Origin of the sequence: Burkholderia sp. AU30198, from assembly GCF_020419825.1 — a bacterium.
GTDB lineage: Bacteria > Pseudomonadota > Gammaproteobacteria > Burkholderiales > Burkholderiaceae > Burkholderia.
Genome location: NZ_JAIZSA010000015.1, coordinates 57356 through 112504, shown reverse-complemented (window position 1 = coordinate 112504; position 55149 = coordinate 57356). Strand labels below are relative to the sequence as shown.

Here is a 55149-nt window from a genome sequence, read left to right as displayed (position 1 = left end):
CGCTCGGCGTGAAGTACCTCGCCTATGTGAATCCCGCTCACGAATTCATGGCGTCGGTCGGCCTGAAAACCCAGATCGGCGGCACCGGCGCGAAATCGATCGCGAATCCGTACTCGACCTTCACGCCGGCCGTCTATGTCGGCAAGGGCTTCGGCGATCTGCCCGCGTCGCTCGGCTACCTGCGCCCGCTCGCGCTCACGGCCGAGCTCGGGCCGAACCTGACCACCGCGTCGTCCGACCAGGGGCCGAATTCGCTCGGCTGGGGCGTGACGCTGCAATACAGCATCCCGTACCTGCAGCAGCAGGTGAAGAATCTCGGCCTGCCGCAACCGCTCAGCAACATGATCTTCGTCGTCGAGGCACCGATGAGCACCTGTACCGCGGGCGCGTGTTCGGGGCAGACGACGGGGACGCTCAACCCGGGTGTCCTGTGGCTCAATCGCTATGGGCAATTCGGTGTCGAAGCGCAGATTCCGGTCAACCGGGCGAGCGGCCATCATGTCGGCGTGCTCTTCGATGCGCATCTGTATTTCGACGACCTGTTCCCCGGCTCGCTCGGCAAGCCGCTTTTCTGATCGACGGAGAAACCACATGAACCGCTTGACCACGATGCGTGTGGCTGCTGCCGCGCTGATGCTCGCCGGCGCGCAGTTCGCGCATGCCCATGCCTTTCCGACGCATCAGGCGCCGTCCGCGGGCGAGACGGTGACCGCGTCGCCGCCACGCGTCGCGATCGATTTCGACGACGGGCTCGAACCCGCGTTCAGCTCGATCGCCGTCACCGATGCGCAGGGCCACGCCGTCACGAGCGGTAAAGCCGAAGTCGACGCGTCGAACCGCAAGCACATGTCCGTCGCGCTGAACCCGCTGACGCCGGGCATCTACACGGTGGCATGGGTGGCCGTCGCGCTCGACGGCCACCGCACGCAGGGGCACTACGCGTTCACGGTGAAGTGACGGCAGGCGTGCTCGTCGACGCGCAGAGCGCGCTGGTGGCCGGGCGAGACCTCCTGTTTGCCGTCGCGACCGGCGCGTTCGCCGTCGTGCTCGTCACGGGGTTCTACAACGTGCGGCGGGATACGGCGCTCACCGGCGCGCGGCCGCTCGGGCTGGTGTAGGGCCGCGTCCTCGCGGCCCAACTCGCGTGCGTCGCGTGCGCGCCGCTGCCCGGCGGCTGGAACCGGATGGTCGCGCTGCCTGCGCTGCGCCTGCGCGCCGAACAGCACGATCCCGGCTATCCCGCCGCGCAGCGGCACTTCGACGCAGTGCTCTGAGCCGAGGCCGCTGTCATGCGCGCGGCGCTCGGACTCGCCGCGGTGCTCGGCCAAACAGCGCCGACCGCCGGCGCGCCTTGAGGCAGCATCCACGGCCGCAAACATCGAGGGCCTCGCACCGGGGCCTGCTTCACCCTGATGTCACATCGCGGTCGCCCAGGTTCGTGCCGACCGTCGCGTCGCGATTGTGCGTGGCCACTTATAATGAGAACGATTTTCATTTTTCTTCCGTAGCGTTCTCCCCGCCATGCGCCTCTCGAATCTGACCCAACACACGCCGGCCCTGGTCGACCATGTCGACGACGCGCGGCCCGACGACCCCATCGCCCAGCGCCTGCGCGATCTCGGCTTCGTGCGCGGCGAGCCGGTACGCGTCGTGGCGCGCGGGCCGTGGGGCGCCGATCCGCTGCTGATCCAGGTCGGCTCGACCCGCTTCGCGCTGCGCCGCGCCGAAGCGGAACGTGTCAGCGTGAGCGTGCAGGAGGGCGGCCAGTCATGAGCGCCACGGCATTGCGTATTGCGCTGGTCGGCAACCCCAATTGCGGCAAGACCGCGCTGTTCAACCAGTTGACCGGCGGCCGGCAGAAGGTCGCGAACTATGCCGGCGTCACCGTCGAGCGCAAGATGGGACGTTTTGTTGCGCCGTCGGGCCGGCAGATCCAGGTGCTCGACCTGCCCGGCGCGTACAGCTTCGATTCGACGAGCCCCGACGAGCGCATCACGCGCGACGTGCTGCTCGGCCGTCACCCGGGCGAAGCGCCGCCCGACCTCGTGGTGTGCGTGGCGGATGCGACCAACCTGCGCCTGCACCTGCGCTTCGTGCTCGAAGTGCAGCGCCTCGGCCGGCCGGTCGTGCTGGCGCTGAACATGATGGACGCGGCCGAACGCCGCGGCATCCGGATCGACGTCGACCTGCTGGCGCGCGAGCTGGGCGTGCAGATCGTGCAGACGGTGGCCGTGCGGCGCGGCGGCGCGAGCCGGCTCGTCGACGTGCTCGACCGCGCCGTCGCGAACCCGCCCGCGGCACCGGCCGGCCAGCCGGCCGCGACCGGCACGGCCGATCCCGACGCGATCCACACGCGCGTGCGCGCGCTGCTCGCGGCCGCCGTCGTGATGCCGCGCGCCACCGACGTACGCGACGATCGAATCGACCGCTGGGCGCTGCATCCGGTGCTCGGGCTCGTGATTCTCGCGGCCGTGATGTTCCTGGTGTTCCAGGCCGTGTATTCGATCGGCAAGCCGATGACCGACGCGATCGGCGACGGCTTCGGGTGGCTCGGCACGCTGGCCGGCGCACACCTGCCGGACGGGCCGCTGCGCGGCCTCGTCACCGACGGGCTGATCGGCGGGCTCGGCACCGTGCTCGGCTTCCTGCCGGAAATCCTGGTGTTGTTCCTGTTCATCCTGGTGCTGGAGGAGTCGGGCTACCTGCCGCGTGCCGCGTTCCTGCTCGACCGGATGATGGTGTCGGTCGGGCTCACCGGCCGCTCGTTCATTCCGCTGCTGTCGAGCTTCGCTTGCGCGATTCCCGGCGTGCTCGGCACCCGCAGCATTACCGACCCGCGCGACCGGCTGGCGACCATCCTGGTCGCGCCGCTGATGACGTGTTCGGCGCGCCTGCCGGTGTACGCGCTGCTGATCGGCGCATTCATCCCGTCGCAGCGCGTGCTGGGCGTCTTCAACCTGCAGGGCGTCGTGCTGTTCGTGCTGTACGCGGCGGGCATCGGCGGCGCGATGCTGGTGGGCTGGATCATGAAGAAGGTGCGCGGCCCGCAGGGCGAGCACGCGCTGCTGATGGAGCTGCCGTCGTATCGCCTGCCGCGCGTGCGCGACGTGGCGATCGGCCTGTGGGAGCGCGGCTCGATCTTCATGAAGCGGCTGACCGGCGTGATTCTCGCGCTGACCGTGCTGATGTGGTTCATCTCGACGTTCCCGTCGCCGCCGGCCGGCGCGGTCGGCCCCGCAATCGACTACTCGTTCGCCGGCTACCTGGGGCGTGGCCTGCAGTACGTGTTCGCGCCGCTCGGCTTCAACTGGCAGATCAGCCTGTCGCTGATCCCCGCGTTCGCCGCGCGCGAAACCGCCGTCGCGGCGCTCGCGACGGTCTACGCGGTGAGCGGTGGCGACGCCGACATCGCGAGCGTCGGCCACGCACTTGCCGCCAACTTCTCGGTCGCCAGCGCGTTGTCGCTGCTGGCGTGGTTCGCGTTCGCGCCGCAATGCATGTCGACGCTGGCGGTGATCCGTCGCGAGACGGGCTCCTGGCGCAACGTCGCGATCTCGTTCAGCTACATGTTCGTGATGGCGTATGCCGCGTCGTTCGCCACCTACCAGATCGCGCGGGCGCTGACATGAGCGCGGCCCTTGCCTGGCAATACGCGGCGATCGCGGTGCTGGTCGCCGCCAGCGTGCTCTTCATGTTCCGCAAGCTCGCGCCGAAACTCGCGGCGCGCGGCCAGCGCGCCGCCGCACTCGCGTTGTCGCGGCCGGGCCGGCCGCGCGCGCTGCGCTGGCTCGGCGCGCGCCTGATGCCGGGCACCGCCGCGGGCGGCGGCTGCAGCGACGGCTGCAGCACCTGTGGCGCCTGCGACACTGGCGGCGCGCCCGCGCCGTTGGACGAACAGCCGCTCAGGTTCCATTCGCGCGCCGGAGACTGAAGGGCGCGGCGAGGGTCGCGATATCGCGACCGGACAATGGCCCGGCCATCGCATGCGCGGCCGGGTTCCGGCGGGGTCGGCCGTCGCGACAGGCGTGCAGCGCGCTGGCCGCGCGGCGTCTCCCTACCATTTGAAAGTGCGCCACCGGTACGTATCGTCGAGCGACTCGATGACGAGCCGCTCGACCGGCACCGGCTTCACCGATCCGCACCACTCGAGCGGGTCCGCACCCTGCCGCATACCCTCCGTGACGAGTGCGTCGCGCGCCGCGTCATCGACACGCGCGCGCTGCCAGAGCGTCTGGTCGTGAAGCAGCTTCGTCGCATCGATCCCGAAGCGCACCAACCCGCCGCCGGCCTGGCGCGTCTGCCACATCGTCAGTGTCACGCGATCGCCGGTCACGGGATCGATCGCCCGCCTGTTGGCCATCTTCTCCCAGTGGGGATTGCGCGAGAACCAGGCGACGGGTTTCGCTTCAGGCGCCATGTCGAGCGCGTTCGGCATGATGACTTCGCTCATGACGATCGACTCGAAGTGCAGCATGACCGTGTAGTGCCACGCCATCGTAGCCATCCGGCATTCTCCTTTTTCGAATGAACGTGTCCGCCGCGCGATCCGGCCCGGCCCGCCCGCGTCGTCCGCCGTGGCGGATCGGCGGCGCGGGCGCGGACTGCATCGCGTCGCGTCAGAACCGGTAGTTCGCCACCACTTCGAGCCGCCGGTCGTTGCCGAGCAGGTACTGCGTCTCGTTGTAGTACGCGGACTGCACGAAGCGCCGGTTGAACACGTTGTAGGCGCGCGCGGTGATCGTCGTGTCCTTGCGCGGCTTCCACGCGAGGCCGAGGTCGACGGTGGTGTACGACGGCATCACGAGCTGGTTCGCGGTGTCGGCGAAGCGCTTGCCGACGTACTTGACGCCCGCGATGCCCGTCCAGTCCGGCGCGAAGCGCCAGCTCACCCACAGGTTCGCGAGCCGCTGCGGCACCGATATCGGCACGTTGCCCGCGCGCGAGACCGTCGTGCCGCCGGACGTCTGCTGGAAGTCGTCGTATTTCGCGCGCAGGATCGACACGTTCGCGTCGACGCGCCAGTCCTTCGCGATTTCCGCGCCGACCGTCGCCTCGAGCCCGCGCGACGACTGCTGGCCGACCTGGATCGACTGGTTCGGGTTCAGCGGGTCGGCCGTCAGGAGATTGCTCTTGACGATCCGGTACGCGGCCAGTGCCCATTCCGCCTTGCCGCCGAGGAACGACTGCTTCACGCCGATCTCGATCTGCCGGCCGGTCGCGAGCGTGAAGTTCGCCTTCGACGCATTCAGCGACAGCAGCGAGCTGATCGGATCGGCCGCGACCGAATACTGGCCGTACACGGCGAGGCCGGGCTGCACGTCGTACACGGTGCCGATGCGCCAGCCCGTGTTCGCGAAGACTTTCGTGAACGCGCCGCCGTTCACGAGATCGTCGCGGTTCACGCTCGCGTGGTCGTAGCGCAGCCCGCCGATCACCGACCAGCGCGGCGTGAGCTCCAGCCGGTTCTCGGCGAACAGCGCGTACTGGTTCGCCTGGCTGCGGTACTTCGGAAAGGTGCCGGCCGTGTTGATGAAGCTGCCCGGATCGAAGTTGAACGGATCGACCGTCGACGTGCCCGAATACGGCGAGTTGTTGTCGTGCTGGAACGTCGTGTGATTGAACTCGAAGCCCGCCGAGAACGTGTTGCGCATCCCGAGCAGCGCGGTGGTCACGGTGGCCGCCGTCACGTTGCCGTACTGCTCCTGGTCGTGGAAGATCTCCGTGAAGCTGCTGCGCCGCACTTGCGCGGTCGACGGCAGGTACGTGTAGTACTCGGCATCCTTCCAGTGACGGTTGCTCTTCATCCGGTACAGCGTGCTCGTCACGTTCAGGCTGTCGCTCGGCTGCCAGTTCGCCGATACCGTCGCCCAGCTGTCGCGGAACGCGATGTCGCTGTCGCCGACGTTGTAGTTCTTCTTGTCGAGCGCGCGATCGCGCGCACCGTTGACGAGCGGCACGCCGAAATACTGCATCGGATGCTGAAAGCCCTGCGCATACGACGCCGTCACGTACAGGTCGGATGTCACGTCATAGCGCAGCGCGCCGGAGATCGACAGGTTGCGCGAATTGCCGCGGTCGACCCAGTTCGACGAGCGGTTGCCGCTGATGTCGAAGCGGTACGACAGCTTGTCGTTGATCGCGCCGCCGCTGCCGAACGCGGCCCGCGCCGTGCCCTCGGTGCCGCCGCCCACCTGCAGCTCGTTCTGGATCGCGCCGCGCGTCGGCTTCTTCGGCACGATGTTGACGACCCCGCCGATCGCGCCTTCGCCGTAGATCACCGAAGCCGGGCCGCGCAGCACGTCGATGTGGTCGACCGACCACGTGTCGAACGGAAAGGTGATGCCGATCGCGCCGTACGGGCGCACGCCGTCATAGAGCTGCGTGACCGACGACGCGCCGACGAAGCCGCGCGCGCCGAGCTCCGAGCCGCCGTTGCCGGGATGCGGTGAGGCGCTGATGCCGGTGGCGCGGCTCACCGCGTCGACGATCGAACTGTCGCCGCGCGTGTCGAGCGTCTTGCGGTCGATCTGCTCGACGCTCGCGGGTGTTTCGAGCGATGTCAGGCCGAGTCGGCTGCCCGTATCGAGCGGCTGCGTGAGCGGCGTCGCCTTCTGCGCATTGACGCGAATCGGTGCAAGCGTGGTGCCGGTTTGTTTGGCGTCGCTTTCCTGGGCTTGCCCGGCCGGCGCGAAGGCCGCGAGAAACGCGGCGGGCAGCATCAATCTGAACTTCATGTTTCGTTATCCTTCGAATCGGTGGAATCGCTTCGCGATCACGCTGCCGCGCGTGCCGCACGGCCGAACAGCAGACGGTCGAGCAGCCAGACCGCGACGATCGTCGCGCCCATCAGCGGGAAGACGACGCCGAGCAGCACGAGCCCCGCGATCCAGCCGCGCATCGGCGGCCTGCCGCGCTCGCGCGACGGCGCACCGAGCTTGGCCGCCGGGCGGCGCTTCCACCACATCACGGTGCCCGTGACGGCCATCGCGGCGAGCCCGAGCGACAGCACCGCGCAGACGATCTGGTTCGCGAGCCCGAAGTAGCGGCCCATGTGCAGCGACGTGCCATACGACACGGCGCGCGAAACCGCGCCATAGTCGTCATAGCGGATGTCCTTCAGCACGGCCCCGCTGTACTGGTCGATGTAGATCGTCCGCTCGGCCTTCGGGTCGTCCGGGAAGTACGACGCGGTGAATACGCCGTCCGCGCCGGACGGCAGCGCGAGCGTGTAGCCGCTCGTCACGCCGAGGCCCGCGACGATCGCGATCGCGCGGGCCAGCGGCAGCGGTGCCGGCGTCGGTGCCGACGGCGAATGCGGGACGGGCACGTTGCCGACCGCCCACGGCGTTTGCGGCAACGGCAGGTCGTCCATCACCATCCCGGGCATCGACTCGCCGGATTCGTGATGATGGCCGGACGGCGCAGCGGCCTCGGCAGGCGCGGGCGCCGCGGCAGCACCCGGGCGCGTCGAGCGCACCGACCCGCCGCCCCATGCGCCTTCCGGCGCGCCGAGGTTCACGGTCGCGGCCAGCGCCTTGAAGTTCTTGCCCCACGAGCCCGACCACGGCAGCCCCGTCAGGATGAACGCCACCGTGCCCGCCGCGAGCCAGATGCCGGCTGTCGCGTGGAGGTTTTTCCACAGCGGCCGGCCGCGCAGCGACAGGTCGGGGCGCAGTGCCTGCCCGACGCGCGCAGCGCCTCGCGGCCACCACAGCGCGATGCCGGTGCCGATCATCACGAAGGTCCAGCACGCGGCGAGCTCCATCAGCAGTTCACCCGTCTTGCCGAGCAGCAGCTTGCGGTGCAGCATCCGGTCGATCTGCATGAAGCGGTTCTCGACGCTCAGCGTGCCGAGCACGCTGCCGTCGTACGGGTTCACGTACACGCTCTCGCGGCTGCCGTCGCGCAGCCGGAACACGTATTCGGCGCTGCGGTCCGGCGCGGTCGAGACCTGGACGGAAACCGGCGTCGCGCCGGCCGGCATCGCGGTGCGCGCGTTCGCGAGCAGCGCGTCGGGATCGAGCCGCGGCGTGGCACGCGGCTCGACGACGAGCCGGTGCGGATACAGCAGCGGCTCGATCTGCGGCTGGAAGCAATAGAGCGTTCCGGTGATCGCGAGGACCACCAGGAACGGCATCACGAACAGGCCGGCATAGAAGTGCCAGCGCCAGAGCGTGCGGTAACCGGCGTGGGCGGATTGGGCGGGCGAGATCGCCCGCTCGACGGTGGTCGACATGGTGTCAGCTCCTCGTGTTCGTTGAGCGGCCACGCCGGCGCGGGCCGGCGGACGTCAACGTGCGTCGCGCCCGCCTGCGCGCATCGGCGGAACGGGCGGCGCAACGCCATGCGCGGAAGGGGCGCATGACGGCGTCGCCCGCGCGATGCGGGCATGCGGGTGAACGCTTGAATCAGGTCGTACGAGACGAATGGCGTGCAGGCCCATGCACATCGACGTGCACGAGCCGCTGGACGGAACCGTCAGCAGAACAGAGGAGGCGCGCGGGAAGGTGGGCGATCGTCGAAGATCGATCGCACGAAGGGAATGCTGTCGAAGTGAATCCGGAAGCGCCGCGGCGCGGCGGCGGGAAACAGCAACACCAGCAGCACGAACGACGCGAGCGCCGTGAACAGCGCGGCACCGAATGCACACAGGCTGTCGCCGTTTCCGGAGGACGCCGTGTTGTCGGCATGCGCGTCATGCTTGAGCGCATCGGCGAGCGCCAGCGCGTCGTTGGCCGGTGTGATCGGCGCGCCGGCATCGAAATGGGCAGCCAGCGCGGCCACGTTGACGATCAGCGGGCCGCGGCCCGAACACAGCACCACCGAGCCCGCATCCGGACCATCCGGATCGAGCATCACGGCACCCGACATCAGCGCGCGGGACAGCAGCGTCACGAGGAGGAACCCCCACAGAAGCTGTCGCGCGACACCGTGCCGGAGCAGGAAGCGGCGAAGTGCATTCATGGCGCGCGATTGTACCTCCGTTTGCGGGGAGGGGGCGGCCGTCACGCTGATGCGCGGCATCGGCCCGGCGTGCCGCCGGCAGCGGATCGGGCGTGTCCGCGGCGGCTAGTCGGAGCCGCACGCGCCGCTGCCGGGCGGCGCGTTCGCCGGGCCATACGACCAGCTGCCGTCCGCGCGGGCGGTCAGCACGTTGCCCGAGCGCCGGTCGTAGAGATGCCACTGTTCGTCCGCCGGGTCGTCGCCGTAGGGCCAGGTCGTCAGCTTGCCGCCGAGGTCGAAGTCGAACGCCCATGAACCCGGCTGGGCGCGCGGTGCGACCGATTGCAGGATCTGCCCGTCGAGACGTTGCGCGGCGGCCGCGATGTCGCCCGATCGGGATTCGCTGTGCGCGAGCTCGTGACCGTCGAGCGAGATCGACCAATGGCAGTAACAGATCCACAGATGCCCGTTGCCGGTGATCGTCACGTGCCGCGACGCGAGCCGGTCGCGCGCCGCCGCCGACAAGCCGCGCGCGCCGGCGAGCGGCTCCCTGACATGCAGCGCGGGTTGCCCGAATTCGAATGTGAGAAAGCTGCCCTGGCCTTTCGTCACGGACCAGGCCGGGGTTTCGCAGATGGCCGGCCAGATCCGGTCGAAGTCGAGCGCGTTCACGGCGTGCGTTTCACATCGGCGAAACCGGCGTCGGCGTCGTCCGCGCTGGCGTCATCGTCGGCCAGCAGATCGGAGAGGTCGGCCGGCGACAAGCGCCGCATCGTGCGCTCGACGTCGTGATCGTAGCGGCGATCGTTCGGGTCGAGATGCTTCTGCGCACGGCGCCCGTAGCGCTTCACGAACACGCCGAGTGCGCCGGCCAGCCGGGATTTCCGGTTCCTGATGCTCATGCGGCGAGATTATCGGGCATGCGCACGAATCGGGCATGGCTGCCGTGGCCGCGCTTGCCGCGTGCGCCAGCCGCTGCGTGGTACCGGCTCAGGCCGGATACGCATCGTCGACTTTCAGGTTCGCGAGCCGGAACAGCGTGCGCAGCGTCTGCGGATGAATGTCGCGGTGCGCGGCGAGCGACGTCAGCATGAAGTCGAGCACCTTCGCGTAGCGGAGCAGCACGAGGCAGCGCGCGAGATCGGGCGTGCGGCCGCGCATGTCCTCGGCGAGGTGGACCATTTCGGTGGACAGCGAGCGCGCCATCTCGAGTTCCATCTGCTGTTTTTCGGTCCAGTCGGGCAACGGCTGTTCGAGCAGTTTCGCGAGAAAGAGCTGGAACGACGTGTCGGACGAATTGGGCAGCGCATCCATGAAGGGCCTCGTTGCTTGCGCGGATCGATCGGGCGTATCCGGTGGATGTGCCCGAGGGTGTATTCGTGTCCGCGCGGTGAACGGCGCGGCTGTCCCCCGAACGGAACGCAGGTTCCGTACCAGCGCCGCGAAACGATGGTCGAGCATGGTTGAGCGGCGCTGCGGCGCAGGGCGCCGAGTCCCGCCGGTACTGGATGGCGGAGGGGCGCGAGGCGGCCATCGAGATGCGCGGCGCGATGCCGGTCGGGTGCGACGGGCGGTGCGGCGGGGCGAAATGCTTCACGGATGTAACGTAACGGCGGGTTAAATTGCGCGGTGTGTTCCTCGTCGGATTGACGAAACGGCGCGGCCGGTGCGTGCCGCCTGCGCCTGCCAAGCGTTCGGCCGGCCGCACGCGGCGGGACGGGACGGCCGCGACGGTCGGCGAAAACCGCTGGCGAATGTGACGAGTGTTTCAAAACCGAGACGGATTCGCCAGCGGCGATCCGGTGGCGCGACCGTCCGCCCAACTGGCCCAGCGAATTGCCGGCCAATTGTCCATGGGCAGACGGCGCGCGTTTGCCAACAATCTCCTGATCATCCCTGCGAGGTTCGACATGAGCGTCCACGCCTTCTTCTCGGCCAACCTGCTGCTGGCCTACACCGCCTATTTCATCGGTACGGCCAGCCCCGGGCCGAGCAATCTCGCGATCATGTCGGTTGCCGCGAACCAGGGGCGCAAGGCCGCGCTCGCGTTCGCGCTCGGCGTCATTTCAGGGTCGATGTTCTGGGCGACGGTGGCGGCGCTCGGCGTGTCGGCCGCGCTGCTGGCGTGGTCGAAGCTGCTGGTCGCGATCAAGCTGTTCGGCGGGTTGTACCTGCTGTGGCTCGCGTTCAAGTCGGGGCGCACTGCGTTGTCGGGCAAGGCGGCGGCGTCGCTGAACGCAGCGGGCGAGCAGCGGCTGTCGCGCTTCTATGTACGCGGCGCGATGCTGCACCTGACCAATCCGAAAGCGATCCTCGTGTGGGTGTCGATTGTCGCGCTGTCGTCGAACGGCGCGGGTGCGTCGCACGGCGCGGTCGTGCCGGGCTGCCTCGTGATCGGGTGCCTGGTGTTCGGCGGCTATGCGCTCGTGTTCTCGATGGACGGCGCGCGCCGGCTGTACGTGCGCGGCCGGCGCGCGATGGAAGCGTGCCTCGCCGTCGTGTTCGGTGTGGCGGGGATCAGGCTGCTGGTGTCGAACGTCTGAGGCGGCACGCCCGCGTGTCTAGCGGGCGACGCGCCGGGTGGCCCGCCTGCTCCGCGGGGCGCGTGAACAGCGACACGATCGTCTGCCGGAGCCAGCGGTGCGCGGGGTGGCTGTCCCAGCGCTGATGCCAGATCACGCAGTAAGGCCGCGCGGACATGCGCACCGGCGGTTGCCGCGACACCAGTTCCTTTTCATGGATCGACAGATCGAGCAGTGTGGTCGGCAGCACGCCGATGAAGTCCGATTCCCTGATGATCGCCAGCGCGGGCGAGTACGCATTCAGCGTGAGGACGAGATTGCGCTGCAGGCCGTGCGCGGCGAGCAGGCTGTCGTACACCGGCACCCGCATGCCGGAAAACCCGACGTCGAGATGCCGCGCCGCGAGGAAGCGCTTCAGCGTGAGCGGCCCCTTCGCGAGCGGATGATCCTTGCGCATCAGGCAGCTCCAGTGGATCGGCCACATCTCGTGCGTGCGCACGCCGCTGCTCGGGCTCGAGTCTTTCAGATAAAGCACCGGAATCAGCGTTCTACACCTTGCCATTTCTTGCAATCGTCAGGCCAATAGGCTGTAGAATCGGCCGGCCCAGTATGTCAAATCAATGACGATACGTGGGCAAAAATAATAAAGGGGCGGAACATGAGTGCGCAGGATATTGTGAGGGCAATTCGTGGCGGCTTGATCCAGAATGAGAGGCTGGTCAAGCTCGATACGCCGCTCGGCCCGGACGTACTGTTACCGCAACGGGTTGCGGGATGGTCACGCATTGGCCGACATTTTGAGTTCACGCTCGATGTCCAGTCGACCAACAGCGATATCAAGCTAGAACAGTTGATTGGTCAGCCTGTCACCCTCTGGCTCCATCAGACCAATCAATCCTATCTCCCCTGCCACGGTTATGTTTATTCGGTCAGGCGGTTAGGCTCGGAAGGCGGGTTGACCAGTTACCAGATTCGTTTTGCATCGTGGATGTATTTCCTCAAATTTCGCCGCGACCAGCGCATCTGGCAGGATAAAACGATCGATCAAATCCTGACCGACGTTTTCAATGCGCATTCCCGAGCGAAAGGACAGTTCAATTTCGCAATTTCGAAGCCCCTCGAACCACGTTCGTACTGCACGCAATATGAAGACGACTGGACCTTTGTTCACCGGTTGATGGAAGCGGAGGGCCTGTTCGGTATCTGGAAACAAGCCGCGGACGGCAAGTCACACACACTGACGATCACCGACCACTTGGACACGTGTGAACCGCTGGCGCCGCAAACGGTATCGTTCTCACGCGACGGTTTGAACAGCGAGATTGACGCGCTGCTGCATTGGTCGGGCACGCGAAGTTTGCATAGCGCCGTGCTGGCGACCCGGACGTTCGATTATAAGAGTCCATCATCACTCGCCAATCCGAAAGGCACCCACGTGCCCACACTGTCGCACGAGTTGCCGGAGGAGCTGGAAGTCTACGAATACACCGGCCCCTATACGTATCTGAAGGACGATCGCGGTGAGCACCTGACTAAAATCCGCATGGAGGAATGGGAGTCACGCGCAGAACGGTTTTATGGCACAGGCGGCTTGCGTGGAGTCGATGCCGGACGATGGTTCGAGCTAACCGGACACCCGGAGCATGATCAGGATTCCACATCTCGACGCGAGTTCGTGGTTCTGGAGGCCAACTGGCTGATTGAAAATAATCTTCCGGGGTCCAGCCATCATGCGAACTTGCCCGGTAGCCTCCAAGGCAAGATTGCAGACGCAACGCAGGCGGCTAGTGTCACTCATCCGGACGGCTCCACGGGTTTTTACTTCGTCGAGATCGAAACGCAACGCAAGTCCTTGCCCTTCCGCAGTCCGTTCGAACATCGCAAGCCTGTCATGCAGATGCAGACGGCAACTGTCGTCGGGCCGCAAGGTCAGGAAATCCATACCGACGAGTTTGGTCGCGTAAAGGTCCAGTTTCATTGGGATCGGATCGGCGAGCGCGATGAGCGCAGTTCGTGCTGGGTGCGTGTCGCGCAGCCGTGGGCAAGCGGCGGCTTCGGGGGCATCCAGCTCCCCAGAATCGGCGACGAAGCGGTCGTGTCGTTCCTTGATGGTGATCCGGATAGACCGATCATCACGGCCCGCGTCGGAAACGGCGCAAATCGGCCGCAGTGGAACTTGCCCGACCAGCACCCGCTATCGGGATTCGTCAGTAAAGAAATCGGCGGTGTGCAAAACAATGTCTGGCTGAAAGACGACACTCAGGGGCAGGTGCAAACGCAAATACGCAGCGACCACCTTGAGTCGGGCTTCCACGCAGGTTATATCACGCGCGTGAGTGAACCGGCCGGTCGCGGCGAGAAGCGCGGCGAAGGGGTCGAGCTTCGCACTGACGGCAATGCGGCCGTGCGCGGTGCACGCGGGCTGCTCCTGACGACCCATCCCCGGCCCGGGGCGAGCGGCGATGCATTCAGCGTCGATGAAGTCAATCTTCAGTTGGCAAATGCCCAGGACACCGCAACGAGCCTCGCGCAGTCCGCACAATCGGCGGGCGCGCAGGACGGCGAGCAAAAATCCATCGCCGGAGCGCTGAAGGCGCAGGCGAAAGGCATCCAGGGTGGTGGTTCATTGAAGCAGTTCGAGCAACCGCACTTGGTGCTCGCAAGTCCTGCCGGTGTCGCTACCAGCACACCGGAACTGATTCACGTCAGCAGCGGCAAGAGTACGTCCGTTACCGCCGGCGCGCATGTGTCGGTCAGTACGGGTGGTGGTTTCTTCGCAAGTGCGCGCCGCGCGTTGCGCCTGTTTGTCGCCGAAGCAGGCATGCGACTCGTTGCAGCCGCAGGCGACATCGACGTGAAGGCCCTGAAGGACAGTATCAATCTGTTGGCGAAACTGAACGTGACGGTAACAGCGAACAAAATCACCATCAGCGCTCAGCAGGAAGTCGAGATCAACGGTGGTGGCAGCTATACCCGCTGGACAGCAGGACAGATCAAGAGCGGCACGTCGGGCGGCTTCGAGGTGCACTCGGCGACCCGCACGCTCACGGGACCGGATAGTGTTAGTACGCCGAATATTCCGGCGCTACCACCAGAAAAGGAGCAACTACACTTCGCGTTGGGGGCGTTGCCCGGTGAGGCACATCAATACGTGAGCGAGCCGTACGATCTATACAAGGGTGGAGCAAAAATCGGACAAGGGGTGACGGATGAGTTCGGACGAGTCGTCGTGAAAGACCATGAGCCCGGTACGCCGGCCTATCAGGTCAAACTCGCCAACGGCGGACAGTTTGACCTAAAGGTCAAGGACTCGCTCCAGGGTGATCCTGACCATACGGACCAGCGAACCAATCGAGGCGAACGGCTAGACGGCTAACCGCATCCTTCCTGACTCACTGACAAAGAGGACCTGAACGTGGCCGACAGTACCCTGAAAACCCAAAATCCGGCAGCTGTTGCGATTGATGAGCAGTTACGCACTGCAAAGTCATCGGCACAATGGTTGCTGGAAACGCGCAAGGACGTTGCGCCCATCACCTTTGAAAACCACCTCGATTTCCTGATCTGTGGCGAAGAAGGGTTCGCGAACATCGCGAACGACCTGAAGCTTGCCAAGGGTTCAGTCAATCTCTGCTGTTGGGGCTTCGACCCGGGCATGGAGCTGATCCGCGACAAAGATGCACCGGAATGGCCACGCGGGCATCAGACATATGGCGAACTGCTTGAGGAAGTCGCAAACAAGGGCGTAACGGTTCGCTTGATGGTCTGGTACGACGAAACCGGTTCGGCAAAGCAGAACAATGTCCCAGGCTATTCCGACACCGGACATAACCCGATTACTCATTTTCCCGCGTTTCTCGTTGGCACATCCAATTCCCCCTACGACAGCAAAAAACGCCAGCAATACTGCATCGATTGGTGGAAAAGACACCATCCCAAGGGAAATTGCAGCGGAACGAACAAGAACCTGCTGGTCACTTTCCGTTCGGTCGATTCGGCGGACGCAGCGCACGCGTTGTCCGATGAAGAATTTAAACCGCAAGACGGGAAATTGCCGACCAAAGAACGTCCTTTGATGGTGGACTACCCGACCCATCATCAAAAGCCGATTGTGATCGACTACGACTACAACAACGGCTACAAGGCGGTTGGCTATGTGATGGGTCTGAACTCCGTGACCGACTACTGGGATACAACGACGCACGCTATCGATGATTCCGTGCGAGAACTACTGACGAAGAAAACATTGGGAGCAGAGCAGGCTCATGAGGAGGCGACGCTGGAGCAGCCGCCTACAAAGGGTTATAAACATGTCCGCCCCTATCAGGACTATGCGTGCCGCCTGTTCGGCCCTGCCTTAAAGCGGGTGTATGACAACTTTGCGCGAGATTGGAATCACTACGCCCCTGCTACGCACCGGATGCCGGAGCATGCGGAGATACCGAGCAATATTCAGAAAGCACCTTACAATCCAAATCACGCTGTCCAGATTGTGCGTACACATCCCAGGGACAAGGATAAAACGATCAAGGAACTCTATATCCATGCAAGTTCCTGGGCGCGCAACTACATCTACATGGAGAATCAATATTTCTTCTATCCAACCTTTGCCCAGAAATTAAAAGAGGCGCGGCAGGGCCACTGGAAGGCTTGGGCAGAAAAGTCCGGAAGACCAAGTAGCGAGATGGGAATCCTCTACATGTTCATCGTCATTCCGCATCCCGAGGATGACGGAATGATTCCCCGCACCTATGACATGCTGACCGAGTTTGGCGCAAGCGATCCGACCGAGAACAACCCGGCCATGTCTAATCAGGGGGCTTACGACAAGGAAAATCATCGAGCTCAAGACTATCCGGACGCGAAGCTGTTTTCGTATACACGTGAAACAGGAGTGGGTCCGGTCATTTCGCAGGTCAAGGTTCTCGATCACCCAAGTGTGCAGGAACTGGCATCCACCTATGGAATCAAGGTCAGTGTTGCTCGACTACGTGCCAGCGGACCGATCCCCGGTCACGATATGGCCTACCGTGAAATCTACATTCACTCGAAGCTGATGATCATCGATGACGTATTCATTACGGTCGGAAGCGCAAACATGAACCAGCGCAGCATGACGGCGGACAGCGAGATCAACATCGGTGCGACTGGATTGGACTACGCCGCCCCACTGCGGGAAAGAATATTCAAGCTCCACTCGGGCGGTGATATCCCGGGTAGTGGAGACTTCAAAGAAATTCCTAATGTCTTTGAGGATTGGAACAGACGGATGGCAAAAAATCGTAGTACCTGGAAGGGTGGGAAAATGGCGCTCAAGGGTTTCCTGCTTCCATTTGAAGATCACCGCGCTACAGGCACGATGCACGCCCAAGTGACCGTTCCGTCAACGTCAGACGCTTCAGCCATCGCCTGAGATGAATCGATTCGACACGAAATTTCTGCGCGTCTTTCTGCGACTCCTGTTCGCCAGTCTCTGTGTGCTGGCAACAGATTCGCACGGTAACCCCCTTACAGCCCTGACTAGCAAGCTGAGCGCATCCATGTCCGACCTGCCACGTTACGAAAAACTGCCGTTGTTCAGCCCACATCGCAAAACCTTCACCTGTGTGTATCAGGCACAACACGTACCGCCCGTTGATCCACAAGCTGAGTTGTGGTTCCAACAAGCGCTGGCACTCGATGATCCCAACATCGACTATGACAAGCGCGATTACGCGAAGATTTACCAGCTCTACACACAAGCCGCCGAACGCAATCACTGGAAGGCCATGCTTAATATCGCCTCGCTGATATTGAGCGATCGTCGAGGCGTACCAACCCATGATCCTGAGATCGCGATTCGCTGGGTGGAAAAGGCAATGAAACTGGACGTGCCTGACGCCTACGACATGATGGGAATCTACCATCAGAATGGACTGATCAAAGGTGGCGACGCCACCAGTGCTTACACCTTCTTTCAGCGCGCCGCCGATATGGGTAGCCCATCTGCGCAAACATTCATCGGAACAAAGACGGATGCTGCATATGACGATCCAGGCGGTGAATTCTGGGGAAATCTGCCTATTGCAACGCAAATGCTTGAATGCGCCTTCGCACAGGGATATGGAGACGCGGCAGACGAGTTGGGTCACGTCTACGCAAGAGACAATACCCCTGAAGGTAAGTCGCGTGCCCTAAAAATTTTGCATGAGGGTGTAAAACTCGGAAGTGCAAAATGCGCGCATAGTCTGGCACCAGAGTTTCGGGGCTTAGACCTCGCTGATGGAACTAATTTGGTCGGTCATATCGACAAGGCGCGTGCTGAACGTTACAGCAAGCTTGGAGATGCGCTGGAGTTCTATCAGGGTCGCCTGAAGTTGCCTAATCTCGACAAGGTACTTCCGTTGCCACCCGCAGCGTTGCCGAAGTGGGATGGTAGCGTACAGACGTTGATCAATGGCGCAAAGGCCGTGACGCCGTCCCCCAAACCGCAAAAGACCACTGCGCTGCAAGGCCGCGAATTCATTCCGCGTGGATATGCAGTGGCCACACGAGAGCAAAGCACGATGGTGGCCGCGGGCAACAATCCCGTGCCGCGCGAAGGCTACTGGCTCGCGCTGTATGGTCCCCCAGCTACCCCCAAGTCCGACCTGCTCCCCGCCCGTCGGAATACGCCGGAGCGCTATCGGGCGGGTGAGCGCTTCGAGGCATCGTCATTCGAGTGGCTGGCCGCCGAGCAGGTGCAGTGGCATTACCTTGGCGAGGCCTATGCCCTTCCACCACAGCAACACGATTTCCTGACGCACATGGTCGAAGCCGGTTTGTTGCGTGAAGTCCCCGAACCCGCGTCGCCAGTCAGGTGTAACGGCCAACAACGTTGCCCCCAAACAGGGATATGGGAAAGTCGGGTCGCAGCTGATCACCCGATGGAGACGCTGTACAACCGCTGGGACCAGCAGGCTTTCGTCGAAAAAGGGCAAGCATTTCCGCAACCCGGAGACCGTTTTATTGATGTAGCCGCGAGAGACATGCAGTGGACTTATCTAGGCAGTCCGAATGCGGAAACCGGTATGCCTGGCATCTATACGATTGGTATGTAAGCGCACGGGGCCGGCACGCTGCCACACGCGAGAGAGAAAAGCACATGGTTCGTCAGGTAATTGTGGTGGGTGATACGCTCGCGCCGCATGGCGGTACGGTTACGGCAGGTTCGAATGCCGATGTGGTTGACGGCAAGGCAATCGCCCGCAAAGGCGATACGGTCGAATGCCATCAGCACGGAATGCAGACGATCGCTGAAGGCGATGCGAACGGCATGGTCAGTGGTGCTCCGGTTGCGTTGCACGGGCACCATGCAACATGCGGTTGCACACTGGTCAGTCGCTCAACCACTGTGTCGTGGTCCTAAGCATAAGCAGGATCGCTGACACCTGGAAGACTCCGACAGAAGGAGGGTGTACCAGCATGGGTGAATACGGATTCGACATTGCATTTTCCGGTTATCACGGACTGGGTGGTCAGCCTCCGCGCTGAAAAGGCATCGTTCCTGGCCTCTTACTGAGAATCAGCACTGGACACATCAGGGGCAGGGATAGGGATCACGTAGGCAAGGTCATAGCCAAGGCTTGGTATCCGGTTCGCCCCAAATTGGTCGAATGGCTCACTGCGCCCGAAGCGCCGGTGGGTATGCATGGTCCATGCGCAGACGCCAGGCGAGCGCGTGTGCATCGACATCATCGACGATGTCCGGATGATCAAGTCAGACTACGAGATCGGCCGCCACGTGTATGCGTGCGGGATCGCCGCCGACGCGCACAACCTGCTGCTGAGCGAATCACGCTCTGGCTTGCTCGACTACGTGCCAGCGGACCGATCCCCGGTCACGATATGGCCTACCGTGAAATCTACATTCACTCGAAGCTGATGATCATCGATGACGTATTCATTACGGTCGGAAGCGCAAACATGAACCAGCGCAGCATGACGGCGGACAGTGAGATCAATATCGGTGCGACTGGATTGGACTACGCCGCCCCACTGCGGGAAAGAATATTCAAGCTCCACTCGGGCGGTGATATTTCAGGTAGTGGAGACTTTAAGGAAATTCCCTCGACGTTCAAGCGATGGGTGGCTCGTATGGATAACAATCGCGATGTATGGAAAGCGGGTAAGGCGCCTCTGAAAGGATTTCTCCTGCCTTTTGAGGATCACCGTGCTACAGGCACGATGCACGCCCAGGTGACCGTTCCGTCGACGTCCGGCACATCAGCCGTCGTCTGAGATGAATCGACCCGACATGAAATTTATCGATCTTGCTCTGCGACTTCTATTCGCCAGTCTCTGCGTGTTGGCAACTGCGTCACAGGCTAGCCCTTTTACAGCCCAGACCATCAAGTTGAGTGCATCCATGTCCGACCTGCCACGTTACGAAAAACTGCCGTTGTTCAGCCCGCATCGCAAGACCTTCACCTGTGTATATCAAGCTCAACACGTACCGCCCGTCGATCCGCAAGCTGAATTGTGGTTCCAGCAAGCGCTGGCGCTCGATGATCCCGACATCGATTACGATAAGCGCGATTACGCGAAGATTTACCAACTCTACACACAAGCAGCTGAACGCAGTCACTGGAAGGCCATGCTGAATATTGCTTCGTTGATACTGAGCAATCGTTCGGGAGTCCCAACCCATGATCGCGAGACTGCTATCCGCTGGGTGGAAAAGGCGATGAAACTGGGGATTCCTGACGCCTACGACATGATGGGAATCTACCATCAGAATGGGCTGATTAGCGGTGGCGATGCCACCAGTGCTTACGCCTTCTTTCAGCGCGCCGCCGATATGGGTAGCCCGTCTGCACAAACATTTATCGGAACCAAGACGGATGCTGCATATGACGATCCAGGCGGTGAATTCTGGGGAAATCTGCCTATTGCGACACAAATGTTGGAGTGTGCACTCGCTCAAGGATATGGAAATGCAGCGAAGGAGTTAGGACATGTTTACGCCAGACCGCAAACTGCCGAAGCGAAGCTACGTGCGCTGAAGGTTCTTCATCAAGGGGTCAAGTTGGGCTCTGCCGAGTGCGCGAATAAGCTGTTTACCGAATTCGATGGAATGGACCTTACTGACGGCACTAACCTAGTCGGCCAAATCGACAAGGCGCGTGCTGAACGATACAGCAAGCTTGGAGATGCGCTGGAGTTCTATCAGGGTCGCCTGAAGTTGCCCAATCTCGACAAGGTACTTCCGTTGCCACCCGCAGCGTTGCCGAAGTGGGATGGTAGCGTACAGACGTTGATCAATGGCGCAAAGGCCGTGACGCCGTCCCCCAAACCGCAAAAGACCACTGCGCTGCAAGGCCGCGAATTCATTCCGCGTGGATATGCAGTGGCCACACGAGAGCAAAGCACGATGGTGGCCGCGGGCAACAATCCCGTGCCGCGCGAAGGCTACTGGCTCGCGCTGTATGGTCCCCCAGCTACCCCCAAGTCCGACCTGCTCCCCGCCCGTCGGAATACGCCGGAGCGCTATCGGGCGGGTGAGCGCTTCGAGGCATCGTCATTCGAGTGGCTGGCCGCCGAGCAGGTGCAGTGGCATTACCTTGGCGAGGCCTATGCCCTTCCACCACAGCAACACGATTTCCTGACGCACATGGTCGAAGCCGGTCTGTTGCGTGAAGTCCCCGAACCCGCGTCGTCAGTCAGGTGTAACGGCCAACAACGTTGCCCGCAAACAGGGATATGGGAAAGTCGGGGCGCCTCCGCGCTGAAAAGGCATCGTTCCTGGCGTCTTACTGAGAATCAGCACTGGACACATCAGGGGCACGGATAGGATCACGTAGGCAAGGTCATAGCCAAGGCTTGGTATCTGGTTCGCCCCAAATTGGTCGAATGGCTCACTGCGCCCGAAGCGCCGGTGGGTATGCGGGTCCATGCGCAGACGCCAGGCGAGCGCGTGTGCATCGACATCATCGACGATGTCCGGATGATCAAGTGCGACTACGAGATCGGCCGCCACGTCTATGCGTGCGGGATCGCCGCCGACACGCACAACCTGCTGCTGAGCGAAGCGCGCCGTGGCCTCGGAATGGCGGAGATGTCGTCGCGCATTCGCAGCTTCATCATGCAGCGGCTGCTGGCCGACGATCCGTCGCTGAACCCCTCGGCGACGCGGATCGTCGCGGTGTGCCAGCCGGGCAGCGTGTCGCACGATCCGCACAACTTCAGCAACATCGACATGCTCACGAACGACTCGCTTCGGAACTTGAAGCACCCATCGATGCACTTCAAGATCTGCACCCCATGATTCCGAGGATTTTCATCGCGGGCATCGTGGCCTCGCCTATAGTCACGAAAGACAACGGTGACTAGGCTTTCTTCGCGCCGAACATGGACGCGCCGCGTGCTTCTCGGCAACATGGTGCAGATCATGAAAGATATCGATGTGCGGGGAGGATCGTGATGGCGCGTTTCGTTCGTTCACTGCTGTTGCTGGCGGGGCTGTGTGCCTGCTCGTTTGCGTATTCCGTGGAACCGGGGATGAGTAATCCGTTGTTATCGGAATTGCGTCCGTGGTGCATCGGCCGCCTGATGTTCGACCGGCCCGTCTCGAGCGAGATCTCGAACGAGTATTACGAGTACCGCGGCGAAAAGCTGGTGACGACGCACGATGTGTCAGTGGAGGACTACGATGCCAAAGTCGCGGCGCGCGAGAAGGAACTGCGCACCAAACAGCGGGTGAATCCCGTCAATCTGCAGGAGACGACGGGGCGCGCATGGCTGGAAAAGGCATTTTCTCCGGTGCAGCACTCACGGGTTTTCGTCTTCAACAATGCGGTGGTGAAAGCAGTAGCCTTGCCGTTCGATACGGAAGGTTATCTGTTTGCGAACCGCACGCTCGTCCAGACGACGAGCTTGATCGGTTCGGATGCGCTGGACCGGGCCGAAAGCATCTATGACGATACCTACCGCCGCATCAAGGTACGCGATAACTGGACCGTGCCGACGGAATCCGGTTTTTGCTTCGATGGCGGGATCGTCACCGGCCCGTCAACTTACTCGGAAGAAGTCAGCCAGTCCTTCGCGTTGATGCCGGGCCGACCGGCGCTGCTTGTGATCAAGCTGCGGGATGCGGTGGACGAGGATCTGGCGCAGCCGCTCACTCGCAATCTGCGTGCGCTGCGCGCGACGCTCAATCGTATGCCGGGACACTACAGCATCCTGCGCCAGGGCAAACGGCAGGTCGCCGGCATGGACGCGGAGGAGGTGCTGTTTGCGCTCAGGGATGGGGCGGTCACGGTCTATCGCTTCTACTTGCTCGCGCCGGGGAATCCCGCGACGGTGGAGCAGCCGCATACGTCGGTCGAACTGCTGCTGGGCGCGCCCGCGCGCGCCGACCTGCCACCGGAGGTGGCCACCTCGCCCGTCGATGAAGCGGGCGCGTTGCAAGTATGGGACACACTGCTGAACAGCCTGCGCGCGAGGCCGGGTGCGATCTGACCGGAGGCGGACGAGGCGGGGCGCGCTTAACCCGATGACTCCGCCGCATTGACGCGCGGCGGAGGGCTCCCGAATCAGAGCGGCTTCAGAAAATGAAGCCTGTATTGATGAACTTCGAGTAGTGATCCGACACGATCGAATCGAGCAGCTGCTTGCTGCTGTCGGTCTGCTTTGCCGCGACCATCGAGCGGATCGAGAACGCGCGCAGCGCGTCGCTCACCGACAGCGTGCCTTCGGCCGAATCCTTGCGGCCCGCGAACGGGAACACGTCGGGCCCGCGCTGGCACTGGCAGTTGATGTTCACGCGGCACACCTGGTTCACGAGCGGATCGACGAGCGCGCCGATCTGCGCTGGATCGGAACCGAAGATGCTGACCTGCTGGCCGTGATCCGACGTCGTCACGTAGTCGAGCGCGGTGTCGACGTCGTCGAACGGCGCGACCGGGATGATCGGCCCGAACTGTTCCTCGCGATACAGCTTCATCCCTTCGGACACCGGATACACGACGGCCGGATAGAACAGCGTCTTGCTGAACTCGCCGCCCGAATGGTTGACGACCTGCGCGCCCTTGGCCTTCGCATCGTCGATCGCATCCGTCATGTAGGCGGTGCGATGCATGCCCGGTAGCGGCGTGATGCTGACACCCTTCTCCCACGGCATGCCGATCTTCAGCTGTTCGAGCGCGGCGGTGAAGCGCTTCAGGAATTCGTCGACGATCGAGCGGTGCACGAGCAGCATCTTCAGCGCGGTGCAGCGCTGGCCGTTGAACGACAGCGCGCCGAGCAGGCATTCCTTCACGGTGAGGTCGAGATCGGCGTCGGGCAGCACGATCGCCGCGTTCTTCGCGTCGAGGCCGAGGATCGCGCGCAGCCGGTGCGACTTCGGGTGCTGCTTCTTCAGGTGATCGGCCACCTTGCTCGACCCGATCAGCGCGAGCACGTTGATCTTGCCCGACGCGAGCATGTGCGGCACGACCACCGCGCCCGGCGCGTAGATCGTGTTGATCACGCCCTTCGGGAACGCGTCGCGGAACGCTTCGAGCAGCGGCTCGAACAGCAGCGTGCCGTACTGAGGCGGCTTGAACACCACGGTGTTGCCCATCAGCAGCGCGGGGATCAGCGTCGCGAAAGTCTCGTTCAGCGGATAGTTGTACGGCCCCATGCACAGCACGACGCCGAGCGGCGTGCGGCGGATCTGGCCGATCGTGCCTTCCGCGATCACGAAGCGCGAATTCGCGTTGTCGAGCTCCTTCAGCGCGTCGATCGTCTGCGTCATGTACGTGACGGTGCGGTCGAATTCCTTCTGCGAATCGGCGAGGCTCTTGCCGATCTCCCACATGATCAGGTTCACCACCAGCTCGCGCTGCGCGACCATCCGCTTGATGAAGTCCTGCATGCACGCGATGCGCTGCTCGACCTTCATCGTCGGCCACTCGCCGCGGCCGGCGTCGTACGCGCGTACCGCGGCGTCGAGCGCCGCATCGCTTTCCGTTTCGCCCATCACCGGGTAGCTGCCGATCTCGACCTGCTCGACGGTGCCGTCCGCCTGCCGCACGCACACGGGCGACAGCACGGTCTTGGTCGCGCCGTCCCACGGCCGCAATGCGCCGTCGACGAGCGACACGCGCTGGTGGATCGGCGAAGTCAGCCGGTACTCGGCGGGGATGTCCTGAAAGGCGGGAAACAACTGCTGCAGGGAGGCGGAATCGGGCATGACGGTCTCGTTTGACGGGGTGTCCGGGAAGGACGGGCGATGCGAATCCTGAGCTGAGCGATCCTCGATCCTGAATCGGCATCATGACGCGCGGACGACGAAGCGTCACGCATCGGCATGGCCGAATCGAAGAATGGAACCAGTTCCATTAAAAAGGAACGCCGGGCCGAATGCAAGATTTGCCGAACGGGATCGTGTGAGGCGAAAGTGAAATGCAAGAAAGTGTCAGAATGCCGGGTATAACACGTTCAACGCATGCGCAAACGTTTCACGCGGGCCAGTTTCAGCGGATAATGGCGCAGCGCGGTAACGTAAAAAATGCAGGGAACCTGAGAGAACAGAAGAAGTGAAGAACAGGAAAAGTCCGCCGCGCTGCCGAAGCGAGGTCGGCTGCCCGGAGCGCCGGGTCGGGGATACCCGGCCCGGCGCACGCCGGACCCCAATACGTCCCGCCGGCTTCAACGGATCCTTCGCGATTCCTCTCCTTTTTCAGCGCGGTCGTGTGCCCGGCTTCGGTTTCTGTCCGGCCGGTGCGGCACGAAACATTGCTCGCGGCCGATCGCCGCTTGCCCCCGAATTCCCCCGATCGTCGCTGCCGTGCACGGCCCGCGTACGCGGTCTGCCACGATGACGCGGCGCCTGCATGCAACGCACGCGCTGCGCGACAATGCGGGTCTTCGTCACGATGCACCGCACCTCACTGCCCATGATCCGCAAAGCGCTTGATGTGTCGACCCTGACCGGCTTCGCCCGCGCGCTGGGCGTGTTGCTGCTGGCGTGCGGCGCGGCCGCGGCGGGCGCGCAGCCGGCGCCGGCCGACGCCGAACCCGAATGCCATTCGGTGCATGTCGGCCGGGCGATCACGCTGTCGGGCCGTTACGCGCTCGACTACGGCGACGAATCGATCGGGTCGGACGTATGGTTCGAAGAGGACGAGGCATCGGCGCGGCGCTTGCCGGACCGCTCGCAACGCGCGGGTGTGATCGTCTTCACGAACCAGCGCGATGCACTGCGCGGACTGCGGCTCCCCGCCGCGCAGCCCGACGGCGTATGCCGCTTCGACGGGCGCGCAACGGTCGTGATCCGCGCGCTGGACACCGTGTGCCCGGGGCTGGAAACGCCCGATCGCGCGCGGCTGGTGAAGGTCGTGACGGCCGGTCTGCCGACGCGACACGCGTGCGAGGCCAGCACGCCATGATGCTGGCGCGACCGCGCCGTTACTCGACGTCCTCGTCGTCCACCATCTCGCCGTCATCCGCATCGAAATCCGGCGACGCATACGCGCTCGCCTGCTCGAGCAGCCAGCCGCGAAACAGCTCCAGCGGCTTGCTGTGGCTGAACTCCGTCGGATACACGAGGTAGTACGCCGAATCGCCGACCGTCGCCGCGTCGCACGGCACGACGAGGCCGAGCTGCTGCAACTGTTCCTCGACGAAGAACTTCGGCACGAGCGCGACGCCAAGCCCGGCCGCGGCCGCGCTGATCAGCATCGTGTGCAGCTCGTAGCGCACGCCCTGCATCGTGCGGATGTCCTCGACGCCGTGCGCCTCGAACCACTGCGCCCACGCGCCGGGGCGCGTCGTCGAGTGCAGCAGTGGGTATGCGAGCAGATCCTCGACGCGCTCGACGGGCCTGTCGAGCAGCGCGGGCGAGCAGATCGGCACGACTTCCTCGCCGAACAGGTAGTCGGACGACGTGCCGGGCCAGGTCGGCTTGCCGTAGTGGATCGCGGCCTCGAAGTGCGTGTCCTCGAACGAGAACAGGTCGGTGCGGCTGCCCATGTTCACGCGCACGTCGGGCGTGCGGTCGTAGAAGCTCTTGATGCGCGGGATCAGCCAGTGCGACGCGAAGGTCGGCAGCACCGCCAGCTCCAGGTAGCCGCCGCCGCTGCCGTGCGCGATGATCGACAGCGTGTCGCGGTCGAGCGCCTCCAGCGCGCGCCGCACCTGCGTGCCGTACAGCTTGCCGGCGCGCGTCAGCACGACGCGCTGCTTCACGCGGGCGAACAGCCGCACGCCGAGGCTCGCCTCGAGCGTCGCGATCTGCCGCGATACCGCGCTTTCGGTCAGGAACAGCTCCTTGGCTGCGTGCGTGAAGCTCTCGTGGCGCGCGGCGGCTTCGAAAGCCACGAGCGCGCCCATGTTGGGGATCTTGAATTTGCGCATGATGTTCGATTCGTCTGACGATCAGGCCCGCACGGCACAAGGCGGACGGCGGAGCAGGGGAGCGGCTGATAATTCCAAAAACTCATCACATATCAATTTAATCTCGCTTTACGCCCGGCTGCAACCCTTTGAATAATGCTCTCCACGCAAGGCCAGGCGCCCGCAGGGCAGCCGGCCAACGAGTTGCCGGCACGTTTGCCGGCGGTCCCCCGAGACGAGAAACCTGATGCGCAATCCGAATATCGAGAGCTTGCTGACGAAGCTGCTGGGACAGGCGAAGACCGACGCCCTGTTCTCGACCCTGAACATGCCGGCCATCCTCGAAGAATGGGAAGACGGCGTCGTGACGCGCGCGGAAATCGCGCAGGCGATGAACATGGCGCTGTTCGAAGGGCTGCTTGAACGTTCGGCGAACGGCCGCGCGTACACGGCCGACGCGATCGAAAGCGGCGGCTCGGTCTATTTCGACCACGGCGCGCTGCGCACGGTGCGCTGGCCGAACACGGGCGCGCTGCCGCCGGGCGAAGCCGCGTTCACGCGCATCCTGCGTCCGCTCGGCTTCCGCCTGAACGGCCGTTACCCGCTCGACAAGCTCGGCATGACGGGCCGCGCGTATGCGCATGAAGACGCGCCCGACGAAATCGCGCAGTTCTTCGTCAGCGAGCTGCATCCGGAACGTTTCTCGAAGGAATTCCAGCAGGCCGTGACGAACGTCGTGAGCACGTCGCGCGATCCGCTGTCGCCGGCGGCCGTCGCGCTGCTGTGGGAAATCGAGCGTGAAGGCTGGCTGTCGCTGGAGGCCGCGCACGCGCTGCTGCCGGAGATCGTCGGGGCGTTCGCGCGTCAGCACGACCTGCCGAACGAGCTCGACTACGAAACGCTGCTGCTGGAATCGGCGGAAATGGCGTGGATCTCGACCGAAGGCAACGCGTTCAACCATGCGACCGACCGCGTCGCCGACGTGTTCAAGCTGTCCGACGACGAGAAGGCGAAGGGCCGGCCGATGAAGCCGGAAGTCGAGCGTTCGCGCTCGGGCCGCGTGTTCCAGACCGCGTATCGTGCAGATACCGTCGAGCGCGAATTCCGCACGCGCGACGGCGGCACCGTGAAGCGCAACGTACCGGGTTCGTTCTACGAGTTCATCACGCGCAAGCGCACGTTCGACCAGGCGGCACGCCGCTGGGTGACCGACCTGCGTTTCGATGCGGGTAACGCGCAGGGCATCTTCAAGATGACGGCCAACGCGGCGAAGTAACGCAGCGAAAGCGGGACGTACCGCTTACGGAAGAAGTGAGCCGATCGGGCAGGGCGCAAAGGCGTCCTGCCCGATTTGCGTTGGGCGGCCCGTCATGCAGAGCGGAATGCGTGCGACCGGGCGAACGCCGGATCACGGCGTCACGGTCGTCGGTGAGATGGGGAGAGAGGAAGGCGGCTGGCGTATGCCGCGCGCCGTGCCGTCAGAAGACGTGCGTGATCAGATAGAACAGCACCAGCAGCCCGACCGGCACGCCGAGCAGCCAGGCGATCAGGTATTTGCCCATGTCGTTGTCCTGGTGGCCGCGACGCCGTCGGCGCCGCGGTGGATTGTGTCGATGCGCTATCGCATCACAGCTCGCGGTCGAATTCCTTCAACTGCTTCTCGGCCGCGTCGCGAGCGATCCCGTAACGCTCCTGGATCTTGCCGGCCAGGTACTCGCGATTGCCTTCCGCGACGGCCAGGTCGTCGTCGGTCAGCTTGCCCCACTTGGCCTTCAGCTTGCCGGAGAGTTGCTTCCACTGGCCCTTGATCTTGTCCTCGTTCATCGTGTGCTCCTTGTCATGCAGGGATAGAAGGCGCGGCGGCGTGCCGCGCCGGGAGGTCAGGCCTTCGCCTTCAGGCCGGATGCGTCGACGTGCTTCACGCCCTTGACCGCGCGCGACACGGCGATCGCCTTCTTCACGGCGATCTTCGTCGGCAGCACGCCGGTCAGCGTGACGACGCCGTCGACCGTCGTCACGCTGATGTCGACGCTCTTCAGGCCGTCGACGGTGGCCAGCCGGCCCTTCACCTTGGTCGTGATCCACGTATCGGAGACGGGCTGGTTCGATTCGGCCTTCATGCCGTTGCCGGTCGATGCGTCCTGTGCAACCGCATTCGTGAGCGGCGCGGCACTCAGCAGGAAAGTCGCGCTGACGGCGAGCAGCGTCGAAAACGGGCGGGTCTTGTTCATGGATGTTCTCCTTCGCTTGGCGTGATGAATCGATGAATGCGAACGGCGCCGCGCACTACTTGACGATCGGCGTGTCGTAGCCGGGCTCGCGCGGCGGGATGTCCGGGCGCGGCACGTCGGGCGGCAGCGGAACCGGCGGATCGGTGCCGGGCGGCGGTTCGGGCGGGCTGTCCGGAGGCGGTGCGGGCCGCGTCGGATCGGGTGTCTGATGCAGCTTCATCGTGCTTCTCCTCTGCGGTTCGGAAGGCAGCGCATGAGCGCCGATGCAGGACCAGCGTACCGGGGCGAACGTGCGCGGACATCGCGCAAATTCACCTGATCGGCTAGTGCGTTTGCACGGGGCGTCGTGTAGGGCGGGAGACGGGCGGGAGAGCGGCGCGGCGCGTATCCATCGCACGCGCGGCGTGGAATGGCGGGCCAGTCGGATGCATGGCGGATCGGCGGGGTGCCGAACGATAGCGCGTGCCGTGCGAATGTACTATGGCGGATAGTGCATTCGCGCCTGTCGCGCAGCGGTGCGGCACGCGATCATCGCCACACGCGGCGGCCGGCGCGTGTCGACGAAACGGCAACCGGGCCGGCGCTCATGCAGACGACACGGACAACCATTCGATGAACGAACAGGTCAACGAACAGGCAAACGAGCAGGCGCTGAAGTCGCATACCGACCGGCGCCAGCTGCACCAGATCATCGCGGGACTCACCGAGGGCGTGATCCTGGTCGAGCCCGACCAGCGGATCGTGTGGGCGAACGAAGCCGCGCTCGCGATGCACGGCGTGACCGAGCTGAAGGCGCTCGGCGCGACCGTCACCGATTACCGCGAGCGCTTCCGGCTGCGCTACCGGAACAACCATCCGGTGCGCGACGGCCACTATCCGATGGATCGCGTGATCGCGGGCGAGGAGTTCAGCGACGTGACGGTCGAAGTCGAATCGGCCGCCGACGAAACCGTGAGCTGGGTCCATCGCATCCGCAGCCTCGTGCTGACGAACGCGGCCGGCGAACCGGACTGCCTGGCGCTCGTGCTGCACGACGCGACCGAATGGGCGAGCGCCGAGGAGCGCTTCGAGCGCACCTTCAACGCGAACCCGGCGCCGGCCGTGATCTGCCGGCTCGACGACCTGCGCTACGTGAAGGTCAACCAGGGCTTTCTCGACATGACCGGCCACGCGCGCGACGACGTGCTCGGCCGCTCGGTGTACGAGATCGACGTGCTCGACCAGGCCGAGCGGCGCGAACTCGCGATCGAGCGGCTCGGCGAAGGCGCGACGATCCCGCAGATGGAGGCCGTGCTGAAACTCGCGGACGGCAACGCGAAGGCCGTGGTCGTCGCCGGGCAGCCGATCGACATGAACGACGAGGTATGCATGCTGTTCACGTTCATGGATCTCGAGCCGCGCAAGCAGGCCGAGCGCGCGCTGCGGCAGAGCGAGGAACGCTTCGCGACGGCGTTCCGGATGGCGCCGGTCGCCACTGCGATCGTCACGGCCGACCGCTTCGAATTGCTCGACGTGAACGGCGCGTTCGTCGCGATGACCGGCCATGCGCAGGACGACCTGCTCGGCAAATCGGCGGACGAGATCGGGCTGTGGGCCGAGCGCGGCGCATGGCAGCGCATCGAAGGCCGGCTCGCGCGCGACGGCAACGTGCGCAACGCCGACGTGCAGATCCGCACGCGTGAAGGCGACGTGCGCGATTGCGTCGTATCGGCGGACCCTGTCGCGATACACGGGCGCGACTGTCTGCTCGTCGCGCTGCTCGACATCAGCGATCGCAAGCGTACCGAGATGGAGCTCGTCTACGCGATCGAAACCGCGATGCAGGATGCGTCGTGGTTCAGCCGCACGCTGATCGAGAAGCTCGCGAACGTGCGGCGCGCGAATGCGCCGGATGCGGGCGCTCAACTGTCGGACCTGACCGCGCGCGAACGCGACGTGTTCGACCTGCTGTGCCACGGTCTCGCCGACAAGGAAATCGCCGGCCGCCTCGGGCTCGCGCCGAACACCGTGCGCAATCACGTCGCGACGATCTATGCGAAGCTCGACGTGCACAGCCGCGGCGAGGCGATCGTGTGGGCGCGCGAACGCGGGATCGTCGGCGCGGCCGACGCGAATGGCGCGCGCGGCGAAAAGGGCGGCGCGAAGGGCGGTAAAAAGGGTGGCGCGAAGGGCAAGGACTAGCTAAGCCTCTCGGTACGAATGCATCATGCGCGCTGGTGCATCCGCATCTGCCGCGCGCGGCGCGTGCTTGCGATCCTGTCCACACGGCGGTGCGGCGCTGGCCGTCACGTCGCCGGCTCTCCCTCACCATCGCAGGAGACGACCATGGACAGGAATCGCATCGAAGGCAAGCTCAAGCAGGTCAAGGGTTCGGTCAAGGAAGCGCTCGGCAAGGTGACGGGCGACCGCCGGACGGAAGCGGAAGGCGTCGCCGAACAGCAGGCCGGCAAGATTCAGGAGCAGGCCGGCGAGGCGGCCGATGCGGGGCGCAAGCAGACGGGCGCCGATCGGCACTGACCGATGACGCGGCGCCGCCGGCGTCGCGACGGCCGGCCGGGCCGTCATCGCAATGATGATGCGCCGCCGGCATGACCACGGCCGGCCTTGATGGACGGGCATCGGCGCGGCTTCCCACCGCAACTGTCGACCACGGTCCACCGATGCGCGGGCCGCAGGCCGGCCGCGAACGCGGAACTTGATGACAATTCCTCACAACATAGTTCCGATATTTCGTTTGCTGCACGGGTATTGGCTATCCACAATCCATTCACCTCTTTCGCGATGAAAGGTTCTTCGGAGACGGAGCCGCGGCGATCGACCGGCCAGTTGGGACGTTGCATGACGTCCCGCCGGCGGACGAGATGACCGGCACGCGGGAGGTTGCCGACGCGCGGCAGTCGCGCGTTGCATCCCGGCCCCCAGAACAAGGATTGTCATGACGTTCCGCATTCGTTCGCTTTCCGGCGTCGCATTGACCGCCGCGATTCTCGCGCTCCAGTCGGGCGCGGTTCATGCGCAGGAGACGGTCGTCAAGGTCGGCGTGGCCGGCCCGCTGACGGGCGGCGGCGCTGCCTACGGCAAGGACATCGAGAACGGCGTGCGCATGGCCGTCGACGAAGCGAACGCAGCGCACACGACGGTGGGCGGCAAGCCCGTGAAGTTCGTGGTCGCGTCGCAGGACGACCAGAGCGATCCGCGCACCGGCGTGCAGGCTGCGCAGCAGCTCGCCGACGCGCAGGTGGCCGTCGTGATCGGCCACTTCAACTCGGGCACGACGCTGCCCGCCTCGAAGATCTACGCGAAGGCCGGCATTCCGATGATCACGCCGTCGGCGACCAATCCCGACATCACGCGCGCCGGGCTCGGCACCGTGTATCGCGTGATCGCGACCGACACGCAGAACGCCGGCAATGCAGGCGCCTATGCGGCGAGCGTGACCAAGGCGAAGCGCATCGCGATCATCGACGACCGCACCGCGTTCGGCCAGGGCGAAGCCGACGAATTCGAGAAGTCCGTGAAGGCGAACGGCGGCACGATCGTCGCGCGCGAATTCACGAACGACAAGGCGGTGGACTTCAGCGCGCAGCTCACGAAGATCAAGAGCACCAATGCCGATCTCGTGTTCTTCGGCGGCCTCGACGCGCAGGCCGCGATGCTCGTGAAGCGCATGCGCCAGCTCGGCATCCGTGCGCAGTTCCTCGCGGGCGGCGGCGTGATGAACGCGAACTTCATCAAGCTGGCCGGCAACGCGGCGGAAGGCGCGTCCGTGTGGGAATACGGGCAGCCGCTGTCGCGTCTCGCGAAGGGCAAGCAGTTCGAAACGAAATTCAAGCAGAAGTACGGCATCGACATGCTCGCGTATGCGCCGTTCGCGTACGACGCGACGTGGATCGCGATCAACGCGATGCAGAAGGCGAACTCGACGAAGCCGGCCGATTTCAACGGCGCGCTGAAGGGTACGCGCTACGACGGCATCACGGGCACGATCGCGTTCACGAACACGGGCGACCTGAAGAACCCGAGCTCGACGCTGTATGAGGTGAAGAACGCCGCGTGGCAGCCCGTCACGACGAAATCGGCGGATTGAACGCAACAGGCGCGCGCGGACTTTCGCGGCGACGCCGGACGTGCTGAAATGCCATCAGCGATCGGTTGCGATCGCGGCGCACGCCGGTGTGGCAGCCGCACGAGTCTGCCCGCGCGACGCCGCGTGTGACGCGGCACGAACAACCCACGGGCGTGGCCGGCTGGCCGCGCCCAACATGTGCAACTGGAGTCAGTCGTGAGTTCTCAAGTCGTCATTGTCGGCGGTGGTGTGATCGGCAGCTCGATCGCCTATTTCCTGCGCGCCACCGATCCCACGGTATCCGTGACCGTGATCGAGCGCGACCCCACCTATGCGCGATCATCGTCGGCGTTGTCGGCCGCGTCGATTCGCCAGCAATTCTCGACGCCGCTGTCGATCGAGATGTCGCTGTTCGGCATCGACTTCCTGCGCACGATCGGCGAACGGCTCGAAGTGGATGGCCACCAGCCGTCGATCGATCTGCACGAAGGCGGCTACCTGTTCCTCGCGACGCCGGCCGGCGATGCGACGCTGCGCGAGAATCATGCGCTGCAGACGAGCCTCGGCGCGGACATCCGGCTGATGGATCGCGATGCGCTGCGCGCGAAGTTTCCGTGGCTGAACGTCGACGATCTCGTGTCGGGCGCGTATGGCGTGAGCGGCGAAGGCTGGTTCGACGGCTACGGGCTCGTGCAGGCGCTGCGCAAGAAGGCGCAGGCGCTGGGCGCGCGCTATGTGCCGTCCGACGTGAAGTCGGTGGTGCGCGACGGCCGCAAGGTGACGCATGTGGTCACGGCCGATGGCGAACGCTATGCGTGCGACACGCTCGTCAACGCGGCAGGGGCGTGGACGCGCATGCTGTCGTCGATGATGGGCATCGACATTCCCGTGTATGCGCGGCGCCGCAGCATCTTCAACGTGTCGTCGCCGGCGAAGCTCACGGATTGCCCGCTGCTGATCGATCCGACCGGCGTGTATTTCCGGCCGGAAGGGCGCACGTACATCTGCGGGACGTCGCCGAGCCCGAACCGCGACCCGGACGACCTGCCGCTCGACGAAGTCGACCACGACCTGTTCGACGAGGTGATCTGGCCGACGCTCGCGAATCGCGTGCCGGAGTTCGAGGCGCTGCGCGTGGAGAACTGCTGGTCCGGATACTACGAGTACAACGTGTTCGACCACAACGCGATCATCGGGTATCACCCGGAACTCGATAACGTCGTGTTCGCGAACGGCTACAGCGGCCACGGGCTGCAGCAAGGGCCGGCGACGGGGCGCGGGGTCAGTGAACTCATTCTGGGCGGGCGTTATGACACGCTCGACCTGTCGACGCTCGGCTGGGCGCGGGTGCTGGAAAACCGGCCGATCGTCGAAAAGAACGTCGTGTAGCGCGGCGTAACCCGCCCGGTGTGGTGGGCGGGGGATTCTCCTTGTGTCTCAACTCATTGGCCCGACTGTGTCGGGCCTTTTTTGTTGCGCGTGTCAGCCGACGCCGTAGACCGCGTCGCGCAGATCGAGCGTGTACTGGCCGTTCATCCCTTCGTAAAGCGTGTTCGACAGCGATACGACGGTGAGCCCGCGGGCGCGGTCGACGAACCACGAATGACCGTAGACACCGCCCCAGCGCCAGGTGCCCGGCGACTCCGGCGACAGCGCCGCACGCGGGTCGCGCAACACGGAAAACCCGATTCCGTACCCCGCGCCGGGCAGGTCGGGCAACGCGAGACTGCCGGTGTGGATGCGGCCCATCTCGTCGACCAGCTCGGCCGGCAGAATCGCGCCGCCACCCGCCCGCAGCGTATCCAGCACGTTCAGCACGTCGTCGGCGGTGCCGACCATCCCGCCGCCGCCCGATGCGAATGCATCCGCGTTGAGTGCGCGCGACGGCGAGTACGTCACGCCGACGGACCCTTCGTAGATGGGTACGGCTTCGTTCTCGGCGAGCCGGTGCGGCTGCGGCGTGTCGTTGACGTAGGGTGTCGCGAGCCGCGCGGCGTCGCGAGCGACGAATCCCGTGTCGCGGGTACCGAGCGGGCGAAGCACCAGCGCATCGACTGCATCGGCGAGCGGCAGCCCGCTGACGGCCTCGATCACCGCGCCGACCACGTCGATGGAGAGCGAATAGTTCCAGCCGGTGCCGGGGGCGTACTGCAACGGCACGCTCGCGATCCTGCGCATGTTTTCGGCGAGCGTGATCGATGCGCCATCGAGCCCGTCGGAGACCCCCGCACGTGCATACGGGCCAGTCGCGTCGGCTTCCGCGTAGCGATAGCCGAGGCCGGCGGTATGCGTGAGCAGGTGACGCACCTTGATCACAGGCACGCTGCCGTCACGCAGCGCCGGGCGGAACTCGGGCAGCCAGCGCGTGACGTCGTCGTCGAGCGACAGCTTGTGCTGTGCAACGAGCGCCATGGCGGCCGCCGCGACGATCGGCTTCGTCACCGACGCGAGCCTGAACAGCGTGTCCTCTTGCATCGGCGTGCGCGCTTCGCGGTCGGCGAACCCGGCCGCGCGGCGATAGACGAGCTCGCCGTCGCGTGCGATCAGGACGACCGCGCCGACGAGGCGTTGCGTGTCGAGTTGACGGGACAGTACCGCATCGACGCGCTCGGTGAGTGCGGGATCGGCCGACGGTTGCTGTGATGACGCTCGGTTGGGGATCATCGAAGACTCTGTCGTGGAGGGTGAGCCGACATGTTAGGCGGCATGCGCCGGTCGCGCCATTAATCCATACATGAAACAGGGCTACGTGCACGGTAACGGTCGACATCGACGGCCACCGGGCGGGTCTTTCGGCCGGGGGCCATGGCGGCCCCATCGCGGCGCACTGCTCCGGTTCGAGGCCGTGCCGCGTCAGGGATGTGCCGCGCCGCCGACAAAATATGCCCCAAGCGTCGGGCCGCGTTCGTTAGAATCTGCTTTCGTCGAGAAAATAACGCAATTGCATGGGTGCAGGGCGGTATCGCATGACGGACACTGCTCGCCCAGATTCCATCGTTCATCTTTCACCGGAGGCGAGCATGCCAGGTTTACTTCCCGATGTTGACCGCGAGGGGCTCCTCGAATATTCGGTGGTGTACACCGATCGCTCGGTCAACCATATGTCGCAACGCTTTCAGGGCGTCATGCGCGACATCTCCGGCACGCTGAAAAAAGTCTACAACGCGAAGTCGGTCGTGATCGTTCCGGGTAGCGGAACGTTCGGCATGGAAGCCGTCGCGCGGCAGTTTGCAACGAACAAGAAGTGCCTGGTCATCCGCAACGGCTGGTTCAGTTTCCGCTGGTCGCAGATTTTCGACATGGGCAGCATTCCGTCCGAAACGACGGTGCTGAAGGCGCGCCCGGTCGAAGCCGGACGGCAGGCCGCGTATGCGCCGGCCCCGATCGACGAGGTGGTCGCCGCGATCAAGGAGCACAAGCCGGATCTGGTCTTTGCGCCGCACGTCGAAACCGCGTCCGGGATGATGCTGCCCGATGGGTATCTGCGCGCGGTGTCGGACGCCGTGCATGCGGTCGGCGGCATGTTCGTGCTGGATTGCATCGCGTCCGGCACGGTGTGGGTCGACATGCAGGCCAGCGGCGTCGATATCCTGATCAGCGCGCCGCAGAAGGGCTGGAGCGCGTCGCCGTGCTGCGCGATGGTCATGCTGAGCCCGCTCGCCCGCGAACGCATCGACGCGACGACCAGCACCAGCTTCGCATGCGATCTGCGCAAGTGGCTGCAGATCATGGAAGCCTATGAAGGCGGCGGGTTCGCGTACCACGCGACGATGCCCACGGACAGCCTCACGACTCTGCGCGACGTGATGAAGGAAACCAAGGCATACGGTTTCGACAAGGTGAAAGCGGAGCAGCTCGAGCTCGGCACGCGCATTCGCGCGCTGCTGGCCGACAAGGGTTTCCGGAGCGTGGCGGCCGAAGGCTTCGAGGCACCGGGCGTCGTGGTCAGCTATACGGACGACGACGGGATTCGATCCGGGAAGAAGTTCGCCGACGTGGGTTTGCAGATCGCGGCCGGCGTGCCGCTGATGTGCGATGAGCCGGAGGATTTCAAGACCTTCCGTCTCGGGCTGTTCGGCCTCGACAAGCTGCATGATGTCGACGGTGCGGTCGCCCGGTTTGCCGACGCGCTGGACCGGATTCTCTAAGCCGGTTGTCCGGCCTTGGCGAGGCTGTGGACGGTAGGTGGGTACACCTGCGGTCTACCGCCTGGCCGGCTTGATGGTCTTCGTCTGGTCCGATGCGCGCGTGAGGGTTTCCGGGTCGACGGACTCATGCGTCGCGAGGTCGGCCCGTCTGCCTGTATGGTCGACCTGAAGGATCCGCATGGCATACATCGTTCGACAGGAAGTCCCGTCGGTAGCCGCCTATATCGACATTCGCGTTGCCGCGGGGTTGAGCAGAAAGTCGGAGCAGGCCGCGACGATCGGGTTGAAGAATGGTCTTTTCAGCGTCGTCGCTTACTGCGACAGCGATCCGGTCGGCATTGGCCGGGTAATCGGTGACGGCGGCTGTTTCTTCGAGATCGTGGACATCGCGGTGTTGCCCGCTCACCAGAAGAAAGGCGTGGGCGACCTGATCATGCGCGCACTTATGGGCTACCTTCACGAGCATGCGCCGCCGACCGCCTATGTCAGCCTGATGGCCGATCACGGGACGCCGAAGTTCTACGAGCGTTACGGCTTCCAGCCGTCGCTGCTGCCCGAGAAGGCGGGGATGTTCCTGCGCATCGCGTAGCGCGCGGGACGCCGATGCAAGTCGTCAGATGTGCTGGTGCACGATCTTGACGCGATGCCCGAGAATCTTGCCGAGTTCGACGGCGAGGCGTGGCTCGATCAGCCAGTTCGTGAACCCGAATCCGAGATTGCCGAATGCCCAGTCGAGCTCGAGGAACGTCCAGTCGACGATGCGTGCCGAGCCGCCGCATGCGGGGCAGGCCAACGTGTCATCGGCTTCGTTCGAGTACCACGCGCTGACTGCGTCGCCCCAGGGCACCTCATCGAGTGAGTGAGACGCGCCGCAGTGTGGACAACGTACGTCGTTCGGCCCCGGGCCTGAATGAAAGACCGTGTGTTCGGTCTCGAGGCCGACGCCGCACCAGTCGTTGCCGAGGCTGATGAACTCGGACCACGCAGCGGCATTCGGGCCGGGACGATAGATATCGCCGTGGAGCCCATTGCCGCTTTCGGGCACCGATTGCACGATGCCTTGCCCGGCAAGCCATGCGATGCCGCGCTGCGCGAGGATCGGTGCTTCTTCAAGGCTTGCGTCGATATCGACGACCCAGACGATATTGTCACTCATGGCGAATCGGGGTATCAGATCGGATGGTCAGGTATGACCGGCTCAGTCGTTCGATTGTCGATGATTCGAACGTGCCTGTCGAACGACCCGGATGGGTGCCGATAAAGGCTTCCTCGACGGGGAGGACGATCGGGCGATGACAGGGCCGGCACGTTTCGTCACGGCGTCGGCAATGTTCAATCGTCTGCCAGGCGCTGATTCGGGTAAGGGTCTTCATCCGAAGACTGGTGCCAGACGGATCGATCGGCCCGCTGAAGTGCTTCAGCATGTTTTTCCGTGAGCCGTTCGATGTCCGACGCCGCCAACAGGTTCTCCGACGCACTGATCGAGTCGCCGCTGGTGAGATACAGATAGAGCGCGGTCAGCTCTTCCAGTTCTGGCGCGTCCGATGTGACCGTGAAGATGGCTGGATCGGTGTCGGTCGGGTCGATCGAGACGCGCGGGGCGTCGCTTTTCCGGTCGCGGAGGTACAGGCGCGTCCAGAGCCTGCTGTTGACCGGATAGGCATCGCCATCCGTATCCACATTCCGTGGGTACCCGTACAGCAGGTCGATAAAGCACCTGAAATCCGGGCGGTTTCTGGTGATCTTGACGGTATGCATCGGGCTCCTGGTGTTTCGCACGCTGCTGAAGATCGCAGCTAGAAGCGATTCTAAATCGCTATGCCGAAAGACGCTTCATGAGCGTTCTGGCGGTGTCGAAGACGCGCGTCGATGTCTTACGAGATCGAGTCTGCTGACTGCCATGCTCGTGAGCAACCGCTTCCAAATCATGTCGGACGTCTTGAGCTTCAAGGCGCCCGGTCGCGGGTGTCGTTGGGGCGGCGGATCTCACCGCTTGCCGGTTCCTGTTTCGTTACTTGCCCGATTCGTCCGCTGACCATACGGCCAGTTCATAGCCGTCGTGATCAATAAAGTGGAAACGCCGGCCGCCGGGAAACGAGAAAGTCTGGCGGCTGATGGTGGCGCCCGCAGCCTCGATCCTTCGTTGGGTTTCGACCAGATCGTCAGCGTAGAGGATGACGAGCGGGCCGCCCGGCCGGACGGGCTCACCGGTTGTCAACCCACCCGTGATCCGGCCGTCTTGGAACTCGGTGTAGGTTGGGCCATAATCGGTGAAGGTCCAGCCGAACACACCGCCATAGAAGGCCTTGCTTCGTGCTATGTCGCTGACATTGAATTCGATGTTGTCGATCTGACGGTCTTTCCCTCGAATGCTCATGTGTACCCGTTTCCGTAGTTGTTTGCCGGGAGGCAATTATAGGTACCGTAACCGCACGTCACGACATGGAACGGTTCCGGAGATCCAATCCTTCAATCATCGCCGATGACGGACAGGTGCTGCGTGCCAGGCGGGCAGCCGCTACCGCGTCAGGCAATACAAGACATCGGGGCAGCCTTCCTCGTTCCTGCTTCCGTCACTGTATGCAATCGCAACGAACCCATGCCGTTCATAAAACGCAGCGGCATCGCGATTCATCTGGAACGTATAGAGCTGGAGCAGGCCAACCGTCTGCGACTTCACCGATGCCAGGAGGGAAGACCCGATCCCTCGTCGCTTGAATTCGGGGCAGACATACAACTGGTCAAGCCATGCCACGCCATCGGTCACGACGTGCGCGGCCATGCCGATGATGCGGTTATCGCTCACGGCAACGGTAACGTTGCCCGACGGCACCAGTACGTTGGCCACCCAATCGTGGACAGCGGCTTCGGCGTGCGCGAGCGGCGCATAGGATGCCAGCGTGTTGCGCGACCGTAGATAGACGTCAGCCACCTCGGCGGCATCATCCGCAATCGCTCGACGCAAGATCAAGGGCATGTATCGGCCGCTCCGATATCTTCAAAGAGTGCACAACGATAGCAGCACGGAATCGAACTTCCAACATCGCGCAGAATGCGCTGAAACTGGCGAGATCGGAAGTTCAGCGCGATGTATTGCGTTTGCGGTACCGCGAATCGGCAGTGAAATCTCGTTACCGATTCACTGCTTCTTTCCGGGATTCCCGGGATCCGACATTCCCGTATCATCTGTCCGATTCGCCGGGATCGCACGACCTGGCGATTTCGCACACAGGAAAGGACGAGCGATGAAGGTCGAAGGGCGCGGCCACGGTAAAGCGATCAAGCAAAACGCGGTGGCGGCACCGAACCGGGCCGGTATCGCACCCGTCACGAAGAGCACCGACCCGCGCGATTACCAGGATGCGCCAGGTATCGCCGCCGTCATGCCGAAAGCCTTTCCCGACGGCTTCGTCGTCGCCGAGCATCGGCACCCGCGCGCGCAACTCGTCTACACCACGACGGGCATCGCCGAAGTCATCGCCAGCCAGTCGCTCTGGATGATCCCGCCTCATCGCGCACTCTGGATTCCGCCCGACCTGCCGCACGCGATGCGCGCACACGGGCCACTCGAAATGCGCACCGTCTACGTCGACCCGCACGCGTACCGATCGGCATACCCGGATCAGCCGAGCCTGGTCAACGTGTCGCCGCTGCTGCGTGAATTGATCGTGCGCGCGTCGTCGTTCCCGGTCGAGGTCAGTCCTGACGGACGCGACGATCTCGTCATCCAGCTCATGCTGGCCGAAATCGAGTGGTCGCCCGAGCAGCCCTTGCGGCTGCCGTCCGGCCAGGACCGGCGCCTTGCCCGTGTGTGCGACGCGATTCTGGCGAATCCGGCCGATCAGCGCACGCTGACGGAGTGGGCCGATGAAGTCGGTGCGTCGAGCCGGACACTCGCCCGGTTGTTCACTGCCGAAACCGGGCTGTCGTTCAGCCAGTGGCGCCAGCAGGCGCGGATTTCGGCCGCCCGCCCGTTGCTGGCGTCGGGACGCGCCGTGATCGCCGTCGCGGCGGAACTCGGCTACGAAACCACGAGCGCGTTCTCGACCGTGTTTCGCCGGTTTGTCGGCATGACGCCCAGCGCGTACGCAAAACTGTCCGATTCCGCGTAGCAATCGTCTGTCCAGCAAACGCGGGGCGTGGCGTACAAGCTTATCGTGTCGATCATCGATAACACTGACCGAACGAGGTAAGCCGACATGACGCGACACGATATCGAATTCCTGTCCGAAGCCGCCACGCTGCGAGGCTGGTACTACGAGCCGACGCAGCGCCTCGCCGATACGCCGACGTATCCGGCGATCGTGATGGCGCACGGATTCTCCGGCGTGAAGGAACAATATCTGGACCGCTACGCCGAGGTGTTTGCCGCCAGCGGTTTTGGTGTGCTGCTCTACGATCACCGGAATTTCGGCGCAAGCGACGGGTACCCGCGTCAGGAGATCGACCCCGTGCAACAGAAGCGCGGCTATCGCGATGCGATCAGCTATCTGCTGACGCGCCCCGAGGTCGACGCTGCACGCATCGGTATCTGGGGCACCAGTTACAGCGGCGGCCATGTGCTCGAAGTCGCGGCCATCGATCGGCGCGTCAAATGCGTGGTTGCGCAGGTGCCGACGATCAGCGGGTATCAGTCGGCGTTGCGCCGCACGCGTTCCGATCTGGTGCCGGCACTGCTGGCTCGCTTCGATGAAGATCGCAGGCAGCGATTTGCGGGCGGCCCGCCGGCGATGTTGCCGGCAGTCAGTGCCGATCCGGCGACAGCCTGTGCGATGGCCGGCGCGGATGCGTACCGGTTCTTCACCGAGTCGGCGGCGCGGTGTGCGCCGAACTGGAAAAACGAAGTGACGCTACGCAGCGCCGAGATGTCGCGCGAGAACGAGCCGGGCCAGTATGTCGATCGCATCTCGCCCACCCCGTTGCTGATGATCGTGGCCGACCAGGATCTGCTGACGCCCACCGACCTGTGCCTCAAGGCGTGGGGAAACGCGCTGGAGCCGAAGCGCTTGCTCCAGATCAAGGGCGGACATTTCACGCCGTATATCGAGCATTTCGACGCAACCAGCCAGGCGGCGGTGGAGTGGTTCACGCTGCATCTGTCCGGCACGCGTTGATCTGGCGCGTTGCTGCGTCGGCGGTGTCCACGACTTGTATGAAGGTCGCCGCCGCCGGTTTTGACGGCGACTGCGTTTGCAAGGCAAGTGGAAGATTGATGCGCGACGGCGCGACGGCGCCACGCGACCCGCCTGAAGCGACGCCGGCGAACGATTCGCGGAGCCGAGTCGTTGCACGGGCTCACGGACGATACGTCACCACTTGGCCGCACACGGCGGCGGCCGATGCTTCGTTATATGGAGTAATAGCTGTAATTTGGCCTGAAATTTTCTATCCGGCGACTCGGGCTAGACTGGTCTCGCCTTGATACCCCCCCAAGGTGTTGTTGTGTTCTCGGCTTGGCCCGCACTGTCCGGTGCGGGCCAATTTTTCGGGCGGGCGCCACCGGCAGCCGAACGATCGCCGACCGGATGCACATTGGAGGAAACGTAGCGTGACAGTACGCCCGACAGTCCGCGATGCCGGTTCGCTCGTGCGGATCGCCGCGTTGAGCGCGGCGGCCGCCGCCGCGATGATGTCCGCCATGCCGCCGGCGTTCGCGCAAGCCAGCGAGCCCGTGACCAGCAGCGTATTCGTGCACCGGTCGTACGATACGGGCAATAGCGCGGTCAACGAGAACTTCCAGTACATCGCGCATCCGCCGATACGGCCGGTCGCCGCGAGCGCACCGCCGGTCACGCATGGCGCGCACCGCGGCCGCCGCGGACAATCGGGCACCACGAATTCTGCCGGCGCAACGGGCAGCGGGTCGAACAGCGCGGCCATTCCCTTGCCGACCATGCCGGCAGACGGATCATCCGGTGCGCCGGTTTCCCAATAGCAATTCATTTCCGAATCCTTTCAGGCACGCGTGGCGATCGACGACCGGTTGCAAGGTCGTGCGCGACGGTTGGGTGTCGCCGGCATCGCGATGACGTTGTGTAGCACGGTGTGACCGCTCGATGAGGGGTGAGCGGGATGTCTCCTTGTATCTCGCTCGTTGGCCCGACTGTGTCGGGCTTTTTTTGTTCGGTCGAGAGCGGGTGTGCGGGTGACGGCCACGTGTGGCAACATCGCGGTGATTTCCACATTCCATCCGGGTGCCGGCAGACCCATCTATCCGAGGGGGAGTCATGTTTGACCATGTCAAATTCGGCGTGAGCGACTATGCAGCCAGCAAGGCGTTTTTCCTGAACGCGCTTGAACCGCTTGGCGTAGTGGTGCAGGGGGAGGGCGAGCCTTCGTACGGCATCGAGCTTTCTCCGCCGGGCAAGCCCTCGTTGTGCCTGTTCCAGACGACGGAGAAACCGGCGCATCTTCACATCGCGTTCGTGGCCGACCACCGGCAGCAAGTCGACGCGTTCTATCGCGCGGCGCTGGAGTCAGGCGGGAAGGACAATGGCGCACCGGGGCTGCGGCCGCACTATCACGCGAATTACTACGCGGCGTTTGTCATCGGGCCGGATGGACACAATATCGAGGTGGTGTGTCATCAGGCGGACGGGAGAGTTTCGGGCGACTGATCGCTGTCGTTCAAACCATGAGCGAACGCATACGCCACGCACGCAACCGAGCATTCCGGGATGAGTGAAATCACCATTGATTGGCCTTTTTATCTCGTCGTGCTTGGAACCGGCATTGAATACTGGCCCGTGACGCTTTGTGTCGGCGTGGCTGGATGGTATTTCGGGGCGACTCGCCTGCGCGGCGCATGGCGAACGGCATGCCTCATCATTGCGCTCTTGTTCATCGTTGATGCTGGCGCCGGGATTTACTTGTCCCTTGGTTAGCGTTCAGGAACATCACGCTGACGGATGGTGTGCAAAGCGTTGTCGGCATGGGGGTGCTGTATGCGTCGGCGAGCGAGCGGTCGAGAGCAGGTGCCGGGTTTCGGTGCCTAGCGTGTCAACAAGTAGTGGAAAGGCAGCGTAGAGGAATGACAAGAAATCGCGGTAAAGGGATGCGCGCCGACAGCGGTGCGGGTGTGTTCCCCTTGCGGGCACGGGCCGTACTTTTGGGGGCGGTTTTATTTTTCCCGTTGGCATACCACTGCCAGGCTCACGCCGAAGAGTCGGTGCCGAAGAACATCACGCCGGCGAGCTCCGGATATAAAACGGAGATCTTCAATCTCGTCGGCCCGGACGGAGATCAATCCGGCACGGCGATCGGCCGGACGGTATCGGCCGCATTCGACAATTTCCTCAATCTGGCCGGCCAGGATTCGAAAACGATTCGGAAGCGCTTGCTGAGCGGTCCCGCGACGGAAGGGACGCTGTGGAAAATCGGCGAGTCTCGCGAGTGGCTTTATCACCTTTGCCAGGCACACCAGTGCAACGTGACGAATGTCGCTTTGCTTGTCGATGAACAGACGCACCGCACGGCCGGGCGGTTGCTGTACCGCTGCGAGCCAAAGTGGCTCGGAAACCCGAGCGTGGCGGAAAGGGCGCTGATCGAGCGCGAATATCCGGTCAAGATTGACCCGGACGACGCGAAGTTCTTTTGCAAGACACACTGATCAACGTGATTTTCCCCACCCCAGCGACCGCGACGGTACGCGTTTATTCGGGACCGTGTTCGCGTTGATGCCAGGGGCGGGCTTCGTAAGCCTGTCATTCCTGACCGGAAGGGAGCGGGCCAGTCGAGCGCATTGAATGACGTCCGGCCGGCAGTTGGCGGAGCGGCTGGATGGCGGTTCTATTTCTTCCGTGATCGCGGTAAGAACAGCTCCGTGGTTGCGGCAAGCGAACTGGCGTCAAACATTTTCAAAAGTTGTTCGGCGCGCATGTTGTACAGCTTGATGTGGACCAGCTCGATCGCACCGCTGTCGTCCTCGAGCACGGATGCTTCGACGTCCGGACTCACGTAGTTTTGTTCGCCGGCGTACCGTGCGAGTTGCTGCATCCCGAGCGTCGTCGTAAGGAAGCTTCGTGTGGCGTCGGGCAGGCGGGTATCGGTTCTGAACTCCCAGCCATCGTCAGTCAGCCACTTTTCATTCGGTAGCGGGAGAATGAATGCCGCTTCGTAGCGTCCCTTCAATGGACCTCCTTGAATCATTGCGAAAGACAGGCGATTGAAGCATATCTTTCCCGCGCCCGACATGTTTGGGCCAAGTCGACATGATTCAGGGATCGCCGACGATCCGGACAAGCTGGCCAGGACTGTCGAGATGAAATTGCAGGCGATGCTTTGTGTAGCGGCACATCGAACGCTTCGCGCAGGTTTGCACCCGCACGCCGGACTTGTCCGGCAACGCAGCCGTGAACTGCGAATAGCGGTTCTTCCTTCACCGACTCGCTGCAACGGAGAGACGAGCAATGACCTTGAAAAGCATCCGCAGGGCGACGGCAGACGACGTACCGGTGCTGACGCAGATCCGGAACGATGCGCACGCGAAGAAGCTTGCGCACGGCGATCATGTGTGGGGCAAGGAAGGCGACGGATTTTCCGAGGCGTGGGTACGCAACAACGTCTCCCGGAAGGACGTGTATGTCGTTGAACTGGACGGCACGTTGGCCGGAACGTTCTCGCTCGCGTTCGACGAGGACAAGCACTGGGGGCCGCAGGAACCGATTGCCGGTTACGTGCACGGGCTGTGCGTGCGGCAAGGTTTCAACGGGCAAGGGCTCGGCAGCTTCATGCTCGACTGGTGCGCTCACAAGGTGAGCAGCCTGAACCGGCGTTTCGTTCGACTCGATTGCGCCGTTGAAAACGTGACGCTCTGCGCTTACTACGCGTCGCTCGGCTTCATTCGCGTCGGGCTGAAATCAGACGGGATCGTCTGGTCGCTGTACGAGAAGCCGGCCGATTAACTTTCAATCGGGACCCCGGCACATTCACCCGGACCGCTCAATCAACCGCTGCACGACCACGACCAGTATGCGAGCCGAACTGCGCGACCCCGTCGACCATCACAAGCTTCAACTGCTGTTGCCGCTGACCAGGGCCGTGTTCCAGCTGCACGAGAACGGACGCGAATACGCGACGGAGTTGCAGCAGATTTCCCGGTTGCTGGGAGACGATGTCGATCAAATCGATGTCCTCGGCGCGTTTGGTTCGACGCGTGCCGACGAATTTGCGAAGCAGTTGGCAATCGACTGGCATGCCGTGCCGACCGATCTGTCGGAGCCGGAGCTTCTGGAACTGCTTGATGCCGTCTGCGCGTGTCGCGGAGACGAGACGCTGATCGATTACTGGGTTCGATGCTTGTCGATCAACACCTGCGATGACCGCATTTCGGACCTCATCTTCTGGCCTGAAACCTACTTCGGTGCGGAATACGACGGGCGGGAGCTTTCGCCGGCCGAGATGCTGGAGGTTGTCCTCCGCAAGCGGGGCATGGAATGAAACGGGCGACGACCTTCGCCGCAAACGTCCACGGCGGGGTTTCGCGTGAAGACCGGGAAATTACCTCGACGTCCTCCAGCCGCCCACACAACCCCTTCGATTTCACTTGCACCTGACGCTACGTCAGCTTTTATGGTCGACACCGACGACTGGGAAAAAATGCGACTGAAAATCGGCGATCTGGCGAAGCAGGCAGGGCTGAGCGTCCGGGCCCTGCATCACTACGATGCAATCGGGCTGCTGTCACCGTCGCAGCGCACGGACGGCGGCGCGCGCCTGTATGGGCGGGACGACCTCGTCCGGCTGCATCGGATCGAGGCGCTGAAACGGTTCGGGTATTCGCTGCCGGACATCAAGGCCAGCCTCGATGGGCAACTTGCGGGCTCACCGCTCCAGCTTCTGCGGCGCCAGATCGCGGCACTCGACGTGCAGGCATCGCGCGCGCAGCGCCTCAGTCGTCACCTGCAATACATCGTGGACATGATCGCCGCCGGCGACGAGACCACGGCGACCGACTGGCTGAACGCTCTGGAGTTGATGAACATGATCCAAAAACACCTTGATGACGACGAACTCGATGCGCTGCTGGCAACCGGGCCGGATACGATCGCGCCCACGGATCCCGCCTGGATCGAACTGATCGACGAAGTCCGCATTGCCCGGCAGCAGGCGCTGCCGGCCGACAGCGAGGCCGCTCATGCACTGGCGTGGCGCTGGATCCGGCTCGTGGTCCGGATGACCCGCAACGACCCGGCGCTCGCGACCAAGCTGATGCAGATGCAGCTCGACGAGCCGCGCGCTCCGCAGATCGTCGGCATCACGGCGGAGATGCTGGCATGGATCGACGAAGCGTTCGCGCACGCGCGCTGCGCGCTGCTGGCGAAGTACCTCGATCCGGCCCAGGCCGACGAGGTGCGGCGGCGCCAGTTCGCCGCGATGAAGCATCGGGCATGGCCGGCGCTGGTGGTCGAGCTGAGAGCGCACATGGACGCGGGCGTCGACGCCGGCGCCGCATCGGTGCAGGCCATCGTCAAGCGCTGGCAGCAGTTGTTTCTCGACAGCTTCTGCGGCGACGATGCGGCGCTGGAAGCACGCGTGCGCGATGCGATGATGCGTGAACCGGATCTGCAACTGGGCATCGGCCTCGACGACGCGTTGCTGGCCTATCTGAACCGGGCGCATATCGTCGGCCAAGACACGACGCCGGTGAATGCCGGCCCCAAGCCGAGCGCATTGATGGTGGCTACGCAGCGGGCCGCGCACCAGTTGCTCGACCGGCCGCTGGTGCTCGACGATCCGGTCGCGCTGACCGTCCTCGGCACGGCCGAGGCGCAAGCCTTGCGCGACAACCTCGACAAGTACCGCCAGCCGATGACGGTGGGCATGCGCAGCACGGTGGTCGTACGCAGCCGGCTGGCCGACGACGTCTGGGCCGATGCGATCGAACGCGGCACCTGCCAGTACGTGGTGCTCGGCGCGGGGCTCGATACCAGTGCATACCGGCGACCCGATGCGCCGGGGCGCGTGTTCGAGGTCGACCTGCCGGCGACGCAGGCGTGGAAGCAGGCCCGCTTGCGCGAGGCCGGTATCGCGGTGCCGCCGTCGCTGCACTTCGTGCCGGTCGATTTCGAGCGTGTCGGTCTCGCGGAGGGGCTGGCGCGCGCCGGCTTCGATGCCGATGCGCCGGCGCTGTTCAGCTGGCTGGGCGTGACGATGTATCTCGACGAGGCCGCGGTCGTCGAGACGCTGCGCTTCATTGCCGGCTGCGCCAAAGGCAGTGCGGTTCTGCTCGAATATGTGGTCCCGCTGTCGAGCCTGTCGCCGATCGTGCGGATCGCGATGGAGCAGATGATGGTGCGATTCGCCGAGCGTGGAGAACCATGGAAGAGCTTCTTCGAACCCGCCGAGCTGACCGGGAGGCTGGCTGCGCTGGGCTTCAGCCACAGCAGCACGTGGACGCCGGACGAGTTGAACCAGCGTTATCTCGCGAATCGTTCCGACGGGCTGCATATCGGCGCGTCGCCGGGGCGTCTGGTGCTGGCCACCGTCTGATGTGGGTTAGCCGGCGCGCGTCGCCGGCCGCAACCGTTCAATCGACAGAAGCGGCCGGATCATCGACAATTCGCGGCGAACAAAACATGAGAGAAGGGGCCGGTGCATGCGCAGGTATTTCAAGCCGCTCAGCGTGATCTTGAGCATTTCCGTCGTTGGCATCGCAGGGGCTCAAGCCGCATCCAGCGAACTCGCATTCCCGCGTTTTAGCCAGGCGGAGGGCCGGCTGGACAACGAGGGGTTTCCGCTGTCCGGCGTGAAACTCTGTGTGCTCCCCGATCGCGCGCCGTGCTTCGAAATGCCGCCCGCGCCGCTTCCCGATGGCTCGACGGAGAACCAGTACCAGTTCGGTCTGAAGCCGCGATCCGAACGGTTGCCGATTGCGTCGGGTGGCTCGTGGGTGTTCTTCTCGGGGATGTTCTTCGGCGGTGGTAGCGGGATGCTGGAGCGCGTGGCGATATTGCGCTATGGTGCGAACGGCAAGATCGAGAACCTGATGCCGAAAGTCACCCAGACGGAGCTGGCCGACCGCGCGATGTGGAAGGTGCCGGACGTGTCGCCCTATCCGGTGTTCGTTCGGGCCGATTACGTGTGGGGCGACGGCGAGAGTCATTTCGAGGCGCACCTGTTCGTCGTCGATGCGTGGGTGTTCGATCCCGCCACCAGCCAGTACAGGAAGCGGTTTTCCTACCGGACGACCAAGCGCTATGACCGCGGCGAGGGCTCGGATCATGTGCTGACCGCCGAGCGCGCGGAAATTCTGCGTCGCCTCACCGCCAGCCAGTAGCCTGCTACGGGGCGGCACGGTATCCGTCGAAGCGCATGACGGCTTTCGGCGGGCCCGGCGCGCCGCTCAAGGCCGGCGCGTGAACCCTTATCGCTGCGCTTCCCCGTAAGTCTCCCTGCACACCTCGCGCAGTGCGTCCACGAGCAGATCGCGCGCCGGCGCGCGCGAATCGGCGGCGCGGGTAAACAGCGCGATGGGCGGGAGCGTCCAGACCAGCGAGTACGGCACGATCGCCACGCCGGCGAACCGCACCAGTTCTTCCGCGATATCGGCGGGCACGATCGAGACGGCCTCGTCGCTCGACGCGATCATCTCGCCGATCAGCTTCGACGAGTAACTTTCGACGATCGGAACGGGCGGCGGGATGCCGGCCGACAGGAACAGGTCGGTCACCTGTTCCCGCATCGGCGTATGCGGCGCGCCGAGAATCCAGTCGAGCGCGTGCAGCTTGTGCCAGTCGAGCGCGGTGCGAGCCAGTTTCGCGGCAAGACGCCGGCTCGCGATCATGCGCGGCTGCTGCTGGTACAGCACTTCGAAGGAGACCTGGCCCAGATCGATCGCCGACGACGCCCGCCCGATCATGATGTCGACGCTGTGGTCCCTGAGCTGCAGCAGGAGCTGATCGCTGGTGCCTTCGTGAATCGTCACGGTCACGCGCCGCTCCATGCGCGCTTGCAGCCGCTTGAGCGCCGCCGACAGCATCTGTCCGGAAATGAACGGGATCACGCCGATATGCAGGTGGGCCGCATGCCCGGCGGCAACGGCCTCCATTTCGCGGGCGAGGTGGTCGAGGTCCTGGATCATCGCCTTCGCCCGCTCGAGCACGACCGCGCCGAGCGCGGTGGGCCGCATGCCGCGCGACGAGCGCTCGAAGAGCGGCGTGCCGAACATGCTCTCCAGTTCGGACAACGCGTTCGTCACGGCCGGCTGGCTGCTGGCCATGTGCTCCGCGACGCGCGTCAGCGATCCGTGCTGCTGGATCTGCAACAACAGCACCAGGTGCCGCATCTTCAGGCGCGCGCCCAGCCGCCTGACCACGTCATTCGCGTCAAAAGTCATTGACTGGTCATGTATTCATCATGAAAAAGTGATGGGCCGATATTAAAACAGAATCATCTCCTTATGGCGGATCCCTAGAATCACCTTCATGGATCGCGCCGGGACTGGCCTGGCGCCCGTGCCCGGATCGAGAACATGAAACAGACAGAGACACAGCAGCAGGCCGCGTTCGACTATCACGAATTTCCGACCCCGGGAAAGATCTCGGTCGTCGCCAGCAAGCCGCTCGTGACCCAGCGCGATCTCGCGCTGGCCTACACGCCGGGCGTGGCGGGCGTGTGCGAAGCCATCGCCGCCGATCCGCTGCAGGCGCACCGTTTCACGAGCCGCGGCAACCTGGTGGGCGTGATCACGAACGGCACGGCCGTGCTGGGTCTGGGCAACATCGGCCCGCTCGCGTCCAAGCCGGTCATGGAAGGCAAGGCCGTGCTGTTCAAGAAGTTCGCGGGGATCGACGTGTTCGACATCGAGATCAACGAAACCGATCCGGACAAGCTGGTCGACATCATCGCCGGTCTCGAGCCGACCTTCGGCGGCATCAACCTCGAGGACATCAAGGCGCCCGAGTGCTTCACGGTCGAGCAGAAGCTGCGCGATCGCATGAAGATCCCCGTTTTCCACGACGATCAGCACGGCACCGCCATCACCGTCTCCGCCGCGTTCATCAACGGGCTGAAGGTCGTCGGGAAGTCGATTTCGGAAGTGAAGGTCGTGACGTCGGGGGCCGGGGCCGCCGCGCTGGCCTGCCTCGACCTGCTGGTCGACCTCGGGCTGCCGGTTGAAAACGTCTGGGTGACCGACATCGAAGGCGTCGTCTATCGCGGCCGCACCGCGCTGATGGACCCGGCGAAGTCGCGCTTTGCGCAGGAAACCGACGCGCGCAAGCTGGCCGAAGTGATCGGCGGCGCGGACGTGTTCCTGGGTCTGTCGGTCGGCGGCATCCTGACCGCCGACATGCTGAAAGAGATGGCGCCGCGCCCGCTGATTCTCGCGCTGGCCAACCCCACGCCGGAAATTTTCCCGGAACTGGCGCATGCGACGCGCGACGACGTCGTGATCGCGACGGGCCGCTCGGATTACCCGAACCAGGTCAACAACGTCCTCTGCTTCCCGTACATCTTCCGCGGTGCGCTGGACGTGGGCGCGACGACGATCACCCGCGAAATGGAGATCGCCGCGGTTCATGCGATCGCGGGGCTGGCCGAGGAAGAGCAGAACGACGTCGTCGCGGCCGCCTATGGTGCTTATGACGTGGCGTTCGGCGCGCAATACCTGATTCCGAAGCCGTTCGACCCGCGCCTGATCGTCCGTATCGCGCCGGCCGTGGCCAAGGCGGCGATGGACGCCGGCGTGGCGAAGCGCCCGCTGACCGATCTCGACGCGTACGTCGAGCAACTGCAGCAATTCGTCTACCACTCCGGCGCGTTCATGAAGCCGCTGTTCGCGACGGCGCGCCAGCTGGTGCGCGACGGCGGCAAGGCGCGGATCGTCTTTACCGAAGGCGAGGACGAGCGCGTGCTGCGCGCGGTGCAGGTGATCGTCGACGAGAAGCTGGCGCGTCCGATCCTGGTCGGGCGCCCGGAGGTGCTGCTGGCGCGCATCGAGCGCTTCGGCTTGCGGATCCGGCTCGGCCAGGATGTCGAGGTGACGAACCCCGAGTATGACGAGCGATTCCCGCAGTACTGGACGACGTATTGGGAGCTGCGGTGCCGGGATGGCATCTCGAAGGAGATGGCGCGGGTCGAGATGCGGCGTCGCCTGACGCTGATCGGCGCGATGATGGTGCGGCTCGGCGATGCGGACGGGATGGTCTGCGGGACGGTGGGCGAGTATCACAACCACCTGCGGTTCGTCGACGAAGTGATCGGCAAGAAGCCGGGGGCGTTGACCTATGCGGCGATGAACATCCTGTTGCTCGACCAGCGGACGGTCGCGCTGGTGGATACGCACGTCAACGACAATCCCGATGCGGAGCAGATCGCGGAATTCACGATTGCCGCGGCACGCCAGATGGAATGGCTGAACCTGACGCCGAAGGCGGCGTTGCTGTCGCGGTCGAACTTCGGGTCGGGCAGTGCGGCGTCGGGCGTGAAGATGCGTCGGGCGCTGGAGATCGTCCGGGAGCAGGCGCCGGATATCGAGGCGGACGGCGAGATGCATGGCGACTGCGCGCTCGACGAGGGCTTGCGGTCGAGGCTGCTGCCGATGTCGCCGCTCAAGGGCGCGGCGAACCTGCTGGTTTGCCCGAACGTCGATGCGGGGAATATCGCGTACAACCTGCTCAAGACCGAGGCGGGCAGCAATGTGGCGGTGGGGCCGTTCCTGTTGGGCGTCAATGCGCCGGTGAACATCCTGACTTCGAGCGCGACGGTGCGGCGGATCGTGAATATGGCGGCGCTGACGGTGATTGAGGCGAATCGCAACGCGGGTGCCTGAGTAGGCGCAGGAAGGGGGGCGGGTTGACCGGGCGTGGTGTCGTTCGGGCGGCTCGCCCCTTTAGCTATTGATTTGAACACGTTGTGTAGCGCGGCGTGGGCCGAAATGGCATTCGGGTTCGTCAAGGCGATCAAAGGCGGGATAGGCGTTGTGCATATCCTTATCGTGATCTTGGCGAGAGTCGTTTATTACATTTTCGTGAAACGGCGCCTGATTTTCGCATTGCTTGCACTTCTCCAATCGAAAGGGCGTTGGGGTAAGTGGTACCGAGGGCGAGATAGCGCGGGCGGCATAATTCCTGGCCGCGAGTCAATAGAGCCCGGATACGAATCTCACGATTGATACGAGTGCAAAGCCGACTGGCACGGCGGCAAAGAGGGCGAAATTTACCGAATTTCCCGTGCGAAGTGCGCGCTATGCGGGAGTGCAGCCGCAGAGTCGCCACTGTTGGCCGGGTTCAGAAAATAGATGGGTGGTTTAAAAGCGACTCGCGAGAGTTTCCGGAAATTTTTTCCTGAAACTTTGTGAAGTTTCTTTAATTCCGCGTGTGCCGGTCACATTTTCCGATTAATTAAAATAGACGAGGTGCAACGGCCACTATCGTCTTGTTCCGAAAGATATTTATAATCACCGCTCGGCAGAAACCCCACCCGAATACCAACCAAGGGCAACCTGCATGGGCCATACCGCGCTTTATAAGACATTGCGTCTTGGCGACGCGCAATACAATCGTCTTGTCAAACTGGATACGCCGCTCGGCGTCGACTGGTTATTGCCGCTCTATGTGAAAGGAACGGCCAGGCTCGGCCGCGATTACGAATTCGTGATTGATGCCGTTTCACCACGTGGCAGCCAGATCGAACTCAGCGCGCTGCTCGCCAAGCCGGTCACACTTTGGATCCAGCAGGCAAACGGCTCATACATGCCGATCCACGGCTATGTTCACCGATTCAGCCGGCTGGGGGCGGATGGGCCGTTGACCTTTTACAAGCTGGCCTTCTCGTCCTGGCTCTATTTCTTACGCCTGCGCCGCGACATGCGTGACTGGCAGGAGCAGAACGGCGAGCAGATTCTGACCGACGTATTCGACCAGCATCCGCAAGCGCGCGGCGCGTATCGTTTCGATCTGCATAAACCGCTTCCATCGTATTCGAACCGTGTGCAATGGGAGTACGACCTGAACTTTGTTCATCGTAGCCTGGAAGAGGTGGGGGCGTTCCCGTACTTCGAGCAGGCGGACAATGGTCGGGCGCATACGATGGTGCTGACGGACGATGTTTATTTTGTCCCGCCGCTGAAGCAGCCGGTTGTCGAGTTCGGCCCGACGGAAATCAGCGGCGAACTGGACGGGTTCGCGCAATGGAAGGAGCAGCTCCAGATCGATAGTGCGCAACTGACGTCGCGCTCGTTCGACTATAAGCGCCCCGATCTTCCTCGGCAGGTGCAGGGCGTGACCGACGTGGACGGCAAGCTGCCGACCGATGGGGAGATCTACGACTATCCCGGTGCGTACATGTGGTCGGATCGTGAGCAAGGTGAGCGTCTTGCGCAGATTCGGCTCGAAGAGCGCAAGTCGCGGATGAAGCGCTTTCACGGCATCGGCGGCTTGCGTTGTGCGATGCCGGGGAGACGCTTCGAGCTGCGCGGTCATCCGGTGCACGATGCAGGCAGTCAACCGGATCGCGAATTCGTTCTGCTCGGCGTCGACTGGTTGATTTGCAATAACCTGCCCGGTCTGGACGAAGCAGAACAATTCCCCGACGGGCTGGCTGAGGAGGTTGCTCAAGCGAAGGCTGGCGCGACGGTTCGCCATGCAGACGGCAGCGAAGGGTTCTTTCAGGTGATGGTCGAAGCGCAACCGCGCAACGTTCCGTTCCGCAGCCCGTTCGAGCACAAGAAGCCCGTGATGCAGTTGCAGAATGCGATCGTGGCCGGGCCGAGCGGCGAGGAGGTTTATACCGATTCGCTGAACCGGGTGAAGGTGTGGTTCCACTGGAATCGCCGCAACGGCCAGGATGAACGCGCGTCGTGCTGGGTACGTCCGACGTTTCTTGATGCGGGCTCGAGCCGCGGCGGGATTCAGCCACTACGCAAGGGCGACGAAGTCGTCGTGGGTTTCATGGAAGGTGAC

Annotated in this window: 56 protein-coding genes (2 of these 56 only partly in view); 35 read left to right on the top strand and 21 right to left on the bottom strand. The window is 63.9% G+C overall.

The window, feature by feature from the left end:
- The 6 genes from LGN19_RS28390 to LGN19_RS28365 all read left to right on the top strand — a co-directional run.
- Window positions 1-575, top strand: the 3' portion of a protein-coding gene (locus tag LGN19_RS28390) for a hypothetical protein (RefSeq protein WP_226218395.1). Its footprint begins 343 nt before the window's first position; 575 of the gene's 918 nt are visible here — the last part of the coding sequence; the start codon falls outside the window, past its left edge; its stop codon occupies window positions 573-575.
- Between the two features lie 16 nt (window positions 576-591).
- On the top strand, window positions 592-957 hold the full coding sequence (locus LGN19_RS28385; RefSeq protein WP_226218393.1) for a copper resistance protein CopC: 366 nt from the start codon (window positions 592-594) through the stop codon (window positions 955-957).
- Window positions 954-1118, top strand: coding sequence for a hypothetical protein (locus tag LGN19_RS28380; protein ID WP_226218392.1), 165 nt, complete (start codon window positions 954-956; stop codon window positions 1116-1118). Before LGN19_RS28385 ends, LGN19_RS28380 begins: the two co-directional genes overlap by 4 nt.
- Before the next feature lie 403 nt (window positions 1119-1521).
- A complete protein-coding gene (locus LGN19_RS28375) occupies window positions 1522-1773 on the top strand; it encodes a FeoA family protein (protein WP_031402528.1) in 252 nt (83 codons plus the stop codon).
- Window positions 1770-3629, top strand: coding sequence for a ferrous iron transporter B (feoB, locus tag LGN19_RS28370; RefSeq protein ID WP_226218390.1), 1860 nt, complete (start codon window positions 1770-1772; stop codon window positions 3627-3629). The genes LGN19_RS28375 and feoB overlap by 4 nt, the downstream gene beginning before the upstream one ends.
- On the top strand, window positions 3626-3931 hold the full coding sequence (locus LGN19_RS28365; protein WP_226218388.1) for a DUF6587 family protein: 306 nt from the start codon (window positions 3626-3628) through the stop codon (window positions 3929-3931). Before feoB ends, LGN19_RS28365 begins: the two co-directional genes overlap by 4 nt.
- A gap of 123 nt (window positions 3932-4054) precedes the next feature.
- Here the strand turns inward: LGN19_RS28365 and LGN19_RS28360 are convergent, their stop codons facing one another.
- From LGN19_RS28360 to LGN19_RS28330, 7 genes are all read right to left on the bottom strand, one after another.
- On the bottom strand, window positions 4055-4504 hold the full coding sequence (locus tag LGN19_RS28360) for a hypothetical protein (RefSeq protein ID WP_226218386.1): 450 nt from the start codon (window positions 4502-4504) through the stop codon (window positions 4055-4057).
- Between the two features lie 112 nt (window positions 4505-4616).
- Entirely contained in the window at window positions 4617-6734 is a 2118-nt protein-coding gene (locus LGN19_RS28355) for a TonB-dependent receptor (protein ID WP_226218385.1), read from the bottom strand.
- Window positions 6735-6772: 38 nt separating this feature from the next.
- Complete coding sequence (locus tag LGN19_RS28350) at window positions 6773-8236, bottom strand: PepSY-associated TM helix domain-containing protein (RefSeq protein ID WP_226218383.1); 1464 nt, start codon at window positions 8234-8236, stop codon at window positions 6773-6775.
- A gap of 242 nt (window positions 8237-8478) precedes the next feature.
- Window positions 8479-8964, bottom strand: coding sequence for a hypothetical protein (locus LGN19_RS28345; protein WP_226218538.1), 486 nt, complete (start codon window positions 8962-8964; stop codon window positions 8479-8481).
- 105 nt (window positions 8965-9069) lie between these two features.
- The gene (locus LGN19_RS28340; protein WP_226218382.1) at window positions 9070-9615 is read right to left on the bottom strand and encodes a hypothetical protein; all 546 of its coding nucleotides are present in this window, start codon (window positions 9613-9615) and stop codon (window positions 9070-9072) included.
- Complete coding sequence (locus LGN19_RS28335) at window positions 9612-9845, bottom strand: hypothetical protein (RefSeq protein ID WP_174963475.1); 234 nt, start codon at window positions 9843-9845, stop codon at window positions 9612-9614. Before LGN19_RS28335 ends, LGN19_RS28340 begins: the two co-directional genes overlap by 4 nt.
- An 88-nt stretch (window positions 9846-9933) precedes the next feature.
- Window positions 9934-10257 carry a hypothetical protein gene (locus LGN19_RS28330; RefSeq protein WP_021162626.1) on the bottom strand — a complete coding sequence of 108 codons (324 nt, stop codon included), beginning with the start codon at window positions 10255-10257 and terminating at the stop codon, window positions 9934-9936.
- A gap of 596 nt (window positions 10258-10853) precedes the next feature.
- Between LGN19_RS28330 and LGN19_RS28325 the strand changes: the two genes are divergently transcribed.
- Entirely contained in the window at window positions 10854-11486 is a 633-nt protein-coding gene (locus tag LGN19_RS28325; RefSeq protein WP_175034772.1) for a LysE family translocator, read from the top strand.
- Here the strand turns inward: LGN19_RS28325 and LGN19_RS28320 are convergent.
- Window positions 11461-12027 (bottom strand): LysR substrate-binding domain-containing protein, encoded by a 567-nt coding sequence (locus LGN19_RS28320; protein ID WP_226218380.1) that lies wholly within the window; start codon window positions 12025-12027, stop codon window positions 11461-11463. The genes LGN19_RS28325 and LGN19_RS28320 overlap by 26 nt on opposite strands.
- A gap of 96 nt (window positions 12028-12123) precedes the next feature.
- On the opposite strand from LGN19_RS28320, the gene LGN19_RS28315 reads away from it, so the two are divergent.
- The 9 genes from LGN19_RS28315 to LGN19_RS28275 all read left to right on the top strand — a co-directional run bounded on the left by LGN19_RS28315 (window position 12124) and on the right by LGN19_RS28275 (window position 22943).
- Window positions 12124-14841, top strand: coding sequence for a type VI secretion system Vgr family protein (locus LGN19_RS28315; RefSeq protein ID WP_226218379.1), 2718 nt, complete (start codon window positions 12124-12126; stop codon window positions 14839-14841).
- A 39-nt stretch (window positions 14842-14880) separates the two neighbouring features.
- A complete protein-coding gene (locus LGN19_RS28310; RefSeq protein WP_226218377.1) occupies window positions 14881-16878 on the top strand; it encodes a phospholipase D-like domain-containing protein in 1998 nt (665 codons plus the stop codon).
- A 127-nt stretch (window positions 16879-17005) separates the two neighbouring features.
- On the top strand, window positions 17006-18544 hold the full coding sequence (locus LGN19_RS28305; protein ID WP_226218376.1) for a tetratricopeptide repeat protein: 1539 nt from the start codon (window positions 17006-17008) through the stop codon (window positions 18542-18544).
- A 44-nt stretch (window positions 18545-18588) separates the two neighbouring features.
- A complete protein-coding gene (locus tag LGN19_RS28300) occupies window positions 18589-18852 on the top strand; it encodes a PAAR domain-containing protein (protein ID WP_175219184.1) in 264 nt (87 codons plus the stop codon).
- 282 nt (window positions 18853-19134) lie between these two features.
- The gene (locus tag LGN19_RS28295; protein WP_175219186.1) at window positions 19135-19368 is read left to right on the top strand and encodes a hypothetical protein; all 234 of its coding nucleotides are present in this window, start codon (window positions 19135-19137) and stop codon (window positions 19366-19368) included.
- A complete protein-coding gene (locus tag LGN19_RS28290; protein ID WP_175219188.1) occupies window positions 19332-19724 on the top strand; it encodes a phospholipase D-like domain-containing protein in 393 nt (130 codons plus the stop codon). Before LGN19_RS28295 ends, LGN19_RS28290 begins: the two co-directional genes overlap by 37 nt.
- Before the next feature lie 127 nt (window positions 19725-19851).
- Window positions 19852-21276 carry a DUF6396 domain-containing protein gene (locus LGN19_RS28285; protein WP_413227247.1) on the top strand — a complete coding sequence of 475 codons (1425 nt, stop codon included), beginning with the start codon at window positions 19852-19854 and terminating at the stop codon, window positions 21274-21276.
- An 84-nt stretch (window positions 21277-21360) separates the two neighbouring features.
- Entirely contained in the window at window positions 21361-21750 is a 390-nt protein-coding gene (locus tag LGN19_RS28280) for a hypothetical protein (protein WP_226218373.1), read from the top strand.
- Window positions 21751-21905: 155 nt separating this feature from the next.
- The gene (locus LGN19_RS28275; protein ID WP_264173214.1) at window positions 21906-22943 is read left to right on the top strand and encodes a T6SS immunity protein Tli4 family protein; all 1038 of its coding nucleotides are present in this window, start codon (window positions 21906-21908) and stop codon (window positions 22941-22943) included.
- Window positions 22944-23028: 85 nt separating this feature from the next.
- Here LGN19_RS28275 and LGN19_RS28270 read toward each other — a convergent pair whose 3' ends face one another.
- The gene (locus tag LGN19_RS28270) at window positions 23029-24657 is read right to left on the bottom strand and encodes an NADP-dependent glyceraldehyde-3-phosphate dehydrogenase (RefSeq protein ID WP_174961990.1); all 1629 of its coding nucleotides are present in this window, start codon (window positions 24655-24657) and stop codon (window positions 23029-23031) included.
- Between the two features lie 727 nt (window positions 24658-25384).
- Between LGN19_RS28270 and LGN19_RS28265 the strand changes: the two genes are divergently transcribed.
- Window positions 25385-25855, top strand: a complete 471-nt coding sequence (locus LGN19_RS28265; protein ID WP_226218371.1) for a hypothetical protein — start codon at window positions 25385-25387, stop codon at window positions 25853-25855.
- A gap of 19 nt (window positions 25856-25874) precedes the next feature.
- Here LGN19_RS28265 and LGN19_RS28260 read toward each other — a convergent pair whose 3' ends face one another.
- Window positions 25875-26822, bottom strand: coding sequence for a LysR family transcriptional regulator (locus tag LGN19_RS28260; protein WP_226218370.1), 948 nt, complete (start codon window positions 26820-26822; stop codon window positions 25875-25877).
- Between the two features lie 226 nt (window positions 26823-27048).
- Here LGN19_RS28260 and LGN19_RS28255 point away from each other — a divergent pair, with 226 nt between their 5' ends.
- Window positions 27049-28077 carry a DUF1338 domain-containing protein gene (locus LGN19_RS28255; RefSeq protein WP_122948776.1) on the top strand — a complete coding sequence of 343 codons (1029 nt, stop codon included), beginning with the start codon at window positions 27049-27051 and terminating at the stop codon, window positions 28075-28077.
- Window positions 28078-28427: 350 nt separating this feature from the next.
- Here the strand turns inward: LGN19_RS28255 and LGN19_RS28250 are convergent, their stop codons facing one another.
- Genes LGN19_RS28250 through LGN19_RS28240 form a run of 3 tightly spaced genes read right to left on the bottom strand, consistent with a single transcriptional unit; the run spans window position 28428 to window position 29252 of the window.
- Window positions 28428-28625 carry a CsbD family protein gene (locus LGN19_RS28250; RefSeq protein WP_011356274.1) on the bottom strand — a complete coding sequence of 66 codons (198 nt, stop codon included), beginning with the start codon at window positions 28623-28625 and terminating at the stop codon, window positions 28428-28430.
- Window positions 28626-28681: 56 nt separating this feature from the next.
- On the bottom strand, window positions 28682-29032 hold the full coding sequence (locus LGN19_RS28245; protein WP_226218368.1) for a BON domain-containing protein: 351 nt from the start codon (window positions 29030-29032) through the stop codon (window positions 28682-28684).
- A 55-nt stretch (window positions 29033-29087) separates the two neighbouring features.
- The gene (locus LGN19_RS28240) at window positions 29088-29252 is read right to left on the bottom strand and encodes a hypothetical protein (RefSeq protein WP_226218366.1); all 165 of its coding nucleotides are present in this window, start codon (window positions 29250-29252) and stop codon (window positions 29088-29090) included.
- Between the two features lie 392 nt (window positions 29253-29644).
- On the opposite strand from LGN19_RS28240, the gene LGN19_RS28235 reads away from it, so the two are divergent.
- The 4 genes from LGN19_RS28235 (at window position 29645) to LGN19_RS28220 (ending at window position 34487) form a co-directional block, all read left to right on the top strand.
- Window positions 29645-31213 carry a helix-turn-helix transcriptional regulator gene (locus tag LGN19_RS28235; protein WP_226218364.1) on the top strand — a complete coding sequence of 523 codons (1569 nt, stop codon included), beginning with the start codon at window positions 29645-29647 and terminating at the stop codon, window positions 31211-31213.
- A 144-nt stretch (window positions 31214-31357) separates the two neighbouring features.
- Entirely contained in the window at window positions 31358-31549 is a 192-nt protein-coding gene (locus LGN19_RS28230) for a CsbD family protein (protein ID WP_122948784.1), read from the top strand.
- A 418-nt stretch (window positions 31550-31967) separates the two neighbouring features.
- Window positions 31968-33119 carry a branched-chain amino acid ABC transporter substrate-binding protein gene (locus tag LGN19_RS28225; protein ID WP_174961998.1) on the top strand — a complete coding sequence of 384 codons (1152 nt, stop codon included), beginning with the start codon at window positions 31968-31970 and terminating at the stop codon, window positions 33117-33119.
- Window positions 33120-33314: 195 nt separating this feature from the next.
- Window positions 33315-34487 carry an NAD(P)/FAD-dependent oxidoreductase gene (locus LGN19_RS28220; RefSeq protein WP_122948786.1) on the top strand — a complete coding sequence of 391 codons (1173 nt, stop codon included), beginning with the start codon at window positions 33315-33317 and terminating at the stop codon, window positions 34485-34487.
- Between the two features lie 93 nt (window positions 34488-34580).
- On the opposite strand, the gene LGN19_RS28215 is transcribed toward LGN19_RS28220, so the two are convergent.
- Window positions 34581-35762: a serine hydrolase domain-containing protein gene (locus LGN19_RS28215; RefSeq protein ID WP_122948787.1), complete on the bottom strand. Its 1182-nt coding sequence runs from the start codon at window positions 35760-35762 to the stop codon at window positions 34581-34583.
- A gap of 356 nt (window positions 35763-36118) precedes the next feature.
- Between LGN19_RS28215 and LGN19_RS28210 the strand changes: the two genes are divergently transcribed.
- Both LGN19_RS28210 and LGN19_RS28205 read left to right on the top strand, forming a co-directional pair.
- Window positions 36119-37246, top strand: a complete 1128-nt coding sequence (locus tag LGN19_RS28210) for an aminotransferase class V-fold PLP-dependent enzyme (protein ID WP_226218362.1) — start codon at window positions 36119-36121, stop codon at window positions 37244-37246.
- 178 nt (window positions 37247-37424) lie between these two features.
- The gene (locus LGN19_RS28205) at window positions 37425-37835 is read left to right on the top strand and encodes a GNAT family N-acetyltransferase (RefSeq protein WP_226218360.1); all 411 of its coding nucleotides are present in this window, start codon (window positions 37425-37427) and stop codon (window positions 37833-37835) included.
- Between the two features lie 24 nt (window positions 37836-37859).
- Here the strand turns inward: LGN19_RS28205 and LGN19_RS28200 are convergent, their stop codons facing one another.
- The 4 genes from LGN19_RS28200 to LGN19_RS28185 all read right to left on the bottom strand — a co-directional run bounded on the left by LGN19_RS28200 (window position 37860) and on the right by LGN19_RS28185 (window position 40223).
- Entirely contained in the window at window positions 37860-38402 is a 543-nt protein-coding gene (locus LGN19_RS28200) for a phage terminase large subunit family protein (protein ID WP_226218358.1), read from the bottom strand.
- Between the two features lie 176 nt (window positions 38403-38578).
- Complete coding sequence (locus LGN19_RS28195) at window positions 38579-39004, bottom strand: hypothetical protein (RefSeq protein ID WP_226218356.1); 426 nt, start codon at window positions 39002-39004, stop codon at window positions 38579-38581.
- Window positions 39005-39257: 253 nt separating this feature from the next.
- Window positions 39258-39623 carry a VOC family protein gene (locus tag LGN19_RS28190; protein WP_226218354.1) on the bottom strand — a complete coding sequence of 122 codons (366 nt, stop codon included), beginning with the start codon at window positions 39621-39623 and terminating at the stop codon, window positions 39258-39260.
- Window positions 39624-39764: 141 nt separating this feature from the next.
- Window positions 39765-40223 (bottom strand): GNAT family N-acetyltransferase, encoded by a 459-nt coding sequence (locus LGN19_RS28185; protein ID WP_226218353.1) that lies wholly within the window; start codon window positions 40221-40223, stop codon window positions 39765-39767.
- Between LGN19_RS28185 and LGN19_RS28180 the strand changes: the two genes are divergently transcribed.
- Window positions 40222-41358, top strand: a complete 1137-nt coding sequence (locus LGN19_RS28180) for an AraC family transcriptional regulator (protein WP_226218351.1) — start codon at window positions 40222-40224, stop codon at window positions 41356-41358. The two genes, LGN19_RS28185 and LGN19_RS28180, sit on opposite strands and share 2 nt — an antisense overlap.
- An 87-nt stretch (window positions 41359-41445) precedes the next feature.
- Window positions 41446-42360, top strand: a complete 915-nt coding sequence (locus LGN19_RS28175) for an alpha/beta hydrolase (protein ID WP_174962011.1) — start codon at window positions 41446-41448, stop codon at window positions 42358-42360.
- A 271-nt stretch (window positions 42361-42631) separates the two neighbouring features.
- Here the strand turns inward: LGN19_RS28175 and LGN19_RS28170 are convergent, their stop codons facing one another.
- Window positions 42632-43189, bottom strand: a complete 558-nt coding sequence (locus LGN19_RS28170) for a hypothetical protein (protein ID WP_226218349.1) — start codon at window positions 43187-43189, stop codon at window positions 42632-42634.
- 284 nt (window positions 43190-43473) lie between these two features.
- Here LGN19_RS28170 and LGN19_RS28165 point away from each other — a divergent pair, with 284 nt between their 5' ends.
- The 3 genes from LGN19_RS28165 (at window position 43474) to LGN19_RS28155 (ending at window position 44855) form a co-directional block, all read left to right on the top strand.
- Window positions 43474-43863: a VOC family protein gene (locus LGN19_RS28165; RefSeq protein WP_226218347.1), complete on the top strand. Its 390-nt coding sequence runs from the start codon at window positions 43474-43476 to the stop codon at window positions 43861-43863.
- A gap of 60 nt (window positions 43864-43923) precedes the next feature.
- On the top strand, window positions 43924-44130 hold the full coding sequence (locus LGN19_RS28160; RefSeq protein WP_226218346.1) for a hypothetical protein: 207 nt from the start codon (window positions 43924-43926) through the stop codon (window positions 44128-44130).
- Between the two features lie 170 nt (window positions 44131-44300).
- Complete coding sequence (locus LGN19_RS28155) at window positions 44301-44855, top strand: hypothetical protein (RefSeq protein ID WP_226218345.1); 555 nt, start codon at window positions 44301-44303, stop codon at window positions 44853-44855.
- A 179-nt stretch (window positions 44856-45034) separates the two neighbouring features.
- Here the strand turns inward: LGN19_RS28155 and LGN19_RS28150 are convergent, their stop codons facing one another.
- A complete protein-coding gene (locus LGN19_RS28150) occupies window positions 45035-45376 on the bottom strand; it encodes a hypothetical protein (RefSeq protein ID WP_226218344.1) in 342 nt (113 codons plus the stop codon).
- 278 nt (window positions 45377-45654) lie between these two features.
- Here LGN19_RS28150 and LGN19_RS28145 point away from each other — a divergent pair, with 278 nt between their 5' ends.
- The 4 genes from LGN19_RS28145 to LGN19_RS28130 all read left to right on the top strand — a co-directional run bounded on the left by LGN19_RS28145 (window position 45655) and on the right by LGN19_RS28130 (window position 49523).
- Window positions 45655-46149: a GNAT family N-acetyltransferase gene (locus tag LGN19_RS28145; RefSeq protein WP_122948801.1), complete on the top strand. Its 495-nt coding sequence runs from the start codon at window positions 45655-45657 to the stop codon at window positions 46147-46149.
- 67 nt (window positions 46150-46216) lie between these two features.
- Complete coding sequence (locus LGN19_RS28140; protein ID WP_226218343.1) at window positions 46217-46684, top strand: hypothetical protein; 468 nt, start codon at window positions 46217-46219, stop codon at window positions 46682-46684.
- Between the two features lie 159 nt (window positions 46685-46843).
- Entirely contained in the window at window positions 46844-48736 is a 1893-nt protein-coding gene (locus tag LGN19_RS28135; RefSeq protein ID WP_226218534.1) for an SAM-dependent methyltransferase, read from the top strand.
- Between the two features lie 106 nt (window positions 48737-48842).
- Window positions 48843-49523 carry a hypothetical protein gene (locus LGN19_RS28130; RefSeq protein ID WP_122948803.1) on the top strand — a complete coding sequence of 227 codons (681 nt, stop codon included), beginning with the start codon at window positions 48843-48845 and terminating at the stop codon, window positions 49521-49523.
- Between the two features lie 87 nt (window positions 49524-49610).
- Here the strand turns inward: LGN19_RS28130 and LGN19_RS28125 are convergent, their stop codons facing one another.
- Entirely contained in the window at window positions 49611-50582 is a 972-nt protein-coding gene (locus LGN19_RS28125; RefSeq protein ID WP_174962029.1) for a LysR substrate-binding domain-containing protein, read from the bottom strand.
- Window positions 50583-50717: 135 nt separating this feature from the next.
- Here LGN19_RS28125 and LGN19_RS28120 point away from each other — a divergent pair, with 135 nt between their 5' ends.
- Window positions 50718-53018 carry an NADP-dependent malic enzyme gene (locus tag LGN19_RS28120; RefSeq protein WP_226218341.1) on the top strand — a complete coding sequence of 767 codons (2301 nt, stop codon included), beginning with the start codon at window positions 50718-50720 and terminating at the stop codon, window positions 53016-53018.
- 676 nt (window positions 53019-53694) lie between these two features.
- Window positions 53695-55149, top strand: partial view of a type VI secretion system Vgr family protein gene (locus tag LGN19_RS28115; RefSeq protein ID WP_122948807.1) — the 5' portion only. It continues 1077 nt past the right edge of the window; the window shows 1455 of its 2532 coding nt (coding positions 1-1455); it begins with the start codon at window positions 53695-53697; its stop codon lies beyond the right edge, outside the window.

What these genes read in the sequence shown, in the direction of transcription:
- LGN19_RS28305 (WP_226218376.1), top strand. Translation starts at nt 17,006, where the DNA reads ATGTCCGACCTGCCACGTTACGAAAAACTGCCGTTGTTCAGCCCACAT.
- LGN19_RS28140 (WP_226218343.1), top strand. Translation starts at nt 46,217, where the DNA reads ATGCGAGCCGAACTGCGCGACCCCGTCGACCATCACAAGCTTCAACTG.
- LGN19_RS28250 (WP_011356274.1), bottom strand. Translation starts at nt 28,625, where the DNA reads ATGAACGAGGACAAGATCAAGGGCCAGTGGAAGCAACTCTCCGGCAAG.
- LGN19_RS28145 (WP_122948801.1), top strand. Translation starts at nt 45,655, where the DNA reads ATGACCTTGAAAAGCATCCGCAGGGCGACGGCAGACGACGTACCGGTG.
- LGN19_RS28235 (WP_226218364.1), top strand. Translation starts at nt 29,645, where the DNA reads ATGAACGAACAGGTCAACGAACAGGCAAACGAGCAGGCGCTGAAGTCG.
- LGN19_RS28325 (WP_175034772.1), top strand. Translation starts at nt 10,854, where the DNA reads ATGAGCGTCCACGCCTTCTTCTCGGCCAACCTGCTGCTGGCCTACACC.
- LGN19_RS28120 (WP_226218341.1), top strand. Translation starts at nt 50,718, where the DNA reads ATGAAACAGACAGAGACACAGCAGCAGGCCGCGTTCGACTATCACGAA.
- LGN19_RS28275 (WP_264173214.1), top strand. Translation starts at nt 21,906, where the DNA reads ATGGCGCGTTTCGTTCGTTCACTGCTGTTGCTGGCGGGGCTGTGTGCC.
- LGN19_RS28285 (WP_413227247.1), top strand. Translation starts at nt 19,852, where the DNA reads ATGTCCGACCTGCCACGTTACGAAAAACTGCCGTTGTTCAGCCCGCAT.
- LGN19_RS28385 (WP_226218393.1), top strand. Translation starts at nt 592, where the DNA reads ATGAACCGCTTGACCACGATGCGTGTGGCTGCTGCCGCGCTGATGCTC.
- LGN19_RS28200 (WP_226218358.1), bottom strand. Translation starts at nt 38,402, where the DNA reads ATGAGTGACAATATCGTCTGGGTCGTCGATATCGACGCAAGCCTTGAA.
- LGN19_RS28270 (WP_174961990.1), bottom strand. Translation starts at nt 24,657, where the DNA reads ATGCCCGATTCCGCCTCCCTGCAGCAGTTGTTTCCCGCCTTTCAGGAC.
- LGN19_RS28230 (WP_122948784.1), top strand. Translation starts at nt 31,358, where the DNA reads ATGGACAGGAATCGCATCGAAGGCAAGCTCAAGCAGGTCAAGGGTTCG.
- LGN19_RS28260 (WP_226218370.1), bottom strand. Translation starts at nt 26,822, where the DNA reads ATGCGCAAATTCAAGATCCCCAACATGGGCGCGCTCGTGGCTTTCGAA.
- LGN19_RS28290 (WP_175219188.1), top strand. Translation starts at nt 19,332, where the DNA reads ATGGCCTACCGTGAAATCTACATTCACTCGAAGCTGATGATCATCGAT.
- LGN19_RS28365 (WP_226218388.1), top strand. Translation starts at nt 3,626, where the DNA reads ATGAGCGCGGCCCTTGCCTGGCAATACGCGGCGATCGCGGTGCTGGTC.
- LGN19_RS28160 (WP_226218346.1), top strand. Translation starts at nt 43,924, where the DNA reads ATGAGTGAAATCACCATTGATTGGCCTTTTTATCTCGTCGTGCTTGGA.
- LGN19_RS28345 (WP_226218538.1), bottom strand. Translation starts at nt 8,964, where the DNA reads ATGAATGCACTTCGCCGCTTCCTGCTCCGGCACGGTGTCGCGCGACAG.
- LGN19_RS28170 (WP_226218349.1), bottom strand. Translation starts at nt 43,189, where the DNA reads ATGAATTGCTATTGGGAAACCGGCGCACCGGATGATCCGTCTGCCGGC.
- LGN19_RS28210 (WP_226218362.1), top strand. Translation starts at nt 36,119, where the DNA reads ATGCCAGGTTTACTTCCCGATGTTGACCGCGAGGGGCTCCTCGAATAT.
- LGN19_RS28190 (WP_226218354.1), bottom strand. Translation starts at nt 39,623, where the DNA reads ATGAGCATTCGAGGGAAAGACCGTCAGATCGACAACATCGAATTCAAT.
- LGN19_RS28350 (WP_226218383.1), bottom strand. Translation starts at nt 8,236, where the DNA reads ATGTCGACCACCGTCGAGCGGGCGATCTCGCCCGCCCAATCCGCCCAC.
- LGN19_RS28315 (WP_226218379.1), top strand. Translation starts at nt 12,124, where the DNA reads ATGAGTGCGCAGGATATTGTGAGGGCAATTCGTGGCGGCTTGATCCAG.
- LGN19_RS28135 (WP_226218534.1), top strand. Translation starts at nt 46,844, where the DNA reads ATGCGACTGAAAATCGGCGATCTGGCGAAGCAGGCAGGGCTGAGCGTC.
- LGN19_RS28355 (WP_226218385.1), bottom strand. Translation starts at nt 6,734, where the DNA reads ATGAAGTTCAGATTGATGCTGCCCGCCGCGTTTCTCGCGGCCTTCGCG.
- LGN19_RS28360 (WP_226218386.1), bottom strand. Translation starts at nt 4,504, where the DNA reads ATGGCTACGATGGCGTGGCACTACACGGTCATGCTGCACTTCGAGTCG.
- LGN19_RS28130 (WP_122948803.1), top strand. Translation starts at nt 48,843, where the DNA reads ATGCGCAGGTATTTCAAGCCGCTCAGCGTGATCTTGAGCATTTCCGTC.
- LGN19_RS28240 (WP_226218366.1), bottom strand. Translation starts at nt 29,252, where the DNA reads ATGAAGCTGCATCAGACACCCGATCCGACGCGGCCCGCACCGCCTCCG.
- LGN19_RS28300 (WP_175219184.1), top strand. Translation starts at nt 18,589, where the DNA reads ATGGTTCGTCAGGTAATTGTGGTGGGTGATACGCTCGCGCCGCATGGC.
- LGN19_RS28125 (WP_174962029.1), bottom strand. Translation starts at nt 50,582, where the DNA reads ATGACTTTTGACGCGAATGACGTGGTCAGGCGGCTGGGCGCGCGCCTG.
- LGN19_RS28295 (WP_175219186.1), top strand. Translation starts at nt 19,135, where the DNA reads ATGGTCCATGCGCAGACGCCAGGCGAGCGCGTGTGCATCGACATCATC.
- LGN19_RS28245 (WP_226218368.1), bottom strand. Translation starts at nt 29,032, where the DNA reads ATGAACAAGACCCGCCCGTTTTCGACGCTGCTCGCCGTCAGCGCGACT.
- LGN19_RS28155 (WP_226218345.1), top strand. Translation starts at nt 44,301, where the DNA reads ATGCGCGCCGACAGCGGTGCGGGTGTGTTCCCCTTGCGGGCACGGGCC.
- feoB (WP_226218390.1), top strand. Translation starts at nt 1,770, where the DNA reads ATGAGCGCCACGGCATTGCGTATTGCGCTGGTCGGCAACCCCAATTGC.
- LGN19_RS28375 (WP_031402528.1), top strand. Translation starts at nt 1,522, where the DNA reads ATGCGCCTCTCGAATCTGACCCAACACACGCCGGCCCTGGTCGACCAT.
- LGN19_RS28185 (WP_226218353.1), bottom strand. Translation starts at nt 40,223, where the DNA reads ATGCCCTTGATCTTGCGTCGAGCGATTGCGGATGATGCCGCCGAGGTG.
- LGN19_RS28225 (WP_174961998.1), top strand. Translation starts at nt 31,968, where the DNA reads ATGACGTTCCGCATTCGTTCGCTTTCCGGCGTCGCATTGACCGCCGCG.
- LGN19_RS28195 (WP_226218356.1), bottom strand. Translation starts at nt 39,004, where the DNA reads ATGCATACCGTCAAGATCACCAGAAACCGCCCGGATTTCAGGTGCTTT.
- LGN19_RS28205 (WP_226218360.1), top strand. Translation starts at nt 37,425, where the DNA reads ATGGCATACATCGTTCGACAGGAAGTCCCGTCGGTAGCCGCCTATATC.
- LGN19_RS28335 (WP_174963475.1), bottom strand. Translation starts at nt 9,845, where the DNA reads ATGAGCATCAGGAACCGGAAATCCCGGCTGGCCGGCGCACTCGGCGTG.
- LGN19_RS28165 (WP_226218347.1), top strand. Translation starts at nt 43,474, where the DNA reads ATGTTTGACCATGTCAAATTCGGCGTGAGCGACTATGCAGCCAGCAAG.
- LGN19_RS28175 (WP_174962011.1), top strand. Translation starts at nt 41,446, where the DNA reads ATGACGCGACACGATATCGAATTCCTGTCCGAAGCCGCCACGCTGCGA.
- LGN19_RS28215 (WP_122948787.1), bottom strand. Translation starts at nt 35,762, where the DNA reads ATGATCCCCAACCGAGCGTCATCACAGCAACCGTCGGCCGATCCCGCA.
- LGN19_RS28255 (WP_122948776.1), top strand. Translation starts at nt 27,049, where the DNA reads ATGCGCAATCCGAATATCGAGAGCTTGCTGACGAAGCTGCTGGGACAG.
- LGN19_RS28330 (WP_021162626.1), bottom strand. Translation starts at nt 10,257, where the DNA reads ATGGATGCGCTGCCCAATTCGTCCGACACGTCGTTCCAGCTCTTTCTC.
- LGN19_RS28180 (WP_226218351.1), top strand. Translation starts at nt 40,222, where the DNA reads ATGTATCGGCCGCTCCGATATCTTCAAAGAGTGCACAACGATAGCAGC.
- LGN19_RS28320 (WP_226218380.1), bottom strand. Translation starts at nt 12,027, where the DNA reads ATGGCAAGGTGTAGAACGCTGATTCCGGTGCTTTATCTGAAAGACTCG.